This is a genomic window from Polaromonas sp. OV174 (genome assembly GCF_900112285.1).
GTDB lineage: Bacteria > Pseudomonadota > Gammaproteobacteria > Burkholderiales > Burkholderiaceae_C > Polaromonas.
Genome location: NZ_FOKZ01000005.1, coordinates 169,086 through 212,627 on the forward strand (window position 1 = coordinate 169,086; position 43,542 = coordinate 212,627).

General features: G+C 62.3%; 38 protein-coding genes and 1 rRNA gene. 7 read left to right on the forward strand and 32 right to left on the reverse strand.

The window, feature by feature from the left end; translation table 11 throughout:
* Positions 1–129: 129 nt before the first annotated feature.
* The 3 genes from BM160_RS06820 to BM160_RS06830 form a co-directional block, all read right to left on the reverse strand.
* Positions 130–1,524, reverse strand: coding sequence for a patatin-like phospholipase family protein (locus BM160_RS06820; protein WP_255368705.1), 1,395 nt, complete (start codon positions 1,522–1,524; stop codon positions 130–132).
* Positions 1,525–1,545: 21 nt separating this feature from the next.
* A complete protein-coding gene (locus BM160_RS06825; RefSeq protein ID WP_092002519.1) occupies positions 1,546–2,199 on the reverse strand; it encodes an HAD family hydrolase in 654 nt (217 codons plus the stop codon).
* A gap of 62 nt (positions 2,200–2,261) precedes the next feature.
* On the reverse strand, positions 2,262–2,687 hold the full coding sequence (locus BM160_RS06830; protein ID WP_177218946.1) for a YchJ family protein: 426 nt from the start codon (positions 2,685–2,687) through the stop codon (positions 2,262–2,264).
* Between the two features lie 308 nt (positions 2,688–2,995).
* On the opposite strand from BM160_RS06830, the gene BM160_RS06835 reads away from it, so the two are divergent.
* A complete protein-coding gene (locus tag BM160_RS06835) occupies positions 2,996–3,484 on the forward strand; it encodes a nuclear transport factor 2 family protein (RefSeq protein ID WP_092002521.1) in 489 nt (162 codons plus the stop codon).
* A gap of 169 nt (positions 3,485–3,653) precedes the next feature.
* Here BM160_RS06835 and BM160_RS06840 read toward each other — a convergent pair whose 3' ends face one another.
* From BM160_RS06840 to BM160_RS06885, 10 genes are all read right to left on the reverse strand, one after another.
* Entirely contained in the window at positions 3,654–4,070 is a 417-nt protein-coding gene (locus tag BM160_RS06840; protein WP_092002523.1) for a rhodanese-like domain-containing protein, read from the reverse strand.
* A gap of 183 nt (positions 4,071–4,253) precedes the next feature.
* Complete coding sequence (locus tag BM160_RS06845) at positions 4,254–5,381, reverse strand: acyl-CoA dehydrogenase family protein (RefSeq protein WP_092002525.1); 1,128 nt, start codon at positions 5,379–5,381, stop codon at positions 4,254–4,256.
* 55 nt (positions 5,382–5,436) lie between these two features.
* Positions 5,437–6,105: an SDR family oxidoreductase gene (locus BM160_RS06850; RefSeq protein WP_092002660.1), complete on the reverse strand. Its 669-nt coding sequence runs from the start codon at positions 6,103–6,105 to the stop codon at positions 5,437–5,439.
* Positions 6,106–6,172: 67 nt separating this feature from the next.
* Positions 6,173–6,805, reverse strand: coding sequence for a pyridoxamine 5'-phosphate oxidase family protein (locus BM160_RS06855; protein WP_092002527.1), 633 nt, complete (start codon positions 6,803–6,805; stop codon positions 6,173–6,175).
* Positions 6,806–6,824: 19 nt separating this feature from the next.
* Positions 6,825–8,006 carry an acetyl-CoA C-acyltransferase gene (locus tag BM160_RS06860; protein WP_092002663.1) on the reverse strand — a complete coding sequence of 394 codons (1,182 nt, stop codon included), beginning with the start codon at positions 8,004–8,006 and terminating at the stop codon, positions 6,825–6,827.
* A 72-nt stretch (positions 8,007–8,078) separates the two neighbouring features.
* Positions 8,079–9,896, reverse strand: coding sequence for a bifunctional isocitrate dehydrogenase kinase/phosphatase (aceK, locus tag BM160_RS06865; RefSeq protein ID WP_092002529.1), 1,818 nt, complete (start codon positions 9,894–9,896; stop codon positions 8,079–8,081).
* A gap of 83 nt (positions 9,897–9,979) precedes the next feature.
* A complete protein-coding gene (gene can, locus BM160_RS06870) occupies positions 9,980–10,639 on the reverse strand; it encodes a carbonate dehydratase (protein WP_092002531.1) in 660 nt (219 codons plus the stop codon).
* Between the two features lie 20 nt (positions 10,640–10,659).
* Positions 10,660–11,838: an isovaleryl-CoA dehydrogenase gene (locus BM160_RS06875; RefSeq protein WP_092002533.1), complete on the reverse strand. Its 1,179-nt coding sequence runs from the start codon at positions 11,836–11,838 to the stop codon at positions 10,660–10,662.
* 35 nt (positions 11,839–11,873) lie between these two features.
* Positions 11,874–12,317: a PaaI family thioesterase gene (locus BM160_RS06880; RefSeq protein WP_092002535.1), complete on the reverse strand. Its 444-nt coding sequence runs from the start codon at positions 12,315–12,317 to the stop codon at positions 11,874–11,876.
* Positions 12,318–12,389: 72 nt separating this feature from the next.
* A complete protein-coding gene (locus BM160_RS06885; RefSeq protein ID WP_092002537.1) occupies positions 12,390–12,785 on the reverse strand; it encodes a MerR family transcriptional regulator in 396 nt (131 codons plus the stop codon).
* Between the two features lie 114 nt (positions 12,786–12,899).
* Here BM160_RS06885 and BM160_RS06890 point away from each other — a divergent pair, with 114 nt between their 5' ends.
* Positions 12,900–13,997, forward strand: coding sequence for an MBL fold metallo-hydrolase (locus tag BM160_RS06890; RefSeq protein WP_092002539.1), 1,098 nt, complete (start codon positions 12,900–12,902; stop codon positions 13,995–13,997).
* A gap of 147 nt (positions 13,998–14,144) precedes the next feature.
* On the opposite strand, the gene BM160_RS06895 is transcribed toward BM160_RS06890, so the two are convergent.
* The 13 genes from BM160_RS06895 to BM160_RS06955 form a co-directional block, all read right to left on the reverse strand.
* On the reverse strand, positions 14,145–14,789 hold the full coding sequence (locus BM160_RS06895; protein ID WP_092002542.1) for a response regulator: 645 nt from the start codon (positions 14,787–14,789) through the stop codon (positions 14,145–14,147).
* Positions 14,790–14,900: 111 nt separating this feature from the next.
* A complete protein-coding gene (locus tag BM160_RS06900) occupies positions 14,901–18,797 on the reverse strand; it encodes a PAS domain S-box protein (RefSeq protein ID WP_092002545.1) in 3,897 nt (1,298 codons plus the stop codon).
* Between the two features lie 73 nt (positions 18,798–18,870).
* On the reverse strand, positions 18,871–19,311 hold the full coding sequence (locus BM160_RS06905; protein ID WP_092002548.1) for a response regulator: 441 nt from the start codon (positions 19,309–19,311) through the stop codon (positions 18,871–18,873).
* Positions 19,312–19,430: 119 nt separating this feature from the next.
* Positions 19,431–20,390, reverse strand: coding sequence for a M48 family metallopeptidase (locus BM160_RS06910; RefSeq protein WP_092002551.1), 960 nt, complete (start codon positions 20,388–20,390; stop codon positions 19,431–19,433).
* 39 nt (positions 20,391–20,429) lie between these two features.
* Positions 20,430–21,179, reverse strand: a complete 750-nt coding sequence (locus tag BM160_RS06915; protein ID WP_092002554.1) for a lysophospholipid acyltransferase family protein — start codon at positions 21,177–21,179, stop codon at positions 20,430–20,432.
* Between the two features lie 108 nt (positions 21,180–21,287).
* Positions 21,288–21,860: a D-glycero-beta-D-manno-heptose 1,7-bisphosphate 7-phosphatase gene (gmhB, locus tag BM160_RS06920; RefSeq protein WP_092002557.1), complete on the reverse strand. Its 573-nt coding sequence runs from the start codon at positions 21,858–21,860 to the stop codon at positions 21,288–21,290.
* Positions 21,857–22,489 (reverse strand): hypothetical protein, encoded by a 633-nt coding sequence (locus BM160_RS06925; RefSeq protein WP_092002560.1) that lies wholly within the window; start codon positions 22,487–22,489, stop codon positions 21,857–21,859. Before BM160_RS06925 ends, gmhB begins: the two co-directional genes overlap by 4 nt.
* Before the next feature lie 34 nt (positions 22,490–22,523).
* Positions 22,524–24,644, reverse strand: a complete 2,121-nt coding sequence (gene glyS, locus BM160_RS06930; RefSeq protein WP_092002666.1) for a glycine--tRNA ligase subunit beta — start codon at positions 24,642–24,644, stop codon at positions 22,524–22,526.
* A gap of 11 nt (positions 24,645–24,655) precedes the next feature.
* On the reverse strand, positions 24,656–25,561 hold the full coding sequence (gene glyQ / locus BM160_RS06935; protein ID WP_092002565.1) for a glycine--tRNA ligase subunit alpha: 906 nt from the start codon (positions 25,559–25,561) through the stop codon (positions 24,656–24,658).
* Between the two features lie 103 nt (positions 25,562–25,664).
* On the reverse strand, positions 25,665–27,305 hold the full coding sequence (gene lnt, locus BM160_RS06940; RefSeq protein ID WP_255368707.1) for an apolipoprotein N-acyltransferase: 1,641 nt from the start codon (positions 27,303–27,305) through the stop codon (positions 25,665–25,667).
* Positions 27,306–27,326: 21 nt separating this feature from the next.
* Positions 27,327–28,109 (reverse strand): HlyC/CorC family transporter, encoded by a 783-nt coding sequence (locus tag BM160_RS06945; protein ID WP_369821754.1) that lies wholly within the window; start codon positions 28,107–28,109, stop codon positions 27,327–27,329.
* Between the two features lie 173 nt (positions 28,110–28,282).
* Positions 28,283–29,017 (reverse strand): GNAT family N-acetyltransferase, encoded by a 735-nt coding sequence (locus BM160_RS06950; RefSeq protein ID WP_092002571.1) that lies wholly within the window; start codon positions 29,015–29,017, stop codon positions 28,283–28,285.
* 258 nt (positions 29,018–29,275) lie between these two features.
* Positions 29,276–29,749 carry an Lrp/AsnC family transcriptional regulator gene (locus BM160_RS06955; protein WP_092002574.1) on the reverse strand — a complete coding sequence of 158 codons (474 nt, stop codon included), beginning with the start codon at positions 29,747–29,749 and terminating at the stop codon, positions 29,276–29,278.
* A 117-nt stretch (positions 29,750–29,866) separates the two neighbouring features.
* Between BM160_RS06955 and hppD the strand changes: the two genes are divergently transcribed.
* A complete protein-coding gene (hppD, locus tag BM160_RS06960) occupies positions 29,867–31,042 on the forward strand; it encodes a 4-hydroxyphenylpyruvate dioxygenase (protein ID WP_092002577.1) in 1,176 nt (391 codons plus the stop codon).
* Positions 31,043–31,906, forward strand: coding sequence for a phenylalanine 4-monooxygenase (gene phhA / locus BM160_RS06965; protein WP_092002580.1), 864 nt, complete (start codon positions 31,043–31,045; stop codon positions 31,904–31,906).
* Here phhA and BM160_RS06970 read toward each other — a convergent pair.
* The 5 genes from BM160_RS06970 to BM160_RS06990 form a co-directional block, all read right to left on the reverse strand.
* Positions 31,903–35,310: a response regulator gene (locus BM160_RS06970; RefSeq protein WP_092002583.1), complete on the reverse strand. Its 3,408-nt coding sequence runs from the start codon at positions 35,308–35,310 to the stop codon at positions 31,903–31,905. The genes phhA and BM160_RS06970 overlap by 4 nt on opposite strands.
* Positions 35,307–36,419, reverse strand: a complete 1,113-nt coding sequence (locus tag BM160_RS06975) for a response regulator (RefSeq protein ID WP_092002586.1) — start codon at positions 36,417–36,419, stop codon at positions 35,307–35,309. The genes BM160_RS06970 and BM160_RS06975 overlap by 4 nt, the downstream gene beginning before the upstream one ends.
* Before the next feature lie 59 nt (positions 36,420–36,478).
* On the reverse strand, positions 36,479–37,393 hold the full coding sequence (locus BM160_RS06980) for an esterase/lipase family protein (RefSeq protein ID WP_092002588.1): 915 nt from the start codon (positions 37,391–37,393) through the stop codon (positions 36,479–36,481).
* A gap of 76 nt (positions 37,394–37,469) precedes the next feature.
* Positions 37,470–39,095, reverse strand: coding sequence for a GMC family oxidoreductase (locus BM160_RS06985; protein WP_092002591.1), 1,626 nt, complete (start codon positions 39,093–39,095; stop codon positions 37,470–37,472).
* Positions 39,092–39,598 (reverse strand): hypothetical protein, encoded by a 507-nt coding sequence (locus tag BM160_RS06990; protein ID WP_092002594.1) that lies wholly within the window; start codon positions 39,596–39,598, stop codon positions 39,092–39,094. The genes BM160_RS06985 and BM160_RS06990 overlap by 4 nt, the downstream gene beginning before the upstream one ends.
* A 67-nt stretch (positions 39,599–39,665) precedes the next feature.
* Between BM160_RS06990 and BM160_RS06995 the strand changes: the two genes are divergently transcribed.
* Genes BM160_RS06995 through BM160_RS07005 form a run of 3 tightly spaced genes read left to right on the forward strand, consistent with a single transcriptional unit; the run spans position 39,666 to position 43,101 of the window.
* The gene (locus tag BM160_RS06995; RefSeq protein ID WP_092002597.1) at positions 39,666–40,412 is read left to right on the forward strand and encodes a DUF8198 family protein; all 747 of its coding nucleotides are present in this window, start codon (positions 39,666–39,668) and stop codon (positions 40,410–40,412) included.
* A gap of 58 nt (positions 40,413–40,470) precedes the next feature.
* Positions 40,471–42,156, forward strand: coding sequence for an AMP-binding protein (locus tag BM160_RS07000; RefSeq protein ID WP_092002600.1), 1,686 nt, complete (start codon positions 40,471–40,473; stop codon positions 42,154–42,156).
* Positions 42,157–42,180: 24 nt separating this feature from the next.
* Positions 42,181–43,101 (forward strand): MBL fold metallo-hydrolase, encoded by a 921-nt coding sequence (locus BM160_RS07005; RefSeq protein ID WP_092002603.1) that lies wholly within the window; start codon positions 42,181–42,183, stop codon positions 43,099–43,101.
* A gap of 180 nt (positions 43,102–43,281) precedes the next feature.
* On the opposite strand, the gene rrf is transcribed toward BM160_RS07005, so the two are convergent.
* Positions 43,282–43,394 (reverse strand): 5S ribosomal RNA (rrf, locus tag BM160_RS07010).
* Positions 43,395–43,542 lie beyond the last annotated feature (148 nt).

Genomic DNA, 43,542 nt, shown 5'->3' on the forward strand with positions numbered 1-43,542 from the left:
CCCGCCATCCATGCACAAGTTCTGTGGACAAGTTTGTGCACTGCCCTAGGGAAAAGCCTCGAAATCCTTGCCTGGCGCGGCCTGCAGGGTGATGCCCACCAAACAGGCAAGGTGGATAAACCGCCAGCATCAGGGGCCGGGCAGCGGATTCAAGGCGCGCAGCAGGGACTGGAACTCCGGCGAGCGGCGCAACACCTGACGCCCCGCGTCGATGAGTCGCCCCACATCCGTCGGCGCGATGCTGAAGGCGGTGGGAATCTGCAGCAGCGTCTGGCGGTCGGCCCATTCGGGCGTGTCGCGCAGATTGACCTGGATCACATAGACCTGGGCATCGGGAGCAAAGGCGTCTGAGCCGCCCGATGCACCGCTGCGCAACTCCTGCTTCCATTGCCTGGCCAGATCGGTCAGAAACTCCTGGGTTTCCAGCGTGGCGCGCGCCCCCGCGCCAAACAGCAGCGCATCCACCACCTGCGTGACGCCAGGCACCTTGTCGCTGGCGTCTATGCGCTCGGCCGGGTCACGCTCGGAGTTCACGGTGATCAACACCAGCTGGCGCACGCTGCCCGGCGCCGCGCTCAACGTGCGCACCGTGCTGCGCAGACTGCCGTTGACCAGGGTGCGGTCCAGCAGTCGGCGCACACCCAGGTTGTCGGACAGCCCGCCATCCACCAGATGGATGAAAGGACGCGCCTGGGCATCCAGGTAGCTATGGACCTGCGAGCGGTACAGGCGCACCCGGTAATCGTCCTGCCCTCTGGGCACCAGGCCCTGGGCCGGTCTGGCGCGCGGGCAAGCCGCCGCATAGTTTTTGAGCGTCAGCGGACTCAGCACGATGGGCACGGCCGATGATGCCGCTACCGCGAAGGAAAGCGGCACCGTACTCAGGTCGGAGCAAATCAGCTCAAACTGCTCGGAGGTGAATTCGAAACCCGCGCCCAGCGACAAGTCGGTCGCGGTGATCAGCAGCTGCGGGTTGCCGGCACGGCGCTCCAGGTCGCCATAGGTCTTGCCCCGGTAGAGTTCATCGAGCCGGCGCGCCAGCATATGGCTGCGGCCAAACCAGGGCGAGCTCAAGTCGTACAGATTGGCCGGCTTGAGGGTCTGGGTGATCAGGCTGTTCTGAAAGCTCTGGCGCAGAAAATCCCGCTCGAAATTTGGCAGGCCCTCGCTACCGAAAGCGGCGTAGTAGGCCGCGATGATGCTGCCGCCCGAGACGCCGCTGATCACATCCACCTCATCCAGCAGACTGCCCACCACGGCGCCGTCTTCGCGCACGGGAATGCGCTGCAACTCACTGAGCACGCCGTAGCCAAAGGCGGCGGCGCGGGCGCCACCGCCCGAGAGCGTCACCACCATCAATACGGACGGCCTATTGCTGAATTCAGTGGCCGGCTCACCCGCCTGCATGGCTACCGGCGCATCGGCAGGCGGCAGCGGCTCATTTATCCAGGGTTTGACCGTGGAACAGGCCGCGACCAGCCCGGCCAGCGCCAGCAGCACAGGCAACCTAAGCAAGCGACCCATGGCCGTGTTGGCAGCCATCAGTCAGCAGCCCAGCAAAGCCGGCAGCGCCCGCATGTGGTTGAACACCTGTGCCGCACCGGCCTCGCGCAGAGCCGCGCCATCGTCCAGTGGCGCATAGGCAAAAACGGTGGCGCCGGCCGCCACGCCGGCGCACACGCCGGTCACCGTGTCTTCCACCACGGCACAGCCGCGCGGGTCGGCGCCCAGATGCGCGGCAGCAGCCAGATAGACATCGGGCGCTGGCTTGGAGCGCGGCATTTCGTGGCCGCTGAAAATTCGGCCCTCAAAGTAGCCCATCAGCCCGACCTGCTGCAACTGCATCTCCACCTTGAAACGGTCTGCGCCCGAGGCGCAGGCCATGCGCTGGCCGGCGCTGGCATGCACGGCCGCCACGGCCTCGTGCACGCCCGCTATGGCCTGCAGCCGCGCCGTCAGTTCCCGGTTGCGCCGGGCATAAAACTCGGCCATCCAGTCTTCGGTCAGCGGCCTACCGGTGCGCGCCTCGATGAGGGCGCGTTCATCGCGCACCGCCTTGCCGATAAAAAGCCGCATGCACTCGGCCGGCGTGAGCGACCAGCCGCCCTCCTCCAGCATGTCACGCAGCACGCCATTGGTAATGGGCTCGCTGTCCACCAGCACGCCATCACAGTCAAACAAAACGGCTTCGAATTTCATTTTTTACTCATTTATTAATAGCTTCTTGCGCCCGTATTTATTGGGCCAGAGCCATATTTCACTTAAAACTGATCGCCATCGACGTAATACCAGCGCCCCTGCTCACGCACAAAGCGGCTGCGCTCGTGCAGGCGCACGGCGCGGCCGCCCTCGCGGTAGCGGGCGACAAACTCGACCTCGGCGTGGTCGGCGTCCTGCACGCGCTGCGAACGCACTTCCAGCCCCAACCATTTGGCGGCCGGCTCCAGTGTCAGCTCGGCCGGGCGCGTGCTGCCATGCCAGGTGGCGAGCAGATAGTCGCGGCGGCCCAGCACAAAAGCGCTGTAGCGCGAGCGCATCAGGACTTCGGCGTCGGGCGCTGGCGTGCCGCTCAAGTCATCCAGATAGCGGCCGCAGCAGGCGGCAAAAGTCAGAGGCTGGGCCTGGCTCGACTTGGCCGGATTCAGCGCCTTGGCAGCGCTGCGACCACAAGGGCAAGGCGTCGTCATGCGCCTTGGGCCTCAAAGCCACGGGCCCGTTGAGCGTCATGGTCGCGCATCCAGATAGTGTTCATGGTTCCGATTTTTACAGATAGCGCCTGAACAGGGCCGAGGTGATTTGAAATGGAAGGAGTTCTGGCTGTGCCCATGGTGATTTTGGAGCGAATAAAAAGCCCCCGGCACAGCCCTGTTGGCTTAAGATCAAAAACCTTTGTTCGCATGCGGCCACCACGTTTTTCGCAAACCGTTCAAACAAGACCTTAGGCATAAAAGTGATGACGCGGATTCAATGCGGCGGGCTACCAAAAGAGGTTTTCATGAAACACTTTTCGTTCGGCTTGTTGTTGATCGCCGCCGCTTTGGCCGGCTGCGCCTCCACCCAAGTCACTCCCAATCAGGCGTCAAGCGCCCGCACCGAGAGCTGCAAAGCCGCCTCACAAGCGGACATTGCCTCGCTGTTTGATCGCTGGAACCGATCCCTGCAAACGGGTGACCCACAGAAGGTGGTCGCCAACTACGCGCAGCAGTCCATCCTGTTGCCCACGGTGTCAAACACGCCCCGCCTCACGCCCGCGGAAAAGCTCGACTACTTTCAACATTTTTTAGAAAATCGCCCCTCCGGCAAGATCGACATGCGCGTGATTGAGATCGACTGCAACACCGCCTGGGACGCCGGCCTGTATACCTTCACCTTTGCCAAAACCGGCGCCTCGGTCAGCGGACGCTACAGCTACACCTATCGCTGGAACGGCTCGGACTGGTTGATCACCAGTCACCATTCATCGGCCATGCCCGAGAGCAAATAGTGTGGGGTGGTGGCAGGCAGCGGCTGCGCTTGCGCCACCAGCGAAGTCATCGTGAGTGCTTCTGACGAAGGCCGTAGGTGCTATCTAATAAATAGCAATCTTCGCTTATACAGTGCACGCTATCGACTTATTTCGCTCAAAAGTGAAGGCCACTTATATGCATATATGCTCAGGCCTTTTTGGCCTTGCGCGCTTCCAGCGTTTCGGTGGGCGCGCCCTGCTTGAGCCATTCGGCAAAGCCGCCATCTATGTGAGCGACGTTGCACATGCCCATGTCCTGCAAGGTCTTGGTGGCCAGCGCGCTGCGCCAGCCGGCGCCGCAAAACAGGATGAACTCCCGGCTCTCGTCGGCAAACACCGGCTTGTGGTACGGCGAGGCCGGATCGACCCAGAATTCGAGCATGCCGCGCGGTGCCAGAAAGGCACCGGGTACCGTACCTTCGCGCTCCAGCTCGCGCACATCGCGGATGTCCACGATCTGCACTTTCGGGTCGGACAAGCGGCTTTGAACCTCGGCCACCGAATAGGTTTTGACCTGGGCCATGGCCTCGTCAACGAGGGCGCGGAATCCTTTGGTGATGGGCATGGTCTTGTCTCCTACTGGGGGTTGTGAACAGATGCTCAAGTTTACGGCGTGCGCCACCATCCGGCTGAACCAAGGCCCCGTACCCAAACCAAGCAGGGGCCGCGGGACCGGCTTTGCCGGACCGCAGGCGCAGCGGCCCCCTCGGGGGCAGGGAGTTACACGCAGTGAACGACCGTGGGGGACCTAAAGTGCTCGCTGAATGATGATTTTCTGCACGTCGGACGTGCCCTCATAAATCTGGCAGACGCGCACGTCGCGGTAAATGCGCTCCAGCGGAAAGTCGCTGACATAGCCGTAGCCGCCCAGGGTCTGGATGGCGGCGCTGCAGACCTGCTCGGCCATCTCGCTGGCAAACAGCTTGGCCATGGCGGCCTCCTTCAGGCAGGGCCGGCCGGCGTCGCGCAGGCTGGCGGCATGCCAGATCAGCTGGCGTGCCGCCTCAATTTTGGTGGCGCACTCGGCCAACCGGAAACCCACGGCCTGGTGATTCATGATGGCGGTGCCAAAACTCTGACGCTCCTTGGCGTAAGCCACGGCCACCTCAAACGCGCTGCGCGCCATGCCCACGCTCTGGGCCGCGATGCCTATGCGCCCGCCTTCGAGCGCGCCCAGCGCGATCTTGTAGCCCTCGCCTTCGGCACCGATCAGGTTTTCGGCCGGGATGCGGCAGTTGTCGAAATTGATCTGCGCGGTGTCACTGCTGTGCTGGCCCAGCTTGTCTTCCAGACTCGCCACCACATAGCCGGGCGCGTTGGTAGGCACCATGAAGGCGCTCATGCCCTTCTTGCCGGCGCCCTTGTCTGTCACGGCGATGACGATGGCAGCATGGCCGTTCTTGCCGCTGGTGATGAACTGCTTGACGCCGTTGATCACATATTCATCACCCTGTTTCACCGCCGTGGTGCGCAGCGACGAAGCATCGCTGCCCACATGCGGCTCGGTCAGGCAGAACACGCCCAACATCTGGCCCTGCGCCAGCGGTGTCAGCCACTGCTTTTTCTGCTGCGCATTGCCGTAGCGCATCAAGATGGCATTGACCGGGCAGTTGGTGACGCTGATGGCGGTGCTGGTGCCGCCGTCGCCAGCGGCAATTTCTTCCAGCACCAGCGCCAGCGTGAGGTAGTCGAGATGGGCGCCGCCAAACTCTTCGGGCACACAAATGCCGTAAGCGCCCAGTGCCGCCAGGCCCTGGTGCGCTTCCTTGGGGAAGTGGTGTTCCTTGTCCCAGCGTGCGGCGTGGGGCCACAGTTCGGCTTGCGCAAAGTCGCGCACGGCGTCACGGATCATTTCCTGGTCAGAGGTCAGCAGCATGGTGAAAATCTCCGTTGGTTCTTGGTCTGTCGTTATTCAAAAAAATCGGTCGGCGCTACCACTGCGCCATGCGCTGGCCGTCGTGGCGCAGCAGGCGCCCACGGTCGGCCGGCGTCACGCTGGCCAGGGTGCGCATCAGGCCATGCACACTGTCGGCCATGCTCAGCGGTGCGGCGGCACCGCCCATGTCGGTCTGGGTCCAGCCCGGGTCCAGCGCCACCAGGGTGGCGCGCGGCCAAGCTGGCTGGGCCGCCGCCACGGCCATGTTCAGCGCCGCCTTGCTGACGCGGTACAGCCAGGCATCGCTGTCTGCCGCGCTGATCAGCGACATCTCGCTGGAGAAAAATCCGAACACGCCGTCGGCCTCTTCCACCAGCGGCGCCACCTGGGGCAACACCTGCATGGCGCCCAGCACATTGGCGTGCAGCACCCGGTCGAACTGTTCACGGGTGGGCGGCGTGGCCGCGTCATGGCCATCCCACACGCCGGCCACGTATAGCGCCAGGGCTATCTTTTCGCCGTCCAGCGTCCAGGCCAGGCTGCTCACGCTCGCGGGCTGGGCCACATCGACCGTGAGCACCTTCTCCACGCCCAGCGCCTGCAGGCGCTCGCGTCCGGCGGCATCGCGTGCGGTGGCGAACACGCGCTCGCCCGCCTGCACATACTGGCGTGCCAGCTCCAGGCCCAGCCCGCGCGAGGCGCCTATGATCAAGACAATTGGTATCAAATTGGCCTCCAGCGCTTATGCAGAAAGCGCAAGCAGCTATCAAATTGGAAGCATTCTAGCGACATCATCCCACCCACGGCGCTTGCTCATCGGCGATCTGCCGCGCGTAGCGCTGCACCATGGCTTCTTGCGACTCCTGCACCGGGCCGGCGTGGATCTGGTCGTGGATCATTTCGTTCATGGTCGGCAAGGCGCTTCGTTCGATGTGCGCACCGGCCTGCCACAGGCGCGAGCGCATCAGCGCCTTGGCGCAATGCAGGTAGACCTCGGCCACCTGCACCTCAATCACCAGCTTGGGGCGCTGGCGCTCGGCGCTAAAGCGCTCGGTGAATGCGGGCTCGTCACGCAGCCGCGCCCTGCCATTGATGCGCAGGGTTTCGTCCACGCCCGGGATCATGAACAACAGGCCGATGCGCGGGTCCTGCAGCAGGTTGCCCAGCGTATCTAGCCGGTTGTTGCCGCCCGCATCGGGCAGCAGCACGGTGTGCGCGTCGGCCACCTGCACAAAGCCCGGCGGTCCGCCGCGCGGCGACGCGTCCATGAACGCGCCGGCGCCGCCACCAGTGGACAGTACGCAAAAAGGCGACAGCGCCATGAAGCGCTGGCAGTGCGCGTCCAGCCGCGCCTGCTGCTTGCGCAGCGCGCGCTCGCCGGGCGCGGCATACAGCGCACGCAGTTGTTCAGCCGTCGTGATCATGGCGCGATGCGGGCGCGCTTCAGACCAGTTCGATCGCCAGCGCCGTGCCTTCGCCGCCGCCTATGCACAAGGTGGCCACGCCTTTTGTGAGGCCGCGCGCCTTCAGCGCATGGATTAGCGTAACGATGATGCGGGCGCCGGACGCGCCAATCGGGTGGCCCAGCGCGCAGGCGCCGCCGTTGACGTTGACGATGTCGTGGCTGATGCCCAATTCCTTCATCGCGGCCATGGGCACCACGGCAAAGGCTTCGTTGATTTCCCACAAGTCCACGTCCTTGACGCTCCAGCCGATTTTCTTCAGCAGTTTTTGCACAGCACCGACCGGTGCGGTGGAGAACCACTCGGGCGCTTGGGCAAAGGTGGCGTGGCCGACGATGCGGGCTATTGGCGTGGCGCCCAGCTCTTTCGCGGTGGATTCGCGCGCCAGCACCAGGGCGGCGGCGCCGTCGTTGATGGAGGAGCTGGAAGCGGCGGTGATGGTGCCGTCTTTCTTGAAGGCGGGCTTGAGCGCTGGAATCTTGTCGAGTTTGACCTTGCCCGGACCTTCGTCGATGGAGATCACGGTGTCGCCGCTGCGGCCCTTGACGGTGACGGGCGTGATCTCGGCCTTGAAGGCGCCGGATTCGGTGGCGGCCTTGGCGCGCTGTACGCTGGCGGTGGCAAAGGCGTCTTGCGCCTCGCGGCTGAACTGGTATTTGGCGGCGCAGTCTTCGCCGAAAGTACCCATGGAGCGGCCGGGCTCGTAAGCGTCTTCCAGTCCGTCCAGCATCATGTGGTCAAACACACGGTCGTGGCCAATGCGCATGCCGCCTCTGGCCTTGGGCAGCAGATAAGGCGCGTTGGTCATGCTTTCCATGCCGCCGGCAACCACCACGTCACGGCTGCCTGCCAACAGCTGGTCATTGGCCAGCATGGTGGCCTCCATGCCGGAGCCGCACATCTTGGACAGCGTGACCGCGCCCACACTGGCCGGCAGGCCACCCTTGAAACCGGCCTGGCGTGCCGGCGCCTGGCCCTGGCCGGCCATCAGGCAGTTGCCAAACAGCACTTCGTCGACTTTTTCGGGCGCAATGCCAGAGCGCTCTATGGCCGCCTTGATGGCGGCGCCACCCAGATCATGCGCCGAGAGGCTGGCGAAATCGCCCTGGAAAGCCCCCATGGGGGTGCGGGCGGCGCCGAGGATGACGATGGAATCAGACATGGTTTTCTCCTTGAACATTAAAAGGGACGAAACAAATCAAACAAGTCCTTGCGCGCTCGGCTCTCTGGCGCATTACTCGGGTTTTTCCTTGCGCGGCAAATGGGCAAAACGCTTGCTGCGCTCGTAGGGGAAGACATCGTGCACGTGGCCGGCCCGGATGCGCGCCTGGTGGCTTTGCCAGAAACCGGCTTCCAGCAAATCGCCATGGTGCTTCATGAAGAATTCGCGCACCGTGTCGTTGCCCAGCAGGAAGGGACCAAAGGTTTCGGGAAACACGTCCCTGGGGCCTACCGAATACCAGACCTCGCCGCTCATTTCCTCTTCCTCGTTGCGCGGCGCCGGCACGCGGCGAAAGTTGCAGTCGGTGATGTATTCGATTTCGTCGTAGTCGTAAAACACCACCTTGCCGTTGCGCGTGATGCCGAAGTTTTTCCACAGCATGTCGCCGGGAAAGATGTTGGCCGCCACCAGGTCTTTGATGGCGTTGCCGTATTCGATCACGGCGCCCTCGACCTGCTCGCGGGCGCGGACGTCGTCGACGCCGGTGGCCAAGGCTTCCTGCAGGTAGATATTGAGCGGAATCATGCGCCGCTCTATGTACAGGTGCTTGATGATGAGTTCTTCGTGGCCATCGCCGTCGCGGTCGCTGATCTCCAGCTGGCTGGGGGCAAACTTGCGGATTTCCTCGACCAGCGCTTCTTCGAAGCGTTCACGCTGGAAGGCGACTTGGCTGTACTCCAGCGTGTCGGCCATGCGACCGACGCGGTCATGCTGCTTGACCAGCAAATACTTGCCCTTGATCTGCTCGCGCGTGGTGTCTTTTTGCGGCGGGTAGTAGTCCTTGATCAGCTTGAACACATAGGGAAACGAAGGCAGGTCAAACACCAGCATGACCATGCCCTTGATGCCGGGGGCGATGCGAAACTTGTCGCTGGAATGCTTGAGGTGGTAGAGGAAGTCGCGGTAAAACAGCGTCTTGCCCTGCTTGGCCAGGCCCAGCGCGTTGTAAATTTCATTGCGCGGCTTGCGCGGCATCAGGGAGCGCAAAAACTGCACATAGGCACTGGGAACCTCCATGTCGACCATGAAGTAGGCCCGGGCAAAGCTGAACAGCGCCTGCAAATCATCCTCGCCGAACAAGGCCGCATCGATCACCAGCTTGCCGCTCTTGGCGCTGTGCAACAGCGGCAGCGCAAACGCCACCTCCGTAAAGCCGTTGATGATCTTGCCCACCACGTAGGCGCCCTTATTGCGAAAGAACAGCGAGGACAGCACCTGAATCTGGAAATTGGCGCGCAGCTTGACCTTGGCGATGTGCTCGCTGATGGCCGCCAGCACAAAATCGACATCGCGCGGCAGGGCTTCAAATTCGCGCTGCAATTGAAAGCTGTCGACGATGCGCAAAATGGTGTCGCGCAAGCTGTCGCGGCTCGGGTAGTAGGCACGGTAGGTCGGCCTGGCCGCCGGCTCGTCGTTTTCGATGTACTCGGTGCTGACCGCCGGCCGCACAAAGATGAAGTCGTTGTGAAAGTGGGTGCGGTGCAGTATCTTGGTCGTGACCGAATTGAAAAAGGTTTCGGCCAGCTCGGGCTGGTGGTGATTGACCAGCAAGCCTACGTAATGCAGCTTGATCTGGTGCCAGACGTCCATGGGCTGCGCGCCGGCCTTGAACTCTTTTTCCAGCCGCATGACGCATTCCTTGACGCGCAAGTCGTAGAACTCGATGCGCTCGCGCTGGGCTCGCTGCTGGCCGTGCCAGTCTGCGGTTTCAAAGCGGTGCTTGGCGCGCGCTGACTCGGAACGAAACAGCCGGTAATGGCGGTTAAAGCCATCCATCATCGCTTTGGCGATGTCATAGGCGAGGGGTGAGTCCAGCCGCTGCGGGAACATGTCAGGGCCCGTCCGGCCGCCCGCAGGGCACTGAGCGCGCCCTGGCGGGGCGGCGAACACAGTGTGCGTGGCGGCGTTTCATACTAGCTCCTGGCGGCGATCACACCCTCGATGGCAGCACGGTACAGCGGCTCAATCGAGTCGGTGCTGGACACCGTCATCTGCAGATCCTGCAGCAGGCCGTCATGCACACCAAAGGCCCAGCCATGAATATGAACCTTCTGGCCCTTGGCCCAGGCATCCACCATCACGGTACTGACGCAGACGTTGACCACCTGCTCGATCACATTGAGGTCGCACAGCGCATCGGCACGGTGCGCCTCGGGCAGGCCCTCAAGCAGCCCGCGGTGCCGATCGCGCACATCCTGGATATGGCGTATCCAGTTGTCGGCCAGGCCTATGCGCTTGCCTTCCAGCCCCGCCTGCACCCCGCTGCAGCCGTAGTGGCCGACCACCATGATGTGCTCTACCTTGAGCATTTCCACCGCGAACTGTATCGCCGAAAGCGCGTTCAGGTCGGAGTGCACGACGATGTTGGCCACGTTGCGGTGGACGAAGACCTCGCCGGGCTCCAGCCCGGTGATCTGGTTAGCGGGCACGCGGCTGTCGGAGCAGCCAATCCACATATACCTGGGCGTTTGCTGCTTGACCAGACTCGAAAAGAAACCCGGCCGCTCGGCCTCCATCTGCGCGGCCCAGGCGCGGTTGTGGCCAAAGAGGTCTTGAATGTTTGCAGTAGTCATGGTGGCTATTTTCGCTTGGCTTACATTGTCTCGGCAAACAGCTCCCGGCCAATCAGCATCCGGCGAATTTCGCTGGTGCCAGCGCCAATTTCATAAAGTTTGGCATCGCGCCACAGGCGGCCCAGCGGGTATTCGTTGATATAGCCGTTGCCGCCGAAGATCTGCACGCCCTCGCCGGCCATCCAGGTGGCTTTTTCTGCGGTCCACAGAATCACGGAGGCGCAGTCCTTGCGCACCTGGCGCACATGCTCTGAGCCCAGCAAGTCGAGGTTTTTGGCCACGGTGTAGGCAAACGAACGTCCGGCCTGCAGCACGGTGTACATGTCGGCAACCTTGCCCTGTATCAGCTGGAATTCACCAATGCTCTGGCCGAACTGCTTGCGGTCGTGGATGTAGGGGATGACGTTATCCATAACGGACTGCATGATGCCCAGGGGACCGCCGGTGAGCACTGCGCGTTCGTAGTCGAGGCCGCTCATCAACACCTTGGCGCCGCCGTTGAGGTTGCCCAGGATGTTTTGCGCCGGCACTTCAACGTTGTTGAAAACCAGCTCGCCGGTATGGCTGCCGCGCATGCCCAGCTTGTCCAGCTTTTGCGCAATGGAGAAACCCTTCATGCCTTTTTCGATCAGAAAGGCCGTGACGCCGCGCGTGCCCAGCTCGGGCTCGGTCTTGGCATAGACCACCAGGGTGTCGGCGTCCGGGCCGTTGGTGATCCACATCTTGTTGCCGTTGAGCAGGTAGTAGCCGCCCTTGTCTTCGGCCTTGAGCTTCATGGAAAGCACATCGCTGCCGGCGCCCGGCTCACTCATGGCCAGCGCGCCCACATGCTCGCCGCTGATCAGTTTGGGCAGGTATTTCTGGCGCTGCTCGTCGGTACCGTTGCGCTTGATCTGGTTGACGCACAGATTGCTGTGCGCGCCGTAGGACAGGCCCACCGATGCACTGGCGCGGCTGATCTCTTCCATGGCAATCATGTGAGCCAGGTAGCCCATGTTGGCGCCGCCGTATTCTTCACCCACGGTGATGCCCAGCACACCCAGGGATCCCATTTTTTGCCACAAGTCCATGGGGAACTGGTCGCTGTGGTCAATCTCGGCGGCGCGCGGTGCAATTTCGCTTTGAGCAAATTCGTAGACCGCATCGCGCAAGGCGTCAATGTCTTCACCGAGTTGAAAGTTCAGTCCTGGCATGTTCATGGCTTATCTCCGTAGTTTTAGGTCAATCGAAAGGGTCAATAGGTTTTCGCAACAGGCACCAGCGTTTGCTGCATCACAGCGCAATCACTGGGCTGACCGCCGGCATCCTGATGCACCACATGGGCTGTGGTGACGATGATGCGCTTGCCCGCCTTGAGCACCTGGCCGGTGGCGCGCAGTTCGCCGCCCTGAAAGGCGGCCAGAAAGTTAATCTTGTATTCCACCGTGGTGACCTCCATGCCTTCCGGCGCCACGGTCAGTGCCGCATAGCCGCCGGCAATATCGGCCAGCGCGCCCATGGCGCCGCCATGAAAGCCGCCCTGCTGCTGGGTGACGCGCTCCGAATAAGGCAGGGCAATTTCGCACAGCCCCGGCTCAACGCGCAACAAGCGCGCGCCCAGGTGCTGCATCAGGCCCTGGCGTAAAAAGCTGGCTTCTATGCGCTGAAACAGCGCTGATGAGGGAGAAGTTGCATTCATGGGCAAGGCCTGTGAAAAGAGGTTGAAACGCTATCTTTTTGAATTGACGTTTACGTAAACGTCAATTATGAACTATTTCGATTTTTCAGCCTTGCTGAGCAGTGTCTTGGCCTCTTTTTCATGGGTGCGGATTTCATCCAGATTGGCCTGCAGGTCCAGCAGTTGCGCCTCCAGCTTTTTGCGGTGCTCGGTCAGCACAGCCAGGAACTTCTTCAATTGCGGCGCCGTGTCGCGCGGGCTGTCGTAGGAGTCGATGATTTCCTTGGCTTCGACCAAGGACAGCCCCAGGCGCTTGGCGCGCAGCGTGAGCTTGAGCCGGGTGCGGTCGCGCGCCGTGTAGACGCGGTTGCGCCCGCCTGGCCCCTCGCGCAGGGGTTGCAGTAGCCCCATATCCTCGTAAAACCGCATGGCGCGGGTGGTCAGATCAAACTCTTTGGCGAGATCGCTGATGGTGTAGGTGGTGGCCATGATGATAAGAAAAAAGCAAACAGGGGCAGAGGGAACAGCGTCAAACAAATGCGCTATCTACAATCAACAGATATATTACGTTTACGTAAACGTCAAATATAACGTGGATCCGACATGAACCTTCTTGAACAGCAACTCGACTACCCCTGGGGCGATACCTTGCCCGAGCAAGGCGCAAGCCTGGAACTGGCGCCAGGCATCAAATGGATTCGCATGGCCCTGCCCTTCGCGCTAGACCATATCAACCTGTGGCTGCTGCGCGATGAGATCGACGACCCGGATCGGCCCGGCGAAAAAATCCAGGGCTGGAGCATGGTCGACTGCTGCATCAGCCGGGATGAATCCAAGGCCCAGTGGGAAGCCATTTTTTCCACCCAGCTGGAAGGCTTACCGATTCTTCGCGTCATCGTGACCCATATGCATCCCGACCACATCGGCCTGGCCTACTGGCTATGCCAGCGCTGGACCACGGCAAACCATGTGTGCCGTTTATGGATCAGCGCTACCGACTACCAGGCTGCGTGCCTGGCATCGCAAAGCACGACCAGTTTTGGCGGCGACAAAGCGGCCAGGTTTTTTGCCTCTCACGGGCTGACCGATCCGGAGTCCGTCGAAAAAATCAGGGGCCGGACCGGCTACTACCCCAGCATGGTGCCTGAGGTCCCGCCCAGCTTTTGCCGGTTGATGGACGGCAAATCCATACGCATTGGCGGACGCGACTGGCATTGCATCAGTGGTTATGGCCATGCGCCCGAACATATTGCGTTGCATTGCGCCGAGGCCGGTTTGCTCATCAGCGGCGACATGGTGCTGCCGCGCATCTCCACCAATGTGAGCGTCTACGACATAGAACCCGAAGCCGACGCGCTGACGCTGTTTCTGACCTCCATCGACAAATTTCTGCCGCTGGCGCCGCAAACGCTGGTTCTGCCCTCGCATGGCAAGCCCTTTCGCGGCCTGCAGACGCGCATCAGGCAGTTGCACGATCACCACCGGGATCGCCTTGAAGAAGTGCTGCAGGCCTGCGTCGCAAGCCCCTGCTGCGCCGCCGACATATTGCCCATCATGTTCAAGCGCAAGCTGGACTTGCACCAGACCACCTTCGCCATGGGCGAGGCGCTGGCGCATTTGCATACGCTGTGGCTGGGGGGACAACTCAGGCGCAGCCTGGACTCGGACGGGATTTACCGCTTTCGCAGCGCTCCAGGCTGAAGCCATCCCAGGGGAGACAGAGAGCCACATGGTAGTAGAGCGAACGTAGGGGCTAGCGCGCCGCGAAGCGGCGCCCCGAGCAAGCGATGACCCCCTTGGGAGGCAGAGAGCCACACGCCAGTAGAGCGAGCGTGGGGGCCTGTTACTTCAGCGTCGCCACTTCCGGTTGGCCGTGACCAGCGCCGTCAGATAGCCGTGCAGCCAATCAAATTTGATGGGCTTTTGCAGCAGGTGGGCGTGCGGCGGCAATCCGCCCCGTGCCTCAATCGCCTCCAGCGGCAAGCCGCTGATCACGATGATCTGCATATCCGCCAGCTGATGGTTGCGCTTCAGGGCTTTCAGCATTTCTATGCCGTCCACGCCAGGCATGGACAAGTCCGTGATCAGCAAATCCGGCCGCATGCTGGCGATGTCCATCAAGGCCTCAAGCGCCGATGGCATCCAGGTGCAATCAATGGGCAAGTCCCATTCTTCAAATTGGCAGCGGTAGAGCTCTCGGGTGTTTTCGTCGTCCTCGACCATCAGCGCGCGCAAACGGTGCTTGGGATCGACATCAATGCGTGACAGTTGCGGGCTGTGTTTGGCCCGATAGGCATTGATGGACTGAATGGCAATGCGGCGGTGGCCGCCCAGTGTTTTCCAGGCCTCTATTTCGCCCTTTTCGACCAGCGACTGCACGGTGGCAACCGACAGCCCCAGCAGCTTGGCTGCATAGCTGGTGCCGCAGTAATCCTCACTGGAAAAGTCGGCTGCGGTAATGGCAGCCTCGAAGGATTTGGGCTCACGCGACATGGCAGCCAAGAGGATGGACGAGATTCATCATTTACAGCATTTTACTTATATTACGCAGCAGAAAAAGCCTAAATAGAGGGGGAAAAAGGATCTTGATCAACAGGCGTTGCGCTAAGCACTCACGGCCGCTCGCGGCAGGGTAAAAAAGAAACTCGCGCCCATTCCCGGTGCGGCCTCGGCCCACAGCCGACCGCCGTGGCGCCGGATCACACGGCTGACGGTGGCCAGCCCAATGCCGGTACCGGGAAACTCCGACACCGCGTGCAGACGCTGAAAGGGATTGAAAAGCTTGTCTGCATACGCCATATCGAAGCCAGCGCCATTGTCGCGCACAAAAAACACCGGCAGTCCTGCCGCATCGGTTTGCTGACCAACGCGAATCTCGGCCAAAACCTGTCGCGAAGTGAACTTCCAGGCATTTTTGAGGAGGTTTTCCATCACCACCCGGATCAGCCGTCCATCGCCATGCGCCTGCAGGCCACTTTCAATGTGAAGCACGACCTGACGCTCGGGGTGGTGCGCCAGGCACTCATCCAGAATGCCGCGGGCCAGCGCCGACAGATTCACAGGCTCATTGCGCAGGGGCGCGCGCGAGACCTGCGCCAGCGACAGCAAATCCTCAATCAGCTGCCCCATCTGCGCCACACCGGCCTGGATGCGGGAGAGATAGTGCGCCACCTTCTCGCCGGAATGGCCATCGACCTGCTTGGCCAACAAGCGGCTGAAGCCGTCAATGGTGTTGAGCGGCGAACGCAGATCGTGAGAGACCGAATACGAGAAGGCTTCAAGCTCCTGATTGGACAGACGCAAGGCGGCTTCAATGGTCTTGATCTCGGTGATATCGGTATCTATGCCAACCCAAAAAACCACCTCACCCTGATCATCGAGAACCGGTGATGCCCGATAAGACATGGTGTGATGGCTGCCGTCCTTGGCCCGCACGCGCCGTATGCCCGTGAACAGTGACTGGTTCGCCTTGGCAAGGCGCCAGTTTTCCTGGACTCCGGCCAGGTCTTCGGGATGTATGGCGCCATACCATTGATTGCCTATCCAGTCCTCCAACACCCCGCCCACCAGATCAAACCAGGCGCGGTTGAAGTAAGTCACGGCGCCATTGGGCTTGATGGTCCAGATCACCTCTGGCGCCTGCTCTGCCAGCGCGCGAAACAAGGCCTCCTGGCGCGCCAGCGCGACGGTGCGTTCGCTGACGGTTTGCTCCAGTCCGGCATTGAGGCGGCTGACCTCTTGCAGCAAGCGGGAATTTTCTATCGCGATGGCAGCCAGTTGGGCCAGCTCCATCGCCACATACTCGTCCTGCTGCGTGAACTCGCCCTCGTATTTGTCCGACAGCTGAAGCAGCCCGATGTTTTTTCCGGTGCGCCCCATCAGCGGTATCGCCAACCAGCCCCGCATCGCGAAAGACTTTCCGGCCTCGCCGTCTCGCCAGCGCGGGTGCGCTTCGATTTCGGTCCGCGTCAGCCGCATGGATCGGTTTTTCTCGCAGACCAGGGCGTCAAGGCCGCGGCCGTCCGGCGGGGCGATCCGCTCCCGCTCGCCCGCATATTTCTCGGACAGCGACAGCGCATTGATGGCTTGCGCCCAGTCACCGTCCGAGGCAAAGCTCACCATCGCCAGGTGCGTGCCGATCACTCCGCGCGCCTGCTCAGCGATCTCCTGCATGGAGCCTTCCAGCGTCTGGTGCCAGGTAATGGCCTGGGTCGCATCGGCGGCGCGCTGCAAGGTGAACAGATAGTCCTGCACTTCTTTTTCGGCCTTGACCTGGGCGCTCACGTCCACCACCACGACAAAGCGAGCCGCCCGACCGGCATATTGAATGGAGTGCGACATCACATCCACCGGAAAGACCAAACCATCTTTGCGGCAGTGCCGCCAGCGCCCCCTTTTCCCCTCCACGGGTTTGCTCAGCTGCTTGCGCAAACGTCCACGGTCCGCCTCGGGAAGCACATCGAAAAGCGTCATCGACCGGAAATCTTCGAGTGTGTAGCCGTAGCTTAGAAGCGCCGCACGGTTCACTGTCAGAAACCGCCTAGTGAGCGCGTCGTAAACCAGCATGGGCAACGGCGCCGTGTCAAACAACGCCGCATAGCGCTGCTCGCTCTCGATCAGCGCCTGCTCGGCCAGCTTTCGGCGGGTGATGTCCTGGACCACCCCGGTGCGGTAGAGCGTCCGACCCTCGCAGTCGGTCTGCAGGCTGTCGTACTGGTGCATCCAGCGTACTTCGCCCGTTGCCGTAATAATGCGGCATTCAAGCTCTGCCGGCTGCCCGGTTGCCGCCGCCACACTGTGCTGTCGCAGATAGTCCTCGCGATCGTCAGGATGAACCTGATCCCACAGCCGCTCAAGATGACCATCAAGAGAGTCGCGAGTCACGCCATACAAGTTGAAAATTTCGTCGGACGCCCACAATGCCTGGGTCTGCAGGTTTTGCTCCCACACACCAATTCTCCCCAGACGCTGCGCATCCAGCAACCGACGCTGGGTCTCGGCCTGCTCCAGCTGCAGCCGTTCCATTTCCGTGACATCGGAGAAGACGCAGAGCGCACCCACGATGTCCTCGTCCTGGCGCATGGGGTGGTAGCGGCAACACAGCAGGCGGCCCTGCGGCGTAGCCGCATTGCGCATGAAGGTGAGCAGCAGTCCGTGCCCTCCCTTGAGCGCCCGGTTCAGGGGCAGCTCATCTTCGGCCAGCGGCGTGCAGGTATCGGGTGCAAAAAAACCCTGCTGCCCAATCCAGTCTGAGCTCAGCACCCGGGTGTTTTCATCAATCGACAAGATCTCTTTGGCCGGCTCGTTGATCAGCAGGGAGCGGCCCACGGCATCGACCGCGATCATGCCTTCATGCATGCTGTTGACGGTCAGCTCGAGCGCCGAATAGGCTTGCAAGCTTCTTTGCAGCTCCAGCTCCAGCGCCGACTCACGCTGCTGTAATGAATCGGCCATCAGGTTGAAGCCATCGGCAATCCGGGCGAACTCCTCCTTGCCCTTCAATGCGCCTATCGGAATCCGGGCATCGAGTTGCCCGCGCTGAATCTGCCGGGTTGCCGCCAAAATCTCCCGGGTCGGCTTCACAATCACACGCCCCCCCATCAGCCATGCCAGCCAGCCACCGGCAAATGCCACCAGCGTCAAGAGCAGCAGCTCCCGCCCCAACTGTTGCAGAGCCGGCGCCAGCACCTCATCCCGGTCGGCGCTGACCGCGATGAAAAAAGGCGCCTCCTTGAGCTTGCCGGCAGGTAAAAAAGCAAAAATTCGCGGCTGGCCATTGCCGTCCGAACCTTCGGCCACACCGCTGTGCATGGTTTTAACCGCTTCCTGAAGCAGCGGACTAGGCACCGCCTGCCCAATCAGCGCTGGATTGGATGGGGTCGCGGCCAGCACTATACCCTGTCGATCGGTGATCACCAGTCGTCGCCTCAGGGCCAGGGACGAATCTGCCAGCACCGTGGACAGCGCCTTGAGGTCAACGGTGGCAAAGGCCACCGCCGTCACCTGCTTCTTGTCATTCATCACAGGCATGGCGAAGCCGACCACCGGCTTGCCCGCCGCCCGACCCATCAGGTAAGCACCGGCCACGAAATCGCGCTGCGCCAGCGCCGCCCGGAAAAAGTCTCTGTCTCCGCCATACATGGCTGCACCGCTGCCCAGGGCATCACAACGAAAGTTGCCGTCCAGACCGACGATGCCAAGATTGGCATAGATAGGCAACTCCTCGCGCATGGTTTGCAGAAAGCGTCCGCAATCTGGGCCATGGCCGCCCGCCAAACCTGGAGCATGAACCATGGACAAAAGAATTTGCCGAGAGGCGTCGACCAACCGCTCCTGATTGGCCGCCACCAGTGACGCGGCAAACTTCAGGTTGTCAGTGGTCCGGCTGATGGCGGCATTGGCATTGAGCCAGGCCGTGACCATAGAAAGCGCAAACAGCGGGAGTATGGCCGCCACCATGAGCATGACCAGGCGTACCCGTAGCGTGATCGGAACCTTCATCGCAGCAGTCTATCTATCGAAGGTTGCGCCTTGGCTGACAAGTCCGTCAGCGCGCGCCTGGTGGCGCCATGCGTCAGGCACACGCAATGGATTCGTTGGCGTTCAGCCAATAGGCCTGCAGGCGATTGAGCTTTTCGGTGAAGGCGCCGAAGTCGACCGGCTTGCGCACAAAGCCATTGGCACCACTCTGGTAGCAAGCCAGCATGTCGGAGCGCTCGCTGGACGAAGTCAGCATGATCACCGGCACCACGGCGGTCAGCGGGTTCAGCCGCACGCTGCGCAACACATCCAGGCCGGAGAGCTTGGGCAGCTTCATGTCCAGCAGGATGAAAGAGGGCTGCTTTTTGGTATCGCGACCGGCGTAGCGGCCCAGGCCAAACAGATACTCGAGCGCCTCGGCGCCATCGCGCGCCACGACGATCTCTGCCTTCACCCCCTGCTCTTCCAGTGTCAACACAGTCAGCTCCAGATGATCAGGATTGTCTTCAACGATGAGTATCAACTTGGCGTTCACAAATGTCCTCTGCCCACTGCAATCCATTGGGTGATGTTTCTGATATTTTTTGCTTTAAACAATGACCACAAAAAGCATTCGAATGTACTACTTTTTTACTCGTCAATATTTGATCCCCGTCACCATCGAGGCGTTGCCTCGTCCCTGAGCTGGCCACGTAACTCGGCGTAGTCGGGCATGACCGATGCCACCGTGCGCCAAAAGCGCGGACTGTGATCCATGACGCGCAAATGGCTCAATTCATGCACCACCACGTAGTCTATGACCGAGGGCTTGAAGTGCAGCAGCCGCCAGTTCAGCCGGATCGAGCCGTCGGCGCTGGCGCTGCCCCAGCGCGTGCTGGCGCTGGACAGGCTGAGCTTGGTCCACTGCACCCCCAGTTGCGGCGCGAAATGCTGCAGGCGCTCGGTAAAAATCCGCCTGGCCTGCCGAATCAGCCAGGCTTGCACGACATCCCGGATCTGTTCGGCCGTAGCATGCTGGGCCAGCCCCAGTTGCAGCATCTGGCTGGCCTGAGCCGGCGCTTCTGGCGTGCGACCGGCCAGCTCAGCCGTGACGCCGGCCAAGGCATGGCTGGCATCCAACACCAGCATGAGTGGCTCGCCCAAAAAAGGAAAACTTGCGCCATGGCGCCAGTCAATGCGCGCCGACTCCAGTCGCGCATGGCGTTGGCGAGTTTCGTGCAGCTTCTTGACAATCCAGCCCGCCTTTTCCTGCACCGCCTTGTCAATGTCGTACAGCGGCACCCATTGGGGCGCGCTCACCACCAGCCCCTCGGCACCGGCGGAAAAACCTATGGTGCGGCGTTTGCTGCGCCTGAACTCATAGGCCACCAGAACGTCATCGAGCAAGACTTCACGGCTGGCGCGGGGATGCCTGAAGGTGGCCGGCGCCAGCGGTTGCAGCAAGGCCTGGGCCGGCACTGCAACAGTCGTCTTTTTGGCCGCCTTTTTAGTAGCACCACCCGCAGGGCCAGTCTTGACTGCAGGCCTTTTTTCTTGCGGCTTCAGGGTGATGCCAAGACCTGCCGCAGGCGCTGGGTCAAAGAGATCGCGCGTGAACTGAAAAAACCTTTGCATCACGCCAGTTTAGCGTTCGTAGCTGTCGGCCCGGAACGCTCAGGCTGGCGGCGCGCCAGCATAGGCCTCGGGATCGAGACGGCGCATTTCTGCTTCAATCCAGGCCTCGACTTCACGCATCAGCTCGTCGGGCTGGCGGCCGACGCTAGAAATCGGCTTGCCGATCGAAAAGTCCACGATGCCCGGGGTCTTGATGAAGGCCTTGCGCGGCCAGCATTTGGCCGAGCTCACGGCAATCGGAATCACCGGCACGCCGGCTTCAATCGCCAGCCGGGTGCCGCCCGCTTTGTACTTGCCCTGCTGGCCGCGCGCAATCCGCGTGCCCTCGGGAAACATGATGACCCAGGTGCCCTGACTCATCAGGCGCTTGCCTTGCGCCACCACCTTGTTGAAGGCCTGGGCACGCTGGCTGCGGTCTATATGGATCATGTCCATGCGCGCCATGGCCCAGCCGAAAAACGGCACGTAGAGCAGTTCTTTCTTGAACACATAGGCCAGCGGATGCGGCATCAAGGCGGGCATGCAAAGAGTTTCCCAGGCACTCTGGTGCTTGAGCAGCAGCACGGCAGCGCTGGTTTCACCGGTGGGCAGGTTTTCCATGCCGGTGACCCGGTTCTGTATGCCCAGAATATAGGTGCCGCCCTTCACCGCCACCTTCAGCCAGCCGGCGCACATCCAGTACATGGTGGTGCTGCTGACAAAGAGCGAAGCAATGATCACAAAAATGGCCCACGGAATCACCGTGAGAATCATCCACAACATGTGCAGGACGGAACGAATCAAGGGCATGTCAGGGCTTCCGGTGATCTAGAGATGGGCGGGTACGGCGGGAAATTGGCAATTTAATGGCTTTTGGTGCCCCAGCCAAATAGGGGTGGGCGCAAGCAGCTATCATTTTTATATCACCACCGGCAAGGGGCTGGCGCTACGTTCAAGGATGAAATCGGCAAAGGCCGACAAATCGGCGTGCAGCAAGGTGCCCGGCGGCAAACCGTCGGGCTGGCCACCGCCCTGGTAACGGGCAGATTTGCCGGTCAGCACCAGATGCGGCTCACAGCCGGCGGCGGCACCGGCCAGCAAATCGCGCAGGGAATCCCCGGCGGTGGGCACGCCCTTGAGTGGCACGCCGAAACGCGCGCCTATCTGCTCAAACAGGCCGGGCAGCGGCTTGCGACAGCTGCAGCTTTCTTCAGGGCTGTGCGGACAGTAAAACACCGCATCCACGCGCCCGCCCACGGCGGCCAGCATCTTGTGCATCTTGGCATGCATGGCGTTGAGCGAGGCCACGTCAAACAGGCCGCGCCCCAGCCCCGACTGGTTGGACGCGATCACCACATGCCAGCCGGCGTGGTTGAGCCGCGCAATCGCTTCCAGCGCGCCGGGCAGCGGCAGCCATTCGTCAGGCGTTTTGACGAACTCGTCGCTGTCGCTGTTGATGGTGCCGTCGCGGTCAAGAATGATGAGTTTCATGGTGTGCCGATCAAAGAAGGCTCGGCAGGCTCGGCCTGCCAGCCGGTGACAAACAGGCCGCTAAAGCGGCCGGGAGCCAGTTGCAGCGCCAGCCTGTCGCCAGGCTTGAGCGCCGTGGCCCGTGCATCGTCTATCAATAGCCGCTGGGGCAACGCCAGGCCGGACACCTGCAGCACCAGCGCCGTGCCGCCCAAACCGCGCAGGCTAGGCTGCTTGAACTGACGACTCAGCACCTGAGCCTGTACCTGCGCCTGGACCGGCGCCGCGCCTGACGCGGCCATGCCCTGCAACCACAGGCCCTGCTGATTCCAATGCCGCTGCAGCAGCGCCGCGCTGCCGCCCAGCCAGAGCAGCAGCCAGACCAGGCCAAGCACAAGCATGACGCGGCGCCCACCCAGACGGCGCAGCAGCAGCCCGGCCGCCAGCAGCACGGCCATGGCCGCCGCTACCGGCCAGAGCAGCTCCAGCACGCCGGCCGTGCTGGCAACCGGCAGCAGCGGCAAGGCCGGCGTTGCGCTCTGACGATCGCCCTGCCATTGCAGCACCCAGCGCAGGCCCAGCATCAAGGCCGGAGGCAAGAACAGCAAGCCGGCCGTGCGCTGCGCGGTCCAGCCAGCCAGCCAAGGCATGCGGCGACTCATGAAAACGGGCGAGGCTGACAGCTCAGGCCACCAGACGCGACAGATCGGCAACGCGGTTCATGGCGTCGTGCAGGCTTTTCAGCAGCCCCTGGCGGTTCAGGCGCAGGTCCATGGCCTCGGCATTGACCATCACGCCGTCGAAGAAGGCATCGACGGTGGTGCGCAAGGCCGCCAGGCTTTGCAGCGAAGCGGTGTAGTCGCCGGCATCAAACTGCGCATTGGCCTTGGGCAGCACGTCCTTCATGGCGGCGTAAAGCGCGATTTCGGCCGGCTCCTGCAGCAGCAGCTCGCTGACATGCGCATCCACCTCTGGCGCTTTTTTCAGAATGTTGCTGATGCGCTTGTTGGCGGCGGCCAGCGCTGGCGCTTCGGGCAAGGCGGCAAAGGCGCGCACCGCTGCCAGACGCTTGGCGACATCGCCCAGACGCTGCGGCCGCAGCGCAAGCACGGCATCAACCTCTTGAGCGCTATAGCCTTGCTCACGCAGGCTGCCGGCAAAACGGTCATAAATGAAGTCGGTCAAGGCGGCGGAGGCATCGCTGATCTTGTCGCCAAACACCGGCGCCGCAGCACCGACCAGGGCGCTCACATCCAGCGGCAAGTCTTTCTCCACCAGCATGCGGATCACGCCCAGCGCGTGGCGGCGCAAGGCAAACGGGTCCTTGTCACCGGTAGGCAGATTGCCGATGCCGAACATGCCGACCAGGGTTTCCAGCTTGTCGGCCAGGGCCACGACCACGCCCGTCATGTTGCGCGGCAACTCGTCACCGGCGAAACGTGGCTTGTAGTGGTCTTCAATGGCGTCGGCCACCTCTGCGTTCAGGCCATCGTTGAGCGCGTAATAACGGCCCATGATGCCTTGCAGCTCGGGGAACTCGCCCACCATGTCGGTCACCAGATCGGTCTTGGCCAGCAACGCGGCCTGATCGGCTGATCCGGCCAGGGCATCGCCGCCCAGTTGCAGGCCTATCGCCTTGGCCATGGCGCGCACGCGCTCGACACGTTCACCCTGCGTACCCAGCTTGTTGTGATAAACCACCTTGTCCAGCCCCGCCACGCGCGAGGCCAGCGTCTTCTTGCGGTCCTGGTCAAAGAAAAACTTGGCGTCGGCCAGGCGCGGGCGCACCACGCGCTCGTTGCCGCCAATCACCAGGCTGCCATCTTGCGGCGTGATGTTGCTGACCACGAGAAACTTGTTGGTGAGCTTGCCAGAGGCATCGAGCAGCGGGAAATACTTCTGGTTGGCCTTCATGGTCAGGATCAGGCACTCCTGCGGCACGTCGAGAAACTCGGTCTCGAATTCGCACACCAGCACATTGGGCCGCTCGACCAGCGCCGTCACTTCGTCGAGCAAGGCCTCGTCTTCAATCGCCTTCACCCCGCCGCCCAGCTTGGCCGCGGCAGCGGCGAGCTGGCGCGCAATCTCGGCCTTGCGTTCGGTAAACGAGGCGATCACCGCGCCATCGCGGGCCAGCGTGCTGGCATAGCTGTCGGCGTCGGCCAATACGACCGGATCCACCGCGGCTTCAAAACGGTGGCCGTGCGTGCTGTTGCCGGCCTGCAGGCCCAGCGCCTTGACCGGCACCACTGTGCTGCCGTGCAGCGCCACCAGGCCATGCGCCGGGCGCACAAAACTCACGCTACTCCAGCCGGGCAGTTCGCAGCCGCTTTCCAGCTGGTAACTCATCACTTTGGGGATAGGCAGTTTGGCAATGGCTTCAAGCAAGGCTTTTTGCAGGCCCTCGGCCAGCGTCGCACCGATGACAGTGCTGTCGTAAAACAGCGCTTCGGCCTTGCCGTCCATGGCTTTCTTCAGGCCAGCGACCGCCGAAACATCGGCGCCCAGCGCCTGCAGTTTTTTCAGCAGCGCAGGTGTGGCGTTGCCGGACGCATCCAGTCCCACGCTCACCGGCATCAGTTTTTGCGACACCGCCTTGTCGGCGGCTTGCGCCGCCACGCCGGTGATGTGTGCGGCCAGGCGGCGCGGTGAGGCAAAAGCCGTCAGCACGGACGCGGCAGAGGTCAGCCCCTGGCTTTTCAGTTGCTCCAGCAACACGCCGGCAAAGGCATCGCCCAGCTTTTTGAGCGCCTTGGGCGGCAGCTCCTCCACAAACAGTTCAAGCAACAGGTTTTGGGTAGTCATCGTCATCGCTCTCACACTGCCTTCTTGGTCATCTGTTCCACCCACTCGCGCGGGGCCATGGGGAAACCCAGGCGCTCTCTAGATTCGTAATAACTTTGCGCCACGGCGCGCGCCAGGTTGCGGATGCGGCCTATGTAGGCGGCGCGCTCGGTCACGCTGATGGCACCACGTGCATCCAGCAAATTGAAGCTGTGCGCGGCTTTCAAAACCTGCTCGTAGGCCGGCAGGGCCAGTTGCGCTTCGATCAGATGCTTGGCCTGCTTCTCGTGCGCGGTGAACGCGGTGAACAGGAAGTCGGCATCGCTGTGCTCGAAGTTGTAGGTGGACTGCTCGACCTCGTTTTGCTTGTAGACATCGCCATAGCTCAGGCCCTCGGTCCAGGTCAGGTTGTAGACGTTGTCCACGCCCTGCAAATACATGGCCAGGCGCTCCAGGCCGTAGGTGATCTCGCCGGTGGCGGGTTTGCAGTCAATGCCGCCCACCTGCTGAAAATAGGTGAACTGCGTGACTTCCATGCCGTTGAGCCAGACCTCCCAGCCCAGGCCCCAGGCGCCCAGCGTCGGGTTTTCCCAGTCGTCCTCGACAAAACGGATGTCGTTTTTCTTCAGGTCAAAGCCCAGCGCTTCGAGCGAGCCGAGGTAAAGCTCCAAGATGTTGGCAGGTGCGGGCTTGAGCACCACCTGGTACTGGTAGTAGTGCTGCAGGCGGTTCGGATTCTCGCCGTAGCGTCCGTCTTTCGGCCGGCGGCTAGGCTGCACATAGGCGGCTTTCCAGGGCTCGGGGCCGAGCGCTCTCAGGAAGGTAGCGGTGTGCGACGTTCCGGCGCCGACTTCCATGTCATAAGGCTGCAAAAGTGCGCAGCCCTGGTCGGCCCAATAGGACTGCAGCTTCAGGATAATTTGCTGGAAAGTGAGCATAGGAATAGTGGTTCTCAGTGGCGCGATCCGGCTTCTCAGGCACCGGGAGGCAGCGACGCACCAGGCGGCGTCGCAAAACCGTTCATTTTACGCGGCGATCAGCTCAACGCCGGCGCCGGAACAGCAGTGCCAGCCCGACCACCGTCAGGCCCAGCGCCCATAGCGGCCAGAGCCCGAAGCGGCCCACCCACCAGGCGTAAGGCGTGATGCTAGCGCGCCCCTGCACCTCGCCGACCAGCGCGCCGCGCGTGTGGCGCGGCAGGGAATGCGTCACCTGGCCCTGGTGGTCGATGATGACGGTGGCGCCGGTGTTGGTGGCGCGAATCATGGGGCGATCGAACTCCAGCGCCCGCATGCGCGAGATCTGCAGATGCTGGTCAATCGCCACGGTGTTGCCAAACCAGGCGATGTTGCTGAGGTTGACAAAGATGGTGGGGGCTTGCGCCGCATCGACAAAGCGCGCGCCCAGCTCTTCGCCAAACAAGTCTTCGTAGCAGATATTGGGTGCCAGCCGCTCGCCCTGCCAGGCCAAGGAAGGCTGGCCGACCGCGCCGCGCTTGAAGTCACCCAGCGGAATGTGCATCAAATCGATAAACCAGCGAAAGCCGGCCGGAACGAACTCGCCAAAGGGCACCAGATGGTGTTTGTCATAGCGATAGGGCTCCAGCTGTCCCGGCTTGAGCCCGAGCACGGCATTGGCGTAACCGGCCTCGACACTGCCCAGCGGCAGACCGATCAGCGCGGCCTGCTGGCCGCTAGCAAAGCGCGACTGCAGGGCCGGCCAATAGCCCTCGGGTAGTTGCAGCGGCAGCAGCGGAATGGCGGTTTCGGGCGCCACCACCAGCGCGGTGTTGGCACCCTGCAGCTGCTCGCCATACCAGCGCAAGGCCGTTGCCACGCCGCTGCCGCTCTGGAATTTTTCGTTCTGGGGAATATTGCCTTGCAGCAGCGTCACCGACATGGGTTTGGAGGATGCCGCATCGGTCTTGGCCTGAAACAGGCCAGCAAACGGCAGCCAGGCCGCCGCCATGCTGACCGCCACAATGCCCAGCGCGCTCAGCCAGCGCACCTTGAAGGCACGCAGGGAAATCGCCAGCCAGGCGGCGGCAAACGCGGCCAGCAGGCTCAGGCCATGCACGCCGACCCAGGCGGCCAGCGGCCTGGCCCAGCCGTCCACATGGGCGTAGCCGCCCTCGCCCCAGGGAAAACCGGTAAAGAGCTTGACCCGGGCGAGCTCGGCGAGCAGCCAGAGCGCAGCAAAAACCATAGCACGCCACGCCCTACCAGCGGGGGCCAGCAGCACAAAAAGCCCACAAGCGGCGGCATAGTAGAGCGCCAGAAAGGCCGCCAGCAAAACGACGGCCAGCACCGCCAGCGGCGCGGCCAGGCCGCCGTAGACATGCATGGAAATAAACAGCCACCAGAAGGTGGCGCACAGCATGGCAGTGGCAAACCAGCCGCCCAACTTGGCGGCGCGCTGCCAAGTACGGCAGCCGTCCAGCTGCGCGACCAGCAATGTCAAGGCCAGCAACTGCAGCCCCCAGAGCGGCTGACCTGGTGCAAAACCAAAGGCAAAAGGCCAGGCCAGGCTGAGCGCATGGGCGCCGCCGGCCAGCAAGACAATCACCACCTGAAGCAGCGACAGGCGCTTGCGCAGCGCGGGTGGATCGATGTTTTGCAGCAACGCCGGGATAGTTGGCAGCGACGAAATCATGCTGTCAATCAAGTCCCGTCCCCGTTCCATTCGGCCGCCTTTAACCATGGATCAGGCGCTGCGCGCGGCAGGAGAGACCTTGAACCAGCGCACGGCACCGCCCTTGGTGTGCAGCACGGTGAACTGCAGGCCGGCCAGCGCGTAATGCTCGCCGCGCTTGGGCACATGGCCCATCTCGTGGGCCACCAGGCCGCCTATGGTGTCAAAGTCGGTTTCGGGCAGCTGTACGTCAAAGGCTTCGTTGACGCGCTCTATGGAGGTGTCGCCGCTGACCCGGTAAGTGTGGTCGCTCAGGCCAAAGATGTCGCCCTCGTCTTCGGCGATGTCGAACTCGTCTTCGATTTCGCCGACGATTTGCTCCAGCACGTCTTCAATCGTGATGAGACCGGCAACACGGCCAAACTCGTCGATGACGATGGCCAGGTGGTTGCGGTTGCCGCGGAAGTCGCGCAGCAGTTCATTGAGCCCCTTGCTTTCGGGCACGAACACCGCCGGCCTTAGCAAGGCCTTGATATTGAGTTCGGGGGCGCGCTGCAGCTTGAGCAAGTCCTTGGCCATCAGGATGCCAAGGATGTTTTCCTTGTCGCCCTCATAGACCGGAAAGCGCGAATGGGCGGTATCTATGATCAGGTGCAGCAGCTCATCAAACGGCGCGTCTATGTTGACCAGATCCATGCGTGGCGCGGCCACCATGACATCGCCGGCCGTCATGTCGGCCATGCGGATCACGCCTTCGAGCATTTCTCGGCTTTGCTCGCCAATGACATCGTTGTCCTGGGCTTCCACCAGGGTTTCGATCAACTCGTCTTTGGAGTCGGGACCGGGGTGGAGCATTTCAGCCAGCTTTTGTAAAAAGCCGCGCTTGTCTTCTTTGTCTTCTGGCCTGGAAGACCGACTGGGGGGGACGTCGGACACGTGAGGGCGTTCGGTAGTTAAGAAGCCGTCAAGGATAGCGCAATTTCCTGACAGGGCAGAACAGGAATGCGCAGCCAGGGGCTGCCCGGGCCCTACATCGGCATGCGATCACGCCCGTCGCGCACGCCGCGCCGCACTTCCTGCAGCAGCGCCAGGAAATCCCAGAACTGCTTGGCTTGAACCTTGAGACGGTAGTCGGTCTGGGCGATCTGCTCTTCCAGCATTTCCGTCACGCGCGAGTCCATGTCGGCAGGCGGCAGCTTGAGGTAGGCCTCGCTCTCCGAGCCATCGCGCTGTATGGTGGCGCCGGCCTTGCGGGCGATATTGAGCATGGCGGTGTTTTCGCTCAGCGCATGAATGAACATCATGTCTATGCCCTCGTTGCGCGCATGGATCACGGCGCGCTCGAACAGGCGTGCGCCATAGCCCCGGCCACGCGCCCGGGCCAGCACCGACACGCCAAACTCGGCGCAGCTCTTGAGTTCGGGCTCCGAAAACGCCAGGTGCGCCATGGCGATCAGCTCCAGCCGGCGGTTGTAAATGCCAAAGATTTCGTCGCGCTCAAAATTGAGCCCGTCCACATAGCGCCTGACCTGCTCATCGCTGGCGGAATAGCCAAAGCGCAAATAGCGGTCGTGCGCACTCAGCGCCAGCAGGTGGGCGGTGATGCGCTCGCCATGGCTGGGCCCTATGGAACGTATCGGCACCATGACCGGTTTGGCGGGCTTGGCAGAAGGGGCGTCCAATTCACGCGCCTCCAGCGGCGGGCGGAAGAGCTCCTTGCTCGCCTTGAGAGATGCTTTGAAAAGTGCGCCGGGAGTAACCATGGTTTTAATATAAGGGTTTCTACTAGGCATCGAAACCTAAGCCCTTAGAGGAACGCTCAAAAAAAGAAGCCGGATACCAAGAAAAATAGGCATCAAATTGGCATTAAGCCCTTGTCAGACAAGCGCAACAAGCTACCAAAATAATAGCAAGTAAAGTCCATCCGCAGCAGTTGCTGCAGTGCAACAATTTTACCGCACCACGGCTTTGGCAGGTCTTAAGCATGACACCCTAACCCAGTCCGGGCCAACAAGCCAGCGCTACAAGGGCACGGCCGTGGTCGCCTTGACCCGGTCCAGCACAAAGCTGGTCTTGCAGTCCTGCACACTGGGGTGCTTGAGCAAGGTGTCCATGATGAAGCGGCTGTAGTGCGCCATGTCCTGCACCACCACGCGCAGCAAATAGTCCATCTCGCCGGTCAGGGCCGCGCATTCCACCACCTCGGGCCAGGTCTGCACACTGGCGCGAAACAGGTCCATGGGATTGCGCTTGTGGCTTTCGGTGTGCTTTTCCAGCCGCACATTGAGGTAGGCCGTCAGCCCCAAGCCGACCGCCTCGGGCTTGACCAGCGCCACATAGCGGTCAATCACCCGGCTTTCTTCCAGCCGCTTGACACGCCGCAGCACGGCGCTGGGTGACAGCCCCACCTGCTCGGCGAGCTGGTCGTAGGTGGCGCGGCCATCGTCCTGAAGGCTGCGCAAAATGTGACGATCAAGCTTGTCGAGTGTTTCCATTTGCCCAATTTTGCAGGTTTACTGTGTCAATGGCAATCCAGACGCCCCATTTCGCAGTAAAACTGACTGCCCGCGCCGCTAAAGTCACTTCATACGAACACCCAATCTGGAGACAAGATGAACGCACGCGAAAACGCCGCCCTGAACTTTGAACATGGCGCCGCCTGGGACAACCCCATGGGCACCGACGGCTTTGAATTCATCGAATACGCCGCGCCCGACCCTCAGGCCATGGGCGCCGTGTTTGAGCGCATGGGCTTCAAGCCGATTGCCAGGCACCGCCACAAGAATGTGACGCTGTACCGCCAGGGCGGCATCAACTTCATCATCAACGCCGAGCCCGACTCCTTCGCCCAGCGCTTTGCGCGCCAGCACGGCCCCAGCGTCTGCGCCATTGCCTTCAGGGTGAACGATGCCAAGGCCGCTTACGAGCGCGCCATTTCCCTGGGTGCCTGGGGTTATGCCCACACGGCGGGCCCGGGTGAGCTGAACATTCCGGCCATCAAGGGCATTGGCGACTCCATCATCTATTTCATAGACCAGTGGCGCGGCAAAAACGGCGCTCAGCCCGGCGACATCGGCAACATCGGCTTTTACGACGTGGACTTCAAGCCCCTGCCCGGCATTGATGCTGACGCCCTCAACCCGGTCGGCCATGGCCTGACCTATATCGACCACCTGACCCACAACGTGCACCGCGGCCGCATGGACGAGTGGGCCGGCTTTTACGAACGCCTGTTCAACTTCCGCGAGATCCGCTACTTCGACATCGAAGGCCAGGTGACGGGCGTGAAAAGCAAGGCCATGACCAGCCCCTGCGGCAAGATCCGCATCCCTATCAACGAGGAAGGCAACGAGAAGGCCGGCCAGATTCAGGAGTACCTGGACAAATACCAGGGCGAGGGCATACAGCACATTGCCATGGGCAGCAACGACTTGCTGGCCACGGTGGACGCGTTGCGAGCCAGTGGCGTCAAGCTGCTGGACACCATAGACACCTATTACGAGCTGATCGACAAGCGCATTCCCGGTCACGGCGAAAACGTGGCCGAGCTGAAGCGGCGCAAGGTGCTGGTGGACGGCAAACAGGGCGCGCTGCTGCTGCAGATCTTCAGCGAAAACCAGCTCGGCCCCATCTTCTTTGAATTCATACAGCGCAAGGGCGACGACGGCTTTGGCGAGGGCAACTTCAAGGCGCTGTTTGAAAGCATAGAGCTGGACCAGATGCGCCGCGGTGTACTCGCCGCCAAAGGGGCTGGCGGCCCAGCGCTTGAACCCCTGGAAAGCCAGTAAATGGCCGTCAAGCCAGTGATCTATGGTGAGTCGCAGCGCCCGCCGCGCGGCGACTACAGCCGCGCGCGCGAGGACTACACCTGCGTGCAAAACCACGCGGCTTACAGCGCGGCCGATCACGACATCTACCGCCGCCTTTACGAGCGGCAAGCCGCGCTGCTGCCCGGCCTGGCCTGCCAGGCCTTTATCGACGCCCTGCCCAAGCTGGGCGCCAGCACGGCGATTCCGCGTTTTGAAGACATCAATGAGCGGCTCATCAAAACCACCGGCTGGCAGTTGGTGGGCGTGCCCGGGCTGATCCCCGAAGTGCCCTTTTTTACCCTGCTGGCGAATCGCAAGTTTCCGGTGACGGACTGGATACGCACGCCGGCCGAGTTCGACTACATCGTCGAACCCGACATTTTTCATGACCTGTTTGGCCATGTGCCGCTGCTGTTTGACGCCCGCTACGCCGACCACATCCAGGCTTATGGCCAAGGCGCGCTGAAGGCGCATGCGCTGGAGCACGGGCCGCAGCCGCTTCGCGGCGCGGTAGAAATGCTCTCGCGCCTGTACTGGTACACGATTGAATTCGGCCTGCTGCAGGAAAACGGCCAGCCCCGGGCCTATGGGGCGGGCATTTTGAGCAGCCCGGGCGAGCTGGTCTACAGCGTGCAGTCAGCCCAGCCCCAGCGCACAGCGCTGCGCAGCACCGCCGACCTGCTGCGCTGCATGGCGGCCCACTACAAGATAGACAGCTACCAGCAGCAGTATTTTGTGATCGACAGTTTTGAGGCGCTGCTGGCGCTCACCACGCCCGACTTCACGCCGCTCTACCAGTCGCTGGCCGACGACGCTGACCGCAGCGCCGCCGCTCAGTCCTAACCCGGCTGCTCGGCCCAGTCGATCAAGGCCTGGCGGGTCTTGTCGCTCAGTTCGGCGACGCTGGCCACTTGCGCGGCCGCATCGGCCGGCCATTGGCCTTGCAGGCACGACTGCTCCAGGGCGCCACAGGCATCGCTCAGGGCCTGCGCGCCGACGTTGGAGGCCGCGCCCTTGAGCGCATGCGCGGCACGAGACAGCGCCGCGCTGTCAGACGCCTCCAGGGCGGCGCGAATGTCATCCATGCGGTTGGGCGCATCGCTGGCAAACAGGGCAATCACCTCGCGCGTCATGCTGCGTTCCTCGTCGTCGAACTCCTTGAACTGCTCCAGCCGGCTCCAGTCCATCAGCACCTGCACGGGATTCAAGCCATTTTCGGCTGTTCCCGGTGCAGGGGCTGCGTCGCCAGCTATTATTTTAATAGCGCCCTCAAACGCAGGATTCCTGGCGTAGCGGGCCAGCGCCTCTGACAGCTCATCAATGCGCAAGGGCTTGGGCAAAAAGCCCACCATGCCGGCAGCGCTGCAGCGCTGGCGGTCTTCTTCGAGCACAGAGGCCGTCAGCGCGATGATGGGAGGCGCTGCCGTGCCATAGGTTTTGATGATGTGACGCGAGGCCTCAAAACCATCCATGACGGGCATGTTGGCATCCATCAGGATGGCGGCGTACTGGCGCGGTGTTTCACCGGTGCCGCTGCGCAGTGAGGCGGCGACACGGTCCACCGCCTCGCGGCCATTGATGGCGGTGGCGGCCTCGTAGCCCAGCTTGGCCAGCATGGCCAGCGCGACTTTCAGATTCACCGCGTTGTCATCGGCCACCAGGATGAACTGGTTGCGCAGCGCCGGGCGCTCGGCTTTCGCGACGTTTTCAACCGCCACAGCCACCGAGGTGACGCGGGCAATGGCCTCGAACAGCTGCGACTGGCGATAGGGCTTGAGCAGCCTGGCATCGAACACCCTGGCCTGCTCACCGGTCGGCATGGTGCCCGAGGTCAGCAGCACGATGGGCGTGTCCGGACTGCGCTCACGCAAGATCTGGGCAAAGGTCTGTCCGTCCATCTCGGGCATGTGCATGTCGCTCACCACCACCGCCACCGGATGGCTTTTGAGCCACTCCAGCGCATCGGCGGCGCGTTCAAACAGCGTAGGCAGCATGCCCCAGCGTCTGAGCTGCTTGTCCAGAATGCGCAAGTTGACCGGCGTGTCATCCACCACGGCGGCCTGCTTGCCGGCCAGACTGACCATTTGCAGCGAGGACAGCAGCGACACCTCGGGCACATCGGCGTGACCCAGCCTGGCGGTGAACCAGAAAGTCGAGCCTTCGCCGGGCACCGACTCCAGCCCCACCGTACCGCCCATCAGCGCCGCCAGGCGCTTGCAGATCGCCAGGCCGAGACCTGTGCCACCGTATTTGCGCGTGGTGCTGGCATCGACCTGCGCGAAGGACTGGAACAGGGCCGACTGCCGGTCTTCGGGAATGCCTATGCCGCTGTCCTTGACGCGAAACTCGATCAGGCCGCCCTGCTCCGGCGTGAATTCTTCCAGCACCCGGGCCGACACCAGGACCTGGCCGTGCTCGGTGAACTTGACCGCATTGTTGACAAAGTTGAGCAGCACCTGGCGCAGCCGGGTCACGTCACCGCGCACCCAGGCGGGCAACTCGTCATCGATATCGACCAACAGCTCCAGTCCCTTCTCGCGCGCCCTAGGGGCGCCAATGTCGCAAGCCTCCTCGATCGCGGCGAGCAGATTGAGCGGTTCGTTTTCAAGGTCCAGCTTGCCCGACTCGATCTTGGAAAAATCCAGAATGTCGTTGATCACGCCCAGCAACTGGTCGCTGGAGATGCGCATGGTGTGCACATAGTCGCGCTGCTCCAGATCCAGCGCGGTGTCGGCCAGCAAGGTGGTCATGCCGACCACGCCGTTCAGCGGGGTGCGGATTTCATGGCTCATGGTGGCCAAAAACGCCGCCTTGGCCCGGGCCGCGCCCAGCGCTTCCTCGCGGGACGCTTCCAGTTCGGCGGTGCGGCTGGCAACGCGAGCCTCCAGCGTTTCATTGGCTTCGCGCAAGGCAATCGTCTGCGCATCTATTGCGGCGCGGTTGCGCTGCAGCTCTTGCGCGCTGTCGTGCAGGGCTTGCGAGAGCTGACGCACCTCGGTGATGCGGGTGTTGTTCAGCACAGCGGGTACCTCGGCCCGCGCCAGTTGGGTGGCGGCGATGCTCAGGCGCCTGATGCGCCGGCTCAGACGGTAGGCCAGGCCTATTGCCAGCAGGGCACCCAGTACCAGGGTCAGCGCCGTTACCGCCAGCGTCTGTTTCAGGGCGGCTTGGGAAGTCGCCGTGAAGTCGCTCTCGGGGGCGGCCACCACCAGACTCCAGCGCAAACCCAGGTTTTCGCCAAAGGGTTTGAGCGTCACCATCAAGGCATCGTCACCCATGGGGACGCGGCGTAAAAAGGACACGCGCTGCACGCTGGACTCCAGGGTTTTACCCAAGCTGGGAGCGATCTCCTCGTAGGCGCTGCGCACGATGGCATTGCGGCTTTGCAGCGGCCGGCGGCGCTCCAGTTGCCCCTTGACCTCGGCTACCAGCGGGTCGCTGGTCGAGCTGGCCACCACAAAGCCTTGTTCGTCGAGCAAAAATGCCGCGCCGCGCGGGCTGATGCGCATGCCTTGCAGCATCTCGCTCAGGCGTTTGAGCTGCAGGTCAACGGCAAACACGCCCAGGGCGCCGCCGTCCAGGTCGTACACCGGTTGCGCCAGCGTGATGCGCAGTTGCTTGTCGGACAGTGACGGAGACACCGGGGTGAAGGCGCGGCCCTTGTACAGCATCGCAGCCTGGTACCAGGCGCGGTTGCGCGGCTCGTAGTTTTCCGTCTCCGTGTCCAGACGCTGACTGCGGTCGGTGGGATGGCCGGCCGCAAAATAGCGCCGCCCCGCCTCCCCCTGCTGGCGCACGCTCACATGGCTCTGGCCGCTGGCATCCTGGGTGAGTGTTTCCACCCCCAGGAATTCGCCCCGGTAAGTGCCCAGATACATGCGCGGCACAGACGGCGTCATGCGTGTCATGGCAAAGGCGGTTTGCTCGAACAGTTCGGGCTGCCGAATCAGCCGGCGTGCCCGCGCCACCGCGGACGCGCTGGGCAACTCGTGGATCAGGCCGTTGAACACCACATGGGCCTGCGACAAATGCTCTTCGGCACCGGTTTTAACCCGTTGCGCCACATCCTCGACAATTTTCTCGGACAGCGTATGCACGCTTTGCAGGTTGCTGCGGTAGAGCAACCAGCCGACGGTGGCGGCGGGCACGATGGACAGCAGCAGCAAGCTGGTGACCAACACCACGCGCAGCGACCAGGTGCGACCCTGCATGGACTGGGCCGCCTTGGCGATGGCGGGCGCGTTCATGCAAACCCCACAATTTCTACACTGTCCATGGGCTTGCTGCGCCCCGGCACCTGGATCAGCGCGCGTTGGCCGGTACGCACGGCCCCGGTCACCAGGCGCGCCGCCTGCACACTGGCGGCAATCGTCCAGTTCAGTGTCGGCTCGCCCTTGAACAATTTAAGCGCCGCCGCCACGGTGTCGCCCACCGGCGTGGCCTGGCCGGTGCTGCCTATAAGGCCATTGAGGCTGGCAAAGGCCACAGGGCCGCTGTGCAAGGCCACGCCCAGCGAGAACTTGGGCAGGCCGAGCGCGCCGAAACGCTGGCGCACATAGGCGTCAATGCGCTTGGTGGCATCGGCCAGGCCCAGCGCCGCGCGCGCCGCGCGCAAGCCATGGTTGACGGATTCGGTATCGGCCGCATCGACAAACACGCACAGCATGCCGTCGCCGACAAACTGCATGTGGTGGGCGCCAAACAGGTAGACGGTATCGCCGACGCTGCTGTAAAGCAGCTGCACGATATCGCTGAGTTCGGCGCTGCTCAGCGCCTGGGTCCACAAGCCATAGTCGCGAATGTCGGCAAACAGCACCGTCGCGCTATCGAATTTTTCCTGATCCTGCACCACGCTGCTATCGGGCCACTGCTCGCTCAGCGCCTTGACCATGCGGCTTTCATAAAGCGCGCTGATCTTCTGGCGCTGCTCATCCAGTGCCACCTGTACCGCCTGGTCCACCACCTGCGCGCGCATGGCATCGGCCCTCACCCGTTTGTTCAGCTGCGCGCTGACGGCCTCGCGCAGCTCCTGCGGGGCAAAGGGTTTGGTCAGGTAGTCATCCGCGCCCGTGGTCATGCCCTGGCGCATATAGCTGCGATCCTGCAGCGAAGTCAGCAGGATCACGGCCGTGGCGGCCAGGGCGCTATCCGCGCGAATCCGGTCCAGCACTTCAAAGCCGTCCAGCAGCGGCATCTGCACGTCGCTGACCACCAGATCCGGCTTGAACTCCTGAATCAGCGCCAGCCCCTTGGCGCCATCTTCGGCGGCCATCACCTGGTGGCCTTCTTTTTTGAGTACCTGGCTGACCAGCATGCGGGTGCCGGCGTCATCATCAATCACCACGATCAAAGGCATAAAAACTCTCACGATTTCTGAAATATTGATGGCGGCCGACAAACGCCGCGCGACGGCAATTACGGCCGGGCTGTATTGTCGTCTAGCAAGGCCAGCGTGGCATCCATGACTTGCGGCAAAAAAGCCAGCTGCACATGTCCTGCGCCGCGCAGCAGGCGGTTGTCGGCCCCCGGCAAAGTGGCCGTGGAAACGGGAAACACGATGTTGTCGCTGTTGGAATACCAGCAGCTGAACAGCGCGTGGCGATGCGCGGGCATGCCCCGATCAAGCTCGGCCAGCCAGTCGGACTGCCGCCGCATCTGCAGGCTGTTGTGGCTCAGGCCAAAGCGCGCCAGCCAGGTGCCGCGGTGCGGCGAGCCCAGGGTCACCACATGGTGCACCCGCGCCTCGGCCTTCATGTGCTTGAGCCAGGCTCTAACGGCCAGCCCGCCCATGCTGTGGCACACCAGCAGCGGCGCCATGCCGCTGGCCTGCGTGACGCGCTGCACCGCCGCGTCGATTTGCGGCGCGTAGTCGTCAATCGAGCCAAACGGCGGCTCCAGGCTCAGTGCCACGAAGGCGTGCTTGCCGCCCTGCAGGCGTTTCAGCCAGGGCGTCCAGAACCCCCGATTGCAGAAAAACCCATGCACAAAGACCACGCCACGCTGACCCTGCAGCGGGGCTGGCGGCGCCAGTTGGTCGGCGATCGCCTGGGCGCGAAACGGCTGGCGCCAGCAAAACACCTGCGGCGCCGTCCAGCTCTCGCCCAGCCAGGCGCGCAGCAGTTCTTTGGCGCTGACCCGGGGCGCCGATTCTTTTCGGCTAAGGTGGCGTGAGGCCAGGAACTCAATGGCCAGAAAACCGCTATGGCCCAGCGCAATCAGCAAACAGCCTCCCAGGGCCAGCCAGGGGGCGCTGCTGCGAAAGTAAAGCAGCCAGCCGCCAGCGGCCACGATGAGCAACAGGGTGATGAGTTTTTGCAGATGCGACAACATGGCCGGAGTATGCCGCCTGCTTAGAGCCTGTTCACGATCTATACGGGGTCGCGTATAGATCGTGAACAGGCTCTCATCACGCCAGGCTGACCTCCCGACCCGTCAGTCTTTTCGCCAGCGCTTGCGCCAGGCGGTTGACGGCGCCATAAATCGAGAGCTGCGGATTGGCGCCTATGCTGGTCGGGAACAGCGAGCCGTCATGAATCGAGAGATTCTCCAGCTGCCAATGCACGCCATCGGGGCGGCTCACGCCCTGGCGCTCGCTGCCGGCCAGGCCACAGCCGCCCATCACATGCGCGCTGACGATCCTGGTCAGGTGCGGCTTCATGGGCAGCGCCGCCACCGCCGCGCGCGCCTGCGCCCACGAGCTGTAGGGCTGGGCCATCTCGTGCAGCGGCATAACCTGCTTGGCGCCGGCGGCAAACTGGATTTCCATCATGGACAGCAGCGCGCTGCGGCAGCCCTCCAGCACATAGTCGGTCAAGGGGTAGTCCAGCACGGCGGAGTCGTCGGCGCGCAGCCTGACCTGGCCGCCTTGGGACTCATCGTGAAAGCCGTCGCGCAATAGCGCCAGCAGCGTGTGGTTGTGCGCAAAAGAGCTGAGCAGCTCGTGCTGGCTCTGACCCAGGCCGGGCACGGTGGAGGCAAAAATCACCGGGTGCAGCGGCGGCGTTTCCAGCTTGTAGCCCATGGGGCCGTCCAGTGCCCGGGTTTGCAGGAAGTGATCTGAGTAAATGCTTTGTGGTGCGCCGCTCCAGGCCTCCACCTTTTGCGCGAACACACTGGATGACATCACCACCGGGTGCAAAAAGGTTCGGGCGCCCAGCCGGCCATGCGGATCCGGCGCGCCCGAGCGCAGCAGCAGCGCCGGGGAGTTGATGGCGCCGCCCGCCAGAACATAATGCTTTGCTATTATTTTAATAGCTCGTTGCACTTGTCCTGATTGGGCCAGAGCCCCATTTGGTTCTATATTTCGACATATCAGCGCAGTCACCTTGCCGTTGGCCAGCTCAAAGCGTTCGGCCCGTGTTTCGGTCAGGAGCTGGGCGCCCAGCTCCAGCGCCGCGGGAATCGTGGTGATCAGCATGGACTGCTTGGCGTTGGTCGGGCAGCCCAGGCCGCAGGAGCCCAGGTTCCAGCAAGCCTTGACGTTGCGCGCCATGACGCCCACGGGAATCCCCAGCTTCTGGGCGCCGCGGCGCAGCAAGTCATTGTTCTCATTAGGCGCGAGCTGCCAGGGCGCGATGTTCAGGCGCTGCTCGGCCTGCGCGAAAAAAGGCGCGAGAGCGGCCTCGGTGTAGGCGCTCAGGCCAAAGTTGTCCTGCCAGAACTGGAGCGTGCTGGCCGGCGTGCGAAACGAGCTGGTCCAGTTGACCGTGGTGGAGCCGCCCACGCAGCGGCCCTGCAAGATAGTGATGGCCTTGTCCTGGGTCTTGCGCGCGGCGCTTTCCTGGTAGAGCGAAGGGTAGGCCTCGGACTCTTTCTGATTGAAGTCGCTGCTGCTTTTCAGCGGTCCTTCTTCCACCATCACCACTTGCAGCCCGGCCTTGGCCAGCAGTTCGGCGGTAATGCCGGCCCCCGCGCCGCTGCCTATGATGGCCACGTCGCAGCTGATTTTTTCCGGCGCCTGGCCCAGGGCGCCGCCCCAGACTTTCCAGCCGCGCCGCAAGCCGTCCCGGATCGGATCCTTCAACTGGCTCATAGCTGGAGCGGGCCGGGATAGCCCAGCAAGGGCCAGCTTGCCGGATCGGAAAAATAAGCGCCGGTGCTGATGTCATGCAAGGCAGCATAGGCCTGCTGGCGCAAGGCCAGGGTCGACAGGCGCATGCCCTGCAGCGCTTGCTGGATCTCGGCGATTGATGCCTTGGGCCAGGGCTTATCGAGGCCGGCCAGCGCGTGGCGGCCCGGCGTGCTGGCCAGCAGGGACAGCAATTGCGACAACTCAGCTTGCGCATGCGACGGCAGCGCCCGCACCAAGACATCAATCCGGCTGAGCAGCCCATTGATCGCCGTCTGGCGTGGCCCGTCCTGCGCCGGCAGGCTTTGCGCCAGCACCGCCTGGCCGACGGCCGCAAACACTTCACGGCCGACCGGCGTCAAGGCGCCGGCCCGCCAGCCCGGCTGCAGCCATGCCGCCGGGCCGCCGGCAAGCAGCAGCACGGCCGCCGATGCAGCGCCTAGCGCGAGCAGGGTTCTTCTTTGCATCTTTGCAGTTTCGCATGGGTCCCGGTATTTCGATAGGGCGCCATACCTAGATAAACTCCGGGTTTGTATGGACCCCTCCACCAACAAAATTCACCTCGCGCTCCAGGCCGTTTCGCAGCTGCGCCAGCAATGGGCCAACGATCCGGCGCTGGCGCAGGCCAGCCTGGAGGTCAAACGTTTTCAGGCCCGCCGCTTTCAGGCCAGCTACGCCGACCTGTTGCACAGCCCGCGCTACAAAACCGCTACCGCCTTCTTCCTGCATGAGCTGTACAGCGACCAGGACTACGCCGAGCGCGACCAGCAGTTCGCACGTATTGCCAACACCATCGCCAAGCTTTTTCCGCAAGCCGTCGTCAGCACGGCGGCGGCACTGGCCGAGGTGCATGCGCTGACGGAGCAACTTGACGATCTGCTGGCACGGCAGTGGCTGGCCGACAAGTCCGCATCAACGCGAAGCAGCGAATGCGCCCGCTACATCCGCTGCTGGCGCCGCGTCGGAGATCTGGCGGCGCGACGGCGGCAACTCGAGGTGGTGCTGCAGCTGGGCCATGAACTGGACCGCCTGACGCGCACCCGGGGCTTGCGTACCCTGCTCAAGCTGATGCGTCGACCGGCCGCAGCTGCCGGCCTGGACACGCTGCAGCATTTCCTGGAAGCCGGCTTTGACGCCTTCGCCGAGATGCGCGGCGCGGACGAGTTCCTGAGCTTGATCAAGCAGCGCGAATCGGAATGGATTCGCGCGCTGTTTGACGACGAGGCCGTCGCCTGCGAGACCCGAATAAAGCATTTGCTCGCGGCCAACGCGCCGCATTAGGACAAGCCCGCTATCGCTTGGCCAGCCAGACTCTCACAATGAGCCACAAGGAGTTTGTATGAACAAGCCTTGGCTCAAGAGTTACCCGGATGGCGTGGCACACGAGATAGACCCGGAACAATTCCGCTCGCTCAATCAGCTGCTCGAAGACTCCTTCAAGAAAAACGCGAGCAAACCGTTCTCGGTCTGCATGGACCGCTGGATGTCCTACGGACAGCTGGACGACTTGTCGGCGGCCCTGGCTGCCTGGCTGCAATGCCTGGGCCTGGCACCCGACGCGCGGGTCGCCATCATGCTGCCCAACGTGCCACAGTTCGCCGTCACCATGGCGGCGATTTTGCGTGCCGGCTATACCTGCGTGAACATCAATCCGCTCTATACCGCGCGCGAACTGGAGCACCAGCTCAAGGACTCGGGGGCGACCACCATGGTGATCCTGGAGAACTTCGCGGCCACGCTGGCCGAAGTGATAGAGCGCACGCCGGTTCAGCATGTGGTGATGGCCTCCATGGGGGATTTGCTCGGCTTTGCCTATGGCCGCTGGATCACCTTCGCCGTCAGGCATCTGGTCAAACTGGTGCCCGCCTACCAGTTGCCCTTGAGCCAGGGCCGCACCGTCACTTCGTTCAAGCACGCCATTGCGCAGGGCCGCCGCCTTGGCCTCAAGCCAGCGTCCAGCACGCTGGACTCCATCGCTTTTCTGCAATACACGGGCGGCACCACGGGACTGTCCAAAGGCGCCGTGCTCACGCACCGAAATATCGTCGCCGCCATTTTGCAAGCCGAGGCCTGGTTCACCCCTGCGCTCAAGCGGGTCGGCGATGTCAGCAAGACCAACAATATCGCGGCCTTGCCGCTGTATCACATCTTCGCGCTGACGCTCTGCCTGCTGGTCATACGCTGGGGCGCCCATCTGACGCTGGTGCCCAACCCACGCGACGTCGGCAAGTTCATCGAGGTGCTGAAGAAACGGCCTTTTCACATGTTGCCTGCGGTCAACACCCTGTTCAACACCTTGCTGCAGCATCCGCAGTTCAAAGGCATTGACTTCTCCAGTCTGTGCGTCTCGCAAGCCGGCGGCATGGCGGCCTCAGAGGGCACCGCCAGGCACTGGCTGCAGGTCACCGGCTGCCCCATGATTGAAGGCTGGGGCATGAGCGAAACCTGCGCCATAGGCACCAACAACCCGGTGACCAATAAGGAGTTCACGGGCAGCATAGGCTTGCCGCTCCCCGGCATTGAAGTCGCCATCAAGGATGACGATGGTCAGTCCCTGGCGCTAGACCAGGCCGGTGAGATCTGTATCAAGGGCCCGCAGGTGATGACGGGCTATTACCGCCAGCCAGCGGAAACCGAGAAAGCCTTTACCCACGACGGCTTCATGCGAACCGGTGACATCGGCCTGATGGATGAGCGCGGCTACACAAAAATCATTGACCGCAAAAAGGACATGATCATTGTGTCGGGCTTCAATGTCTTTCCCAATGAGCTCGAAAACGTCATTTCCCTGTGCCCCGGCGTGGTTGAATGTGCTGCTATCGGCATTGCCGACGAGAAGCAAGGTGAAGCCATCAAGGTCTTTGTGGTGAAAAGTGATCCGACACTGACCGAAGATGAGCTCCATAGCTATTGCAAGCAACATTTCACGGGCTACAAACGCCCCAAACATATTGAGTTTCGCGATGATCTACCCAAAACCAATGTCGGAAAAATCCTCAGGCGCGAACTGCGCCAGCCTGGCTAAAGACATGCTCGCCATGGCTTGCCGATGAACACGCTTGACCTACCCCCAGGGCTGCAGGTTCTTGAACGCGGCTGGCTATCTTCGAACAATATTTTGTTCACCGGCGGCGAGAAAAGCCTGCTGATTGACAGCGGCTACTGTACCCACGCCGAACAGACGGTGTCATTACTGGAGCTGGCTCTGGGTGATCGCCCCTTGGACCTTCTCCTCAACACCCATCTGCACAGTGACCACTGCGGCGGCAATGCGGCCCTGCAAGCCCAATACCCGGATCTGCAGACATGGGTACCCCCCGGCCATGCGCAACAGGTCGAGCAATGGGATGCTGTGGCACTGACTTATGTGCCTACCGGACAGCTGTGTCCTCGATTCAAATTCGATCAAATCCTCAAGCCGGGCACGCAGATGCGATTCGGTACTTGCGATTGGCAAATCCATGCCGCCGCCGGTCACGATCCTCATTCCGTGGTTTTCTTCGAACCGGCCAGCAAAACACTCATTTCAGCGGATGCCTTGTGGGAGAACGGCTTTGGCGTGGTGTTTCCGGAGCTTGAAGGAGATCATGCTTTTGCCGAGGTCGCAGCGACCCTGGACATGATTGAGGGCCTGGCGCCGAAAGTTGTGATTCCCGGTCATGGTCGAATCTTTGCTTACAGCCCAGCGGTTTTGACGATTGCGCGCCAGCGTCTGGATGCCTTTGTCAATCATCCACTCAAGCATGCACGCCATGCCGTGAAGGTACTGCTCAAGTTCAAATTACTCGAAGTACAAAGGCAGTCATGGGACGGGTTTACCCAATGGGCGATGGCCACGCCGTACTTGATGCAAATCAGGGCGCGGTTTTTCGCGGATGCGCCGCTGCGCCCCTGGATAGAGCAACTCTGCGCCGAGCTGGTGGCCGCCGGCGTCGCCAAGCGGGAAGGGCGCGACCTTCTGAATGCCTGAGCCGCCCAGAGTCCGATCGAGCGGCCTAGCGCCCGGGGATCGTTATTTGAAAATGCCAGCCACAAAAAAGCCCGCATGGCAGGCCTGCGGGCGGTTCTGAAGGGACTCAAGCCAAAGTGAATCGGCCAAAGAAAAAGCCCAGTCAATCACTTGATCAACTGGGCGTTTCTTGCTGTAAGAGCCTGACGATGTCCTACTTTCACACGGGAATCCGCACTATCATCGGCGCTAAGTCGTTTCACTGTCCTGTTCGGGATGGGAAGGAGTGGTACCAACTTGCTATGGTCATCAGGCATAACTTTTTGACGGGTTGTCGCTAGGACAACCTATCGAATTCATAGAGCAAATCAGCTTTAATTTAGATTATTGCACAGCCCGAACTTAAGTTCTGGGCGGCGTCTTTTGAATGCGTCAACTTGGCATAACAACCCTGAGCAATCC

Excerpts from the sequence above, each read along its gene's own strand:
- BM160_RS06945 (WP_369821754.1), bottom strand. The coding sequence starts at position 28,109 with ATGCTCCACCCCGGTCCCGACTCCAAAGACGAGTTGATCGAAACCCTG.
- gmhB (WP_092002557.1), bottom strand. The coding sequence starts at position 21,860 with ATGAAACTCATCATTCTTGACCGCGACGGCACCATCAACAGCGACAGC.
- BM160_RS06990 (WP_092002594.1), bottom strand. The coding sequence starts at position 39,598 with ATGCAAAGAAGAACCCTGCTCGCGCTAGGCGCTGCATCGGCGGCCGTG.
- BM160_RS06835 (WP_092002521.1), top strand. The coding sequence starts at position 2,996 with ATGAAACACTTTTCGTTCGGCTTGTTGTTGATCGCCGCCGCTTTGGCC.
- BM160_RS06855 (WP_092002527.1), bottom strand. The coding sequence starts at position 6,805 with ATGATCACGACGGCTGAACAACTGCGTGCGCTGTATGCCGCGCCCGGC.
- BM160_RS06980 (WP_092002588.1), bottom strand. The coding sequence starts at position 37,393 with ATGTTGTCGCATCTGCAAAAACTCATCACCCTGTTGCTCATCGTGGCC.
- BM160_RS06950 (WP_092002571.1), bottom strand. The coding sequence starts at position 29,017 with ATGGTTACTCCCGGCGCACTTTTCAAAGCATCTCTCAAGGCGAGCAAG.
- BM160_RS06915 (WP_092002554.1), bottom strand. The coding sequence starts at position 21,179 with ATGCCCTTGATTCGTTCCGTCCTGCACATGTTGTGGATGATTCTCACG.
- hppD (WP_092002577.1), top strand. The coding sequence starts at position 29,867 with ATGAACGCACGCGAAAACGCCGCCCTGAACTTTGAACATGGCGCCGCC.
- BM160_RS06820 (WP_255368705.1), bottom strand. The coding sequence starts at position 1,524 with ATGGGTCGCTTGCTTAGGTTGCCTGTGCTGCTGGCGCTGGCCGGGCTG.
- BM160_RS06845 (WP_092002525.1), bottom strand. The coding sequence starts at position 5,381 with ATGCTGCTGACCTCTGACCAGGAAATGATCCGTGACGCCGTGCGCGAC.
- aceK (WP_092002529.1), bottom strand. The coding sequence starts at position 9,896 with ATGTTCCCGCAGCGGCTGGACTCACCCCTCGCCTATGACATCGCCAAA.
- glyS (WP_092002666.1), bottom strand. The coding sequence starts at position 24,644 with ATGACTACCCAAAACCTGTTGCTTGAACTGTTTGTGGAGGAGCTGCCG.
- BM160_RS06900 (WP_092002545.1), bottom strand. The coding sequence starts at position 18,797 with ATGAAGGTTCCGATCACGCTACGGGTACGCCTGGTCATGCTCATGGTG.
- BM160_RS06875 (WP_092002533.1), bottom strand. The coding sequence starts at position 11,838 with ATGAACATGCCAGGACTGAACTTTCAACTCGGTGAAGACATTGACGCC.
- BM160_RS06890 (WP_092002539.1), top strand. The coding sequence starts at position 12,900 with ATGAACCTTCTTGAACAGCAACTCGACTACCCCTGGGGCGATACCTTG.
- BM160_RS06830 (WP_177218946.1), bottom strand. The coding sequence starts at position 2,687 with ATGACGACGCCTTGCCCTTGTGGTCGCAGCGCTGCCAAGGCGCTGAAT.
- BM160_RS07000 (WP_092002600.1), top strand. The coding sequence starts at position 40,471 with ATGAACAAGCCTTGGCTCAAGAGTTACCCGGATGGCGTGGCACACGAG.
- BM160_RS06970 (WP_092002583.1), bottom strand. The coding sequence starts at position 35,310 with ATGAACGCGCCCGCCATCGCCAAGGCGGCCCAGTCCATGCAGGGTCGC.
- BM160_RS06895 (WP_092002542.1), bottom strand. The coding sequence starts at position 14,789 with ATGTCGCGTGAGCCCAAATCCTTCGAGGCTGCCATTACCGCAGCCGAC.
- BM160_RS06995 (WP_092002597.1), top strand. The coding sequence starts at position 39,666 with ATGGACCCCTCCACCAACAAAATTCACCTCGCGCTCCAGGCCGTTTCG.
- BM160_RS06860 (WP_092002663.1), bottom strand. The coding sequence starts at position 8,006 with ATGTCTGATTCCATCGTCATCCTCGGCGCCGCCCGCACCCCCATGGGG.
- lnt (WP_255368707.1), bottom strand. The coding sequence starts at position 27,305 with ATGGAACGGGGACGGGACTTGATTGACAGCATGATTTCGTCGCTGCCA.
- BM160_RS06985 (WP_092002591.1), bottom strand. The coding sequence starts at position 39,095 with ATGAGCCAGTTGAAGGATCCGATCCGGGACGGCTTGCGGCGCGGCTGG.
- BM160_RS06885 (WP_092002537.1), bottom strand. The coding sequence starts at position 12,785 with ATGGCCACCACCTACACCATCAGCGATCTCGCCAAAGAGTTTGATCTG.
- BM160_RS06925 (WP_092002560.1), bottom strand. The coding sequence starts at position 22,489 with ATGCCTTGGCTGGCTGGCTGGACCGCGCAGCGCACGGCCGGCTTGCTG.
- glyQ (WP_092002565.1), bottom strand. The coding sequence starts at position 25,561 with ATGCTCACTTTCCAGCAAATTATCCTGAAGCTGCAGTCCTATTGGGCC.
- BM160_RS06880 (WP_092002535.1), bottom strand. The coding sequence starts at position 12,317 with ATGAATGCAACTTCTCCCTCATCAGCGCTGTTTCAGCGCATAGAAGCC.
- BM160_RS06975 (WP_092002586.1), bottom strand. The coding sequence starts at position 36,419 with ATGCCTTTGATCGTGGTGATTGATGATGACGCCGGCACCCGCATGCTG.
- BM160_RS06840 (WP_092002523.1), bottom strand. The coding sequence starts at position 4,070 with ATGCCCATCACCAAAGGATTCCGCGCCCTCGTTGACGAGGCCATGGCC.
- BM160_RS06910 (WP_092002551.1), bottom strand. The coding sequence starts at position 20,390 with ATGCAAAGGTTTTTTCAGTTCACGCGCGATCTCTTTGACCCAGCGCCT.
- BM160_RS06955 (WP_092002574.1), bottom strand. The coding sequence starts at position 29,749 with ATGGAAACACTCGACAAGCTTGATCGTCACATTTTGCGCAGCCTTCAG.
- can (WP_092002531.1), bottom strand. The coding sequence starts at position 10,639 with ATGACTACTGCAAACATTCAAGACCTCTTTGGCCACAACCGCGCCTGG.
- BM160_RS07005 (WP_092002603.1), top strand. The coding sequence starts at position 42,181 with ATGAACACGCTTGACCTACCCCCAGGGCTGCAGGTTCTTGAACGCGGC.
- phhA (WP_092002580.1), top strand. The coding sequence starts at position 31,043 with ATGGCCGTCAAGCCAGTGATCTATGGTGAGTCGCAGCGCCCGCCGCGC.
- BM160_RS06825 (WP_092002519.1), bottom strand. The coding sequence starts at position 2,199 with ATGAAATTCGAAGCCGTTTTGTTTGACTGTGATGGCGTGCTGGTGGAC.